The sequence below is a fragment of the Rhodoferax sp. genome (assembly GCF_030653815.1).
In the GTDB taxonomy this organism is placed as follows: Bacteria; Pseudomonadota; Gammaproteobacteria; order Burkholderiales; family Burkholderiaceae_C; genus Rhodoferax.
Genome location: NZ_JAURYQ010000022.1, coordinates 1 through 56,068, shown reverse-complemented (window position 1 = coordinate 56,068; position 56,068 = coordinate 1). Strand labels below are relative to the sequence as shown.

Sequence of the window (56,068 nt, the reverse complement as noted above, 5' to 3'; positions counted from 1 at the left end):
CTGCTGGTTCTTTGATGAAGCAATACCCACTGATCGCATGTAACGATGACACTTGGGGAACCCTAGAGGGTTGGTTGGACCGAAATAGTATTGAAAAGCCTGAGCAGTGGCTTTCAGATATTCGCCAATGCAAACCTCTGGAGAGGCAGTTCTGGGCGCCGCCCGTTGATTGGCTGAATGAGCCATCAGAGGGTTTTGACGACAAAGATTTTTTAGAAGTCCTCAACCTTTCTTCAGATGCTTCAATTGCAGTCGATGTGCGTTTCAGCATTCACACCCAAAAGACCAATTTCACGGCCAGACTGTCATCTGCGCTCGTTTCCCCAGTAACTGCCAGCGCGCTAGCACGAGCGCTTCAGACAGCGGATGATTCATGGGATTACCACATTCCAAATGCTGGTCATGATTTGGAGATACACGTGACCCAATTCCGTTTGAAGGGCTGGCTTGATGCATTGGAGGGCGACCTACGTTTGGACGAATGCGACACCTCTAGAAACGATATCCGCCGAATTGAATGTGCGCCGGCCAAGTCCGTTTTTCCGGGGCTGAGGCAAATTGTTTCCAGCCTATCGCAGCCAATTTGGCTGAACGAGGAGAAGCGAGAGCTTTTCTCCTATCAGACGTGGGGCGACACTCCTAGCGATAAGCGGGAAAGGCATCAGTACTATTCTTCGGATTTACGGTCTGACGGATGGCAGTTATCCATGGATCGGGTATCCATGGCTAGCTTTCTCGTTCAATCCGATATGGACTTGATTGTGCAAATAGAGATAGAGCATGAAAAATCAAAAGACGACACCTATAGATATGACGAGAACACCGAAGAGAAAACGCGGTTCACGAAAATCCTTGTCCTCCGACAATGCGGACGTATTGAATCAGCCGATCAACATCTTGGCTCTTGGATCACATCTGACAGATGAGCTGGGTTTTTCCGAGCTAAACGACACATTGGGGCGCTGGATGGCGCACTATCTGGCAGAGCTAATCGACAAGGCATCCAATGCGCCGGAAGGCCCTATCAGGGACGCAGCTCAAGCCAAGGTTGCTACTGAAATTTTGGCGATCTGGGCGCATCGTTCTGCTTTGCCAGGTAACTCTTATCCTTTGGCGCGATACAAAGACATCATCGCGGGCATGCAGCTCTTGGCTCCTGGGGGATCGCCTTGGGAGCGGCCTGCCAGCGGGTCTCGAACAGCCCAGGCTGGCGAGGCTTACGAGCAGCTTCGACAATTGTCAATTGCATGTCTTTTTGCGGATCATTTTGCCGAAATCCAGAATGTTGATCCGGTGGTGTTGGAACATCTGGATCCAGAGGAAGGAAAACTCTTCGAGTTTTTCAATAGTTGGGCTACGTCGGTCAATTCGCAACGCCACACCCTCTACGACCAAAGTGTGGTTTTAAGCGAATCGTCGTCCTCTACTAAAGCGCCCACGCCAAACGAATTGCTAGAAGCGACTGTTGATCTCGCTATAGCCTGCTTGCAGAAGTTAAAAATGGATTTGGGCCGAGCAAGTGTGGGCCAATGACACTGGCACTACCGCGCCGTGGATGCGTTTGTGGATTCCGGCATGGCAACGCAGCAGATCGGCAGCGCTGAAAACCACGAGCTCAACCGCGTGGCCTACATCAAGGCGCTGCGCACGCAGTTGCAGTTGACCGAGGTGTATGGCGTGAGCGATACCGTCACCACCGATGCGGGTGACACCGTGCCGCTGTTTCAGGCGCTGCTGTCGCTGGAGTTGATGAACGTGTTTTACCAGCGCGATTTTCTGGAAACCTACGTCAAACATTTGCGCAGCACAGGCAACTGGGCTATGGCGTTGAGCATGCTGGCCTTCAATGGCTTGCGGGATGGCAGCCAAAATCGGTTCCCGCTTACATGGTCCAGCCGTAATGACAAGATCGCCATGATGGTGGGCTGGACGGTTACCGCTGAGCACCCGCAAGGCAACCCGCGCCATGCGGCGGCGATTGTTGACTTCTGGACCAGTGACTGGAGCAAGTTGGCCGCTCAATTACAGGGCGGTGCGCCGGGCTTGAAGCCTGATTTGTTCGAGCGCCCGATTCTCAAAATGGGCCAGACGCTCGTGCAATTGCCCTGGGTGGTGGGCCTGCAAAACAACAGCACGGCGGCCATCAACAACCTGCGGCGCTTGGGTGCGCGGCGCAATGAAGCGCGCACCGAGACCCAGCGCATAGAAACCCGGCTGGGGGCCATGCTGGAAAAGCGGGGTTTCAAGGTCGTGCTGAACTGGCACCCGCCGGTGGGGCCAGATGGCAACGCCGGTGAAGTGGACGTGATCTGCTCGCGTGATGGTGTCATCTTGGTGCTGGAAGTGAAGTCCACTTATTTGCGCCGCTCGCAACAAGACGCCTGGCAGCACGAGACCACCACATTGCGCAAGGCGGGCCAGCAACTGCAGCGCAAGGTGACTGCCGTGCAACTGGCGCTGGCCAGTGCGCCTGAATTGGCGCCACTACTGGGGCTGGAGACTGGTGTGCCTGCTACCCAGATATCCGGCTGGATTGTGGACACCAGCATCGAATGCGACCACCAGCGGTTTGGCGGCTTTCTGAAAATATCTTTGGAAGAACTGCTGGTTGCGCTGCGCGATGACCGCCATTTGCTGCATGACCCGAGCGGCATGTTTGCGCCGAACGCGCCAACGGCCCATGCAGAGCCACAGAGCCTTTATCCAGAGGGGTTTAGCGCTGGGCGAATGCTTGAGGTGGTGGAGACGCAGGCGGTGTGGCGGGATATTTGATGTTTCGTTTGCACCTGACCGCTAAAACAGTCCTGCCTGATTTGGATTATCAGTAGGCAGGTAGATCAGGCTGATCAGCAGCCATTGGTGGGGAAAGCGGCGAATTCCCCGCCCATTTCTGCGACGGCCAATTGGTCAGACAGTGTCTGGCCAATTCTTTGGGCGCGCAGTATTCCGATTGGTCATCACCAGCCACGCAGAATTTACGCTTGGAAATTAAGCGGCCAATTTAAAGTGAAGCCTTGCCTAATTTCAAATTCAAAGCTTGGCCGCATCAGCCTCAGCCTCCGGCCAAAGTTGCGGAAAGAGAAAGCGCAAGGCGTGCTGCGGCAGACCAAAGCGCACCTTGCCTTGCGGCGAGTCTGACTTGAGCAGTCCGCGCTTGACCAGCGCCCCCAACGCGTCAGTGGCGCCCCGGTCGCTCATGCCCAGCATGGACTTGAATTCGCCGCGCGCAATGTCTTCGCCACTCAGAAACAGGTAGTGCAGCCCGCGCAGCGCCTCCTGGCGCACGCCTTGTTTGACTACCGTGCTCTCAAACACCAGACAGGCCTCAATGCGGGCTTTGATGGTTTCAAAGTCCAGCATGCCCGCCATGAAGCGGACCTGGTCCAGGCAGGTGTCAAGCACATAGTCAATCCAGGCGATCAAGGCCTGTTCGCTCAGATTGCCGCGCCCGTCCAGGTCACCCCGGCGCAGGCTGTCGGCATCGGCCAGCAAGGCATAGTAGCGTTCGGTGCTGCGGGCAAAGCCACGCAGTGGCGACCACAGGCCACCGGTGTAACCCAGGGCGCTGAGCAGGGTGTGGGTGTGCAGCCGCATGACGCGCCCGTTGCCGTCCACAAAGGGGTGAACCCAAGCCAGGCGCTGGTGGGCAGCGGCCATGGCCACCAACGCAGCCTCGCCGCGCCGCACCCCACCGTAATAAGTAGCCCAACGCGTCAGAAAGTCAGGGACGCTGGCGTGGCTTGGGGCAATGTGCTGGCCCACCTGAACATCGCGCTGGCGCAACGCGCCGGGCGCTATGGGTTGGCCTTCTGGCGTCAATAAATCAGCGGGCGGCAGCTGGCTGAACAGCTCATGGTGCAAGTCTTGCACCGCTGCCACCGAGTACAGCGCGCGCGCACCGTCCGCCCCGGCATAGCGCTGCTCCAGCACTTGCTCGGCCTCAATGTGGGCCACCGCGAGGCGTTGTTTGGTGGCCAGCGCCGCGTCTTTGGAGAAGTCTTGCCGCAGGGCCTGGTCGATTTCGTGGGGCCGGGTGTGCTGTCCCTCAATGCGGTTGGTGTAATACGAATTCATGTTGCGCAACAGGCCACGCAGTTCTGATGGCACGCGGGTGCCGGCCAAGGTGGTGGCCAGGCGCGACAGGTCATGCGCTTTGGTCAGCAGGGGCGCCATGCGTGCTTCGGAAGGCAGCAGGGGTTCAAATTGATGGGTGTCGGTATACATGGCTCTATTTTGCCAAGTTTATAACTTTTGTAAATAATTGATTTATATGTTTTTATGGTTATTTTGTCTAACAATTTTGCCAACCTTTATGCCAACTTGTCCCATCTTCCTTAATCATCAAACCGGGCGATCCATTACCATCCCCGGTTCCCATTTCGCCCGTTACCGGGCCCCCACGGAGAATTTATGTTCAGTCATGTGATGCTTGGTACCAATGACCTTGAGGTCTCGAAGAAGTTTTACGACGCGGTGCTCGGCACGCTGGGCATTGGCCCGGGGGTGGCCAACAAAAGCCGTTATTTTTACCGCAGCCCCACCGGCTTGTTTGCCATCACCACGCCGGTCAATGGCGAACCCGCGACCCACGGCAATGGCAGCACCATCGGGTTTAACGCGGCGTCCGCAGAGCAGGTGGACGCCTTCCACGCTGCCGGCGTAGCCAACGGCGGCATCACCTGTGAAGACCCGCCGGGGTTTCGCGAAGGCGGGGCGGTCAAGCTCTACCTGGCGTACCTGCGCGACCCCGACGGCAACAAGCTTTGCGCCTTGTACCGGCCGGCCAAATAGACAAAGGCGCACCTTCCCGGAAACCATGACCCACGCAGTTTCCCGCTTGCGCACGGCCCGCCTGGCGCGCGCCGTCAAGCCGTTTCGCGCCCGCGGCGGCCCAAGCGAGCGCTGCCCCGGTTGCCGGGTGATGCACAGCCACTGCCTGTGCGCCTTGCGCCCCGATGTGCCGACGCGCGCTGGCATGTGCCTGCTGATGGCCGACATCGAGCCGCTCAAGCCCAGCAACACCGGCTGGCTGATTGCCGATGTGGTGGCGGACACCTTTGCCTTTGGCTGGGCCCGCACTTCAGTGGACCCGGCGTTGCTGGTGCTGTTGGCCGACCCGCAATGGCAGCCCTATGTGGTGTTTCCGGGGGAGTTTGTAAGCCCTGAGCGAATGGTCACCGCGCTGCTGCCCGACGTTGCCGCCCATGGGCAGCCGGCCAAACGCCCGCTGTTTGTGCTGCTGGACGCCACCTGGAGCGAGGCCGGCAAGATGTTTCGCAAGAGCCCTTACCTGAACCAGTTTCCGGTGCTGAGCCTGCACCCGGAGCAGATCTCCAACTACCGCCTGCGCCGCTCCAGCCGCACGGACCACTTTTGCACGTCCGAAGTGGGCGCCCTGTGCCTGGCCCTGGCCGGCGAGCCCCACGCGGCCGAGGTGCTGGACGCTTACCTGGAGGTGTTTACCCACCACTACCTGCAGGCCAAAAACCAGCAGCCGCTGGACCGGGAAGATGCGGCGCACCTGCGTTTGCGGGACTTGGGTTTGGTGAAACAGGCCGCAGGGTGACAATCGGCCCCAACACACAGAGAGCACCCCATGACCCAAGACCAGAACCCACCCAACGAATTAAATACGCCTGCGCTGTGCGATGCCTGCGCCGGCATCCAGCGCAACTGGCGCCGCGCCCCCGGCCATGCCGAGCTGATGCAGGGCGTCAACCGCAAGGAGCCGCGCCGCCACGGCGCGGTCACCGTCACCCGCTACGTGTGTGAGCGTTGCGCGGCGGTCTGGGACTATGAGAACGACAAAAACAACACCCACGCGGGTTGGTCCCTGCTGGGCCACCTGGACCCCGCCAGCTGAGCTTGCCGACGTGAGTGCCAGGCTGGACCTTGACGCCAAAGCCATCAGCCTGATGGTGGTGTTGTGCGCCATTTGGGGCCTGCAACAAGTGGTGCTGAAGGCCACGGCAGATGACATTGCCCCCATCATGCAAATCGGACTGCGCTCTGGCGTGGCCGCGCTGCTGGTGGGGCTGGTCATGTGGTGGCGCAAGGAGCCCATGAATCTGCGCGACGGCACGCTGCGCCCGGGCGTGGCGGTGGCGCTGCTGTTTGGCGTGGAGTTTTTACTGGTGGCCGAGGGCCTGCGCCATACCAGCGCCTCGCACATGGTGGTGTTTTTGTACACCGCACCCATGTTTGCTGCGCTGGGCCTGCACTGGAAACTGCCCGCCGAGCGGCTGGGCGCGGTGCAGTGGCTGGGCATTGTGCTGGCCTTTGGCGGCATTGCCTATGCCTTTTTGGGGCGCAGCACCGCGTCCAGCGCCTTGCCGGGCAACGCGCTATGGGGTGACTTTCTGGGGCTGCTGGGCGGTGTGGCCTGGGCGGCCACCACCGTGGTGGTGCGCTGCTCCAGTTTGTCCAGGGCGCCCGCCACGCAGACCCTGCTGTACCAGCTGATCGGTGCCTTCGTGCTGCTGCTGGCCGGCGCCTTCCTGACCGGCCAGGCCCGCTTCAACCCCACGCCGCAGGTCTGGGCCAGCCTGGCGTTTCACTCGGTGGTGGTGTCGTTTGCCAGTTTTCTGATGTGGTTCTGGCTGTTGCGCCATTACCTGGCGTCGCCGCTGGGGGTGTTTTCATTCCTGACACCGCTGTTCGGCATTGTGTTTGGCGCCTGGCTGCTGTCGGAACCGATCGAGCCAAGTTTTTTACTCGGGGCCATTCCGGTGCTGGTCGGCATTGTGCTGGTGAGCGGCGGCGGCTGGCTGATGCAACAGTGGGCCCGCAAGCTGCGCGCCAATGAAACAGTGAAGAGTTAGTCAAGCGAAAAAATCATTTACGCAGGGCCCTCATTTCGCCATAATCTGACGACATTGCCATGTCGCCCCCACCGCAAAAGAGGTCGACTGACGCCACCTAGGGGACCATCATGGGGCTCAAACGCGCGAACCGGCTGCACTTTCAGATCAGATTGCACCCACTACCGGTAGCAATCGTTTTGGCGCTGTCGCTCACGCACGGCGCCCTGGCCCAGCAAGAAGCACCGGCCGAACCCCAGTTCTCCATCAACAACTTTGAGGTGTCCGGCAACAGCCTGCTGGCACCGACCCAGGTGGACGCGCGTCTGGCCGGTTTTGTGGGGGAGCAGCGCCGCTTTGCCGACATCGAGGCCGCGCGGCGCGCCCTCGAAGCCATGTACCTGCAGGCCGGCTACAGCACGGTGCAAGTGACATTGCCAGAGCAGGAAATCAGCTCGGGCGTGATCCGCCTGGTGGTGCGCGAGATGAAGCTCGGCAGCATCACGCTGCTCTCCGCCAATCACCATGACCTGGACAACGTCAAGGCCAGCCTGCCCGGCCTGGTGGAAGGCCAGGTGCCCAACACGGTCGCCGTGGCCGAGTCGCTGCGCCTGGCCAACGACAACCCCAGCAAGCAGACCCAGTTGCTGTTCAAGCCCGACCCGGCCAACAACCGGGTTGACGCCACACTGCGGCTCGAAGATGAAAAGCCCTGGAAAGGCTTTCTGAGCTTGGACAACACCGGCAGCCGCGATACCGGCCAAACCCGCCTGAGCGTGGGCTACCAGCATGCCAACCTGTTCAACCGCGACCATGTGCTCACGCTGCAGTACATCACTTCGGTTGAAAAACCGCAGAACGTGAGCATTTATGGCCTGGGCTACCGCTGGCCGTTGTATGACCGCGCCGATGCCATCGACGTCTATGCGGGTTACTCGGACGTCGACTCGGGCACGGTGGCTGGCCTGTTCAACGTCAGCGGCAAGGGCACCATTGTGGGCGCGCGTTACACCCACCCCTTCATCCGGACCAGCGACATCGAGCACAAGCTGGCCGCAGGCCTGGACTACCGCGCCTACGAGAACAACATCGACCTCAGCGGCACGGCACTGGGCAGCGACGTCACCGTTCACCCCTTCAGCCTGACCTGGAGCAGCCTCTGGAAAAACGACAGCACCCAGCTGAACGGCTACGCCACCTGGCTGCACAACCTGCCCGGTGGCAGCAAGGGCCGCGACACTGATTTCGCCGTAGCCCGCTCCGGCGCGGATGCAAGCTACCAACTGCTGCGCCTGGGTGGCAACGCCAGTCGGCAGTTTGCCGGCGACTGGCAGTGGCGCTGGGCGCTGGATGCGCAATACGCCCAGGAGCCGCTGGTGCCGGGCGAACAGTTTGGCCTGGGCGGACAGGACTCGGTGCGTGGCTTTGACGAGCGCGCCATCAGCGGTGACCGCGGCTGGCGCACCGGCCTGGAAATCTTTACCCCCGAGCTGGGCGGAAAAACCGGCATCGACGGCGCACGCTTGCGCTTCTCGGCCTTTGTCGAAGGTGGCCAGGTGCAGCGTCTGCAGGCCCTGCCCGGTGAAACCAGCCTTGAGGGCGTGACCAGCGTCGGTTTCGGCATGCGCTTTGGCATCGCCAAATCATTGAGTATTCGTCTGGACTACGGCCATGTCATCAACGGCGGTGGTGGCCAGAACAAGGGGTCCGACCGGCTGCACGGCAGCGTCGCCTACGTCTTTTAAGCAGGAGTTCAGCATGAACGCCAACACCTTCCGTTTGATCTTCAGCAAGCGCCTGGGCATGTGCGTGCCGGTGTCTGAACAGCACAGTGCGCAGGGCAAAGTTGCCTCCGAAAAGATCGCCGAACGGGTGCTTGGCTCCCTTGCGTTCAGCCTCACCCTGCTTTGTGCCACGCCCGCCCTGGCCTTGCCGGTCGCGCCCACGGTGGCTCATGGCAGCGCCAGCTTCAGCCAGAGCGGCAGCACGCTGACCGTGACCAACACGCCCAACGCCATCATCAACTGGGGCAGCTTCTCCATCGGCCAGAACGAGCTCACCCAATTCGTCCAGCAAAGCAGCGCCAGCGCGGTGCTGAACCGCGTCACGGGCCAAAGCCCGAGCCAGATCCTGGGCCAGCTGCAGTCCAATGGCCGGGTTTTCCTGATCAACCCCAACGGCATCGTTTTTGGCCAGGGGGCACGCATCGACACGGCCGGCTTGATTGCCTCCACGCTCAACCTCAGCGACGCCGACTTTCTGACCGGCAAACTCAAATTCAGCGGCACAGGCAGCGAAGCCAAGGTGGACAACCAGGGCACCATCAGCACCGCCCAGGGTGGCTTCGTTTACCTGATTGCGCCCCATGTGGAGAACAGCGGCCTCATCAACGCCCCCAACGGCGACGTGTTGCTGGCGGCCGGTCACAGCGTGGAAATTGCCGACGGCCTGAACCCGGCGCTGCGCGTGCTGCTGACCGCGCCGGAAGGCAGCGTCGTGAACCTCGGCCAGGTGCTGGCGGAGTCCGGGCGCATTGGCTTGCATGGCAGCATGGTGGCCAACTCGGGGACGGTGAGCGCATCGAGCGCCGTGGTGGAAGGCGGGAAGATTTATTTGCGGGCGACAGAAAAAATTGAGCTAACCGAGACCTCAAAGCTCAGCGCCGATGGGACGGTAGGCGGGGAGATCACCGCGATTACCCAGAAGGATGGGCAGATCACCGGGGAGCTGGTTGCACGCGGTGAGATCAGCGCGCAGGGCAGTGGCGCAGTTGGTAGCGGCGGATTCGTTGAAACGTCGGCGGCGAAGGTCATGATCGATGATGAATTCAAAGTTGCAACCCGTGGGGGCCATTGGTTGATTGACCCCAGTGACTTCACCATAGCAGCCTCCGGTGGAAACATCACAGGTGCCACGCTCAGCAATAGTTTAAACAACGCAACAAGTGGCGGCGTGACCATCTTCTCGAGCAGCGGCACAGCAAACGGCAGCGGCGACATCAACGTCAACGACGCAGTGAGTTGGAGCGCAAACACACTCACACTGACCGCCGCCCGCGATATCAACATCAATGCCGTCATGACGGCAACCGGCAGTGCCGGACTCACGATGAACACCGCCACCAGCAACAGCGGCGACACTGGCGTGTCTGGCGGCACGGTCCGGGTTGGCTTTAACCCGGATGGCAGCTTCAAGGGGCGGGTGGACATGGCAAGTGGCACCGAACTGACAATCAACGACCTTTCTTACACGCTCATCAACGACCTGACTGCCTTGCAGAACATGGCGAATAGCCTCGGCGGCAACTTTGCGCTGGGTAGCAACATCGATGCCTCCGCCACCTCTAGCTGGAACAGTGGAGCGGGGTTTATTCCGATCGGCAACGTCAACACTTCCTTCACCGGCACCCTGGACGGCTTGGGGCACACCATCAGCGGGCTCACCATCAATCGCCCAACGACAGACTACGTGGGGCTCTTTGGCTACACAGATGGTGCCAGTTTGCGTAATGTCGGGCTTGTCAGCGCAACAGTTACTGGCGATAAATATGTGGGTGGATTGGTGGGCGGGACGCTCAACATCACCGTTAACAACAGCTATGCGGATGTCACGCTGACCGGCCGGAGGTTTCTGGGCGGCCTGATCGGCAACATAAACTGGGAAAGTTCGATCAAGAGCTTGGTGAGCCATACCCACGCCACAGGAACCATCACGGCAGGGGCAGGCGGAACAGCTGACGAAGTCGGCGGCTTGATCGGCAGCGTCTACAGCGGTTCGACCGTCAACAATACCGTTATTTCCGACTCGTATTCAAGTGTCTCCATATCCGGCGGTGCCTCCAGCAGAAATATCGGCGGCCTGGTGGGCTCCTTGGGGGATTACAGCTCAATATCTGGCAGCTATGCGACTGGAACTATTTCTCTCGGTGATGGTAGTTACTTAACAGGTGGGCTGGTTGGGTATCGCGACCAATATGCAGACATCTCAACCAGTTATGCCAGCAGTACCATTACCAGCGGCGCCAGCAGCAGTGATATCGGTGGGTTGATTGGTTCATCAGATTTGGGTGGCTCCGTCAGCCAAAGCTATGCCTCGGGCAGCATTACGGTTGGCAACAACAGCCATGACATAGGTGGCCTGATTGGCTGGAACAATGGCAGGGGCGTGTCTGATGTCTATGCCACGACGGCGGTAACCACCGGTACCGCAAGCTATGATGTCGGCGGCCTAGTCGGGGAAAACGGCGGCGCCATTACGCGGGCTTATTCGTCAGGCAAAGTAACTGCCGGCGCTGGTTCAACAACGGTAGGGGGACTGGTCGGCATCCTTTACACAGCGTCAGATGGCAGCGTAATCAACAGCTACTGGAACACCGAAACCAGTGGCTTAAGTACCAGCGACGGCGGTGTGGGCCTCACCACTGCCCAGATGAAGGTTTCCACCAACTTCTCCGGCTGGGATTTCTCTACTGTCTGGAACATTGATCCGAACGTTTCCTATCCATATCTCCGCAATCCCGAGCAGATACCCCATCCTCCTTTAACCACGTGCAGCATCTGCAGTTGGGACGGTGGTGGCGGCAGCAACTATTTATGGAGTCTGCCAGCCAACTGGACCGGCAACCTGCTACCAACGACGGCAAGTACCGTCACCATCGGCAGCGGTTTCGGCACGATCCTGTTCGACATCACCAGTCTGAGTCTTACCGCGCTGACCGCCAGCAGCGCCCTCACTATTCAAAGCGGCAAGACGTTGACCCTGACAGGCAGCGCGACATTCAATGCGCTCGTCAGCGGTAGCGGCACGCTCGAGATTGCTGGCGCGGCGGTGAATACCACTGCCAGCGCGATCAATGTCGCCAATCTCCTGCTCAGTTCCGGCAGCCTGGCGCTCAACGGCGGCAACGTCACCGGCAACCTGACACTCAATGGCGGTACCCTGAAGGGCACTGGCACCATCACCGGTAATGTCACCGTGGGCGCGGCAACCCTGGCGCCGGGCGCCTCGCCGGGCACGCTCAACATCACGGGCAATCTGACGCTGTCACCAACGAGTACGACCCTCATTGAACTGTGGGGTACGACGGCGGGCTTGTTCGACGTCATCAACGTCTCAGGTATTGCCAGCCTGGCCGGCGCCCTGAACGCAACCACGGGTAACGGCTACGTGCCAGGCGTCGGCCACGCCCTGCGTTTCATGACCTTTGCCAGCAAAACGGGGAGTTTTGGTTCAATGTCGCTGCCGTCAGGCATGAGCCTGAGTGCCTTGGCCACTGCGCTTGATCTTCTGGGTCCGCTCGCGACAACGGCCCTGCCACCCAATGTGAGCAGCACGGTCAATCAGGTCAACAATTCGCTGACCCTGGGCGCCGTGAGCTACGAAACACCGCTGCTGTACCTCGCCGGCCAAAGCAGCCCCACGGCATCGAGCAGTGGCACGCTGACGCAAACGGCCGAAATCGTGTTGCCTGATCTCATGCCGCAGGCGCCATCCGCCGGCGACAGTGGCGATGATGCAAACAATGCATCCGCTGTGGCCGGCCTGACCCCGATGTTTGACCAGCTTGTTCGTGACGCCCGTTTTAAGGACACCCCCCATGACAGCCGCCTCATCTGCCGCTAAGGCGGCCCTGGCCCTCGTTCTGTGGGCCTCTGTTCATCTTGCTTGGGCCGCCGGTGAGGCGGGCACCGTGGAGCGCCTGCTGGGCACTGTGTCTGCGCAAACGGCAGACGGCAAGCTGCGCATCATTTCCCAGGGGTCCAAATTCTGGCCTGGTGAAATTATTCTGACCGAAGCCGACAGCGCGGCCAACCTCCGGTTTGCTGACGGTGCCAAGCTGGCCTTGCGCGCCAACAGCCGCCTGGTGGTGGAGCGCTATGACTACAGTTTCCTCAAGCCTGAAGACGACAACATCGCCATGCGGCTCCTGAAAGGCGGCATGCGCTCGGTGACGGGCGCGGTGGGCAAACGCAGCCCAACCAGCTACAAAAACCAGACGCTGGTGGCCACAGTCGGCATACGGGGAACCGACTACGCGCTGCTGATGTGCGTGGAAGGCGACGGCGCCTGCACGCAGCTGAAACTGCCTGCAACTTTGAAAACGTCCGACGGCCAGTCGCCGCCGGGCTTGTACCTGTCGGTATTCGAGGGGGTCATCAGCGCCACCAACAATGCCGGCAGCAAAGACTATGCAACCGGAAACCATGGCTATGTGCGGGACATCAATACCCTGCCCATCGAGCTTGACGAGTCACCCGGGCTGACCACGGAATTCCTGGGATTCCATGGCATCTTCGACTTGAACAACCCGTGGGATGCCAATCCGCAGGCGTGTCTGGTGAAGTAGCACATCAGCTCACGATGACCGGTGGTTTTGCAGGCTGCTTGCGGCTGTTCCACAAGCTGTCCAGGCTGTAGACCACCAGAGCCAGCCAGATCAGATAAAACCCGATGGCGCGCGCGGGGTCAAAGGCTTCGCCGTACAACCACACGCCCAGCAGCATCTGCAGGCTGGGCGAGATGTATTGCAGGATGCCCAGCGTGCCCAAGGGGATGCGACGCGCGCCCGCGGCAAACAGCAGCAGCGGCACAGCGGTCAACGGGCCGGCCAACAGCAGCCAGCCCAGGGTGGGTACGTCGCCCTGTACCAGCACACCTTGACCTTGCCAAGCCCACCACGCCAGCAGGCCCAGGGCAAACGGTGCCAGCAGCAAGGTTTCCAGCGTCAGGCCCTCCAGCGCGCCCAACGCCGCCACCTTGCGCAGCAAGCCATAGACACCAAAGGTCGCCGCCAGCACCAGCGCCACCCAAGGCAGCTGCCCGGCCTGCAGCGTGAGCCACAACACCCCGGCAGCAGCCACCGCCACCGCCAGCCACTGCACCGGGCGTGGACGCTCCTTTAAGAAGGCAAAGCCAAAAGCCACATTGACCAGCGGCAAGATAAAGTAGCCCAGGCTGGCATCGACCACATGGGCGTTTTGAATGGCCCACACGTACACCGACCAATTCAGGGACAACAACAGGGCAGACGCACCAAACGCCGCCAGCACCCTGGGCTGGCGCGCCACGTCACGCAACCAGGCCCAGCGCTTGAGCACGGTCAACACACCCAGCAGAAACACCAGCGCCCACACCATGCGGTGCAGCACCACCTCGAAGGGATTGACATGGCCGAGCAATTTGAAAAAGGCCGGGAACAAGCCCCAGGCCGAATAGGCCAGCGCGGCATAAAGCACACCAGAATTCATGGTTGGAAGAGACTCAGGGTTTGATGGCCGCGGGATGCGGCACAGTACAGAGTCTAGAGCCAAGGCCCTGGCCTGCATCGTGGAATGGCCGGGGCACGACAATCCGGCAAACACCCAAAGCAAAAGACCCGCCATGAAACCACCCGCCCGACTGCAATCCCTGATCGAAGAAGGCCTGATCGACAGCGTGGTGCGCCAGCTCATGAGCGGCAAGGAGGCCATGGTGTTCGTGGTGCGCTGCGGCGATGACACCCGCTGCGCCAAGATCTACAAGGAAGCCACGCACCGCAGCTTTCGCCAGGCGGTGGACTACACCGAAAACCGCAAGGTCAAGAACTCCCGCTCGGCCCGAGCCATGGCGAAGGGCAGCAAGTTTGGCCGCCAGGAGCAAGAGGCCGCCTGGCAAAGCGCCGAGGTCGATGCGCTCTACCGCCTGGCCGCGGCGGGGGTGCGGGTGCCGCAGCCGTACAACTTCTGCGACGGCGTGCTGCTGATGGAGCTGGTGACCGATGCCCACGGCGACGCCGCCCCGCGCTTGAACGACGTGGCTTTTACCCCGGAGCAGGCTCGCGCCCACCACACCACGCTGATAGCCGAGGTGGTGCGCATGCTGTGCGCAGGCGTGGTGCACGGCGACCTGTCGGAGTTCAATATTTTGCTGGCGCACACGCCCGGAACCGACGGTGCTGATGGCGTGGACGGCCCCGTCATCATCGACCTGCCGCAGGCGGTGGACGCCGCCGGCAACAACCACGCGCAGCGCATGCTGCTGCGCGACGTGGCCAACCTGCGCGACTTCTTTGGCCAGTTTGCGCCCGAGCTGCTGGCCACCCAGTACGGCCCCGAGATCTGGAGCCTGTACCAGGCTGGCCTGCTCAGCAACGAGTCAGTGCTGTCCGGCCACTTTGAGCGCGCGCAGGCCAGTGTCGACATGCAGGCGGTGCTGCGCGAGATTGACGACGCCCGGGCCGAGGACGCGGCGCGCAGGCTGCGCATGGCAACGGCGCTAACATAGGCCACGCTGACCCCCGAAAAATCCTGCATGACCGAGCCTAAAGCCTTGCTGGTGGTGACTGGCGACGGCCACGATGCCACCTGGTAACAACATTCCTCACTCCCCGGAGAGCTATCACCATGCCGCTCAAAAGCAAGTCCGATCCCGCCCGAAGCACCGAAGGCAAAAACGGTGTCCAGTCCCTTGAAATTGGCATGACGATTCTGCGCGCCATCAGCGGTGGCCACCGTGCCATGATGCTCAAGGACATCGCTGCGGCGGCCGACATGCCGGCCAGCAAAGTGCACCGTTATATCGTCAGCCTGGTGCGCGCCGGGCTGGTGGAGCAAGACCCCATGAGCGCGCGCTACGACCTGGGACCCTTTGCCCTGAGCCTGGGACTGGTGGCGGTGGACCGCCTGGACCGGATCAAACTCGGCCTGGAGGCCATTGCCGAATTGCGTGACGAAGTCAATCAGACCATCGCGCTGGCGGTGTGGAGCGACAACGGCCCGGTCATCATCCGCTCGTTGCGCCCTTACCGCCCGATCACCGTCAACGTGATCACCGGCAGCGCCCTGCAGCTACTCACCTCGGCCAGCGGCCGGATTTTTGCGGCTAATTTGCCGCGCAGCACCACCGATGCGCTGATAGGGCGTGAACGCGCCACGCTGGCATTGCCGCCGGAACTGCAAACCGAAACCGGCATTGATGCCATGCTGGCCAAGGTGCACGCTGACAGGCTGTCGGTGGTCAGCGACTACCACCTGGTGCCTGGTGTGGCTGCAGCAGCCGCACCTGTTTTTAATTTCAAACACGAAATCACCCTTTCGGTGCTGGCCATCGGCGTCAAAAGCATGATCGACCTGGCGCCCAACGGCAAAGTGGTGACCGCCCTGAAGCGCTGCGCGCAGAATTTGTCGATGCGGCTGGGGCATGTTGAGCAGGACACCTAAATCCTGACTTGACCCTTCTTCAAACCCACCTCTAAAAAAAATTTGCGAATATCATTTGACAGAACTAGTTCCTTAATGCAGAATTCGATCCAGTGAGCCGCTTGGCTTGACGCGCCGTAAAAAACAACAGGAGACAACGCATGTTGACGTGCCCAACCCGTTCCGGGTGTTTTGAATCTGCAGCCAGGAGCGCATGATGCTGGCCGAATTTCTCCAATTCCTGTTTTCCGGCATCACGGTGGGCGCCACCTACGCGCTCGCCGCTCTGGGCTTCACACTGATCTACAACGCCAGCAATGTCATCAACTTTGCGCAGGGCGAATTCATCATGCTGGGCGGCATGCTGGCCGTGTTTTTCACGCAAGGCGGCCTGCCCATGCCCCTCGCGCTGGCGCTGGCCATTCTGTTGCCCGCGCTGGTAGGTGTCGTCGTGGAGAAGCTGGCGATCGAGCCCGTCAAGGGTGCTGAATCGGTCACGCTGATCATCATCACCATCGGCGCTTCGCTGGTGATTCGCGGTCTGGTTCAGGTCTGGCTGGGCAAGGGCACCTTCAGCCTGCCGGCCTTCTCCGGCGACGTACCGCTGCAAATACTGGGCGCCACGCTGATGCCGCAAAGCCTGTGGGTTCTGGGTGTCACGGCCATCGTGGTGGTGGCGCTGTGGTACTTCTTCAACCGCACCTTGCACGGCAAGGCCATGCTGGCCACCTCCTACAACCGGGTGGCGGCCGAACTGGTCGGCATCAACACCAACTGGGTGCTGTTCTTGAGCTTTGCCATGTCGGCGGCACTCGGCGCGTTGGGTGGCATCCTGGTGACGCCCATCACACTGACCTCCTATGACGTCGGCATCATGCTCGGGCTCAAGGGCTTTGTCGCCGCCGTGGTTGGCGGTCTGGGCAACGGTCTGGGCGCGGTGGTGGGCGGCTTGCTGGTGGGCATTCTGGAAGCCATGGGCGCGGGCTACATCTCGTCGTCGTACAAGGATGCGATCCCGTTCGTGCTGATCCTGCTCATTTTGTTCTTCATGCCGCGCGGCCTGTTCGGCGGCAAATCCACGGATCGGGTCTGAGCATGAAAAAGAGTCCTTTCATCGGCCTGTACATCATCATGGCCGTGCTGCTGGTGCTGCCCTTTGTGTTGCCCAACAGCTTTTATGTCGACCTGGCGATCCGCATGGCCATCAACGCCATCATCGTGCTGGGGCTGAACCTGCTGATCGGTTTTGCCGGCCAGATCAGCCTGGGCCATGCAGGTTTTCTGGGCATTGGCGCTTATGCCACGGCGGCACTGCCAACCCATCTGGGCTGGCATCCCATCCTGGCGCTGCTGGCGGGTGCGGTAGCAGCGGGTTTGCTGGCCGCCATTGTGGCGCGGCCGATTTTCAAACTCAAGGGCCATTACCTGGCGATGGCCACCCTGGGCCTGGGCATCATCATCAACATCGTGGTGCGTAACGAAGCCGCCTGGACCGGTGGCCCGGACGGCATGCCGGTGCCCGCCATGAGCCTGGCCGGGTTCGAGATTTCGGGCGACAAACACTGGTACTGGATTGTGGCCATTCTGCTGTCGGTCAGTGTCTGGGCCTCGCTCAACTTGATTGACTCGCCCTTCGGCCGGGCGCTGCGCGCGCTGCACGGCAGCGAGGTCGCGTCCAAGGTGGTGGGGGTCGACGTGGTGCGCTACAAGGTTGCGATCTTTGTGCTCTCGGCCGTGTTTGCCAGCATCATGGGCAGCGTGACGGCGCATTACGTAGGCTTTGTCACGCCGAACCTGGCGGACTTCTTCCACTCCATCGAGCTGGTCACCATGGTGGTGATCGGCGGCATGGCTTCGGTCTATGGCTCGGTGGTCGGCGCCGTTCTGCTGACCGCCCTGCCGCAGGCGCTGACCTCGTTTGAAGGCTGGGAAACGGTGATCTTCGGCGCCATCCTGATGCTGTGCATGATCTTCCTGCCCAAAGGCCTGGTGCCCACCTTGGCAGCTAAATTCGGCAAGGGAGAATGAGCATGGCCTTGCTAGAAGTCAAAGACCTTTCCATCCACTTTGGTGGTGTCAAGGCGGTGCAAAACGTCAGCTTTTCCATTGACGCTGGCATTGTCTACGCGGTGATCGGCCCCAACGGCGCCGGTAAGACCACACTGTTTAATTTGATTACCGGGGTCTACACCCCGACCACCGGTACCATCCATCTCGACGGTGAAGCCATCGGAGGCAAATCACCCGATGAGCTGGCACGCCGTGGCGTGGCGCGCACGTTCCAGAACCTGCAGATCTGCATGAACATGGACGCCATTGAAAACGTCATGGTCGGGGCGCATTTGCGGCTGGATCGCAACCTGCTCAAGGCCGCCCTGCGCTGGCCCGCGCTCAAACGTCGCGACCGCGAATTGCATGGCGAAGCAGCTGAACTGATGCGTTTTGTCGGCTTGCAAGACTACATCAACGCCCGCGCCGACAGCATGCCCTACGGTGCGCTCAAGCGGCTGGAAATTGCCCGCGCCCTGGCCATGAAGCCACGCCTGATCTTTCTGGACGAACCCGCTGCCGGCCTTAACCCCAAGGAAACCATCGAGGTCGATGCGCTGGTGCGCAAGGTGGCCGATTCAGGCGTCACGGTGGTGCTGGTCGAGCACGACATGAAGATGGTGATGAACCTCTCGGACCGCATTTTGGTGCTGGACTACGGCCGCAAGCTGACCGAAGGCACCGGCGCCGAGGTGCGCCGCAACCCCGACGTGATTGCCGCTTATCTTGGCGCGCACGCCTGAACCCAAGGGACACCATGGACGCACTCAACATCATCAGCCAGGACCACAGCAACATGTGGCGGCTGGCCATCACCATCGACCATGTCGCCACTGACATTGAGCAGGGCGCGCCTGTTGAGTCGGCATTTTTCAATGCCGCCTTCGACTACATCGACCAGTTTGTCGACCGCTTTCATCACCCGAAAGAAGACGACTACCTGTTTCGGTTGTTGCGCCTGCGCAGTGCCGAGGCCGCCGACATTCTGGACCAGCTGCAACTGGAACACCGCGAGGGTCCGGACAACCTGGCCGCCTTGCGCGCCCGGGTCAACGCCGCCGCTGCCGGGCAGGTGTCGGGCGCGCAGATTGCCACCGACCTGCGCAACTACACCGCCATCCTGAAGAACCACATCCGGACCGAAGAAAAAACGGTTTTGCCACTGGCACGCAACAGTTTGATTGCCTCGGACTGGGCTGAAATCAACCAGGCCTTTCTGGACAACAGCGACCCGGTGTTTGGCGAAAAGGCGCAGGCGGAGTTTCGCCAGCTTTACCACCGGGTGGTCAGTCTGGCGCCCGAATCGGTGGGTCTGGGCGGCCACAGCGAGGGCACGTTGCAACCGCTGCCGGAGCGCACCAAAAACGAGGTGCAACTGCGCGTCGAAGGCATGGAAAGCTGTTACGGTCGCATCAAGGCGCTCAAGGGCATCAGCCTGGAAGTGCGTCGCGGCGAAACCGTGGCCCTGGTGGGCGCCAACGGGGCGGGCAAGACCACGTTTTTACGCACCTTGTCGGGCGTGCAACCGATGAGCGCGGGCAGCATCCATTTCAAGGGCCAAGACATCAGCAAAATGCGCTCGGACAAGCGCATGCGCTTAGGGATTTGCCAAAGCCCCGAAGGCCGCCAGGTGTTTGGCCCGCTGTCGATTGAAGACAACTTGCGCCTGGGCGCCTACACCCAGCCGCGTGATCAGGTGGACGGCGACATGGAAAAGATTTTCACCATGTTCCCGATCCTGAAAGAAAAACGCGCCCTGCCGGCAGGCACGCTGTCAGGCGGCCAGCAGCAGATGCTGGCGATTGGCCGCGCGCTGATGGGCCGCCCCAGCCTGCTGCTGCTTGACGAACCATCGATGGGCTTGGCGCCGCTGCTGGTGGAAGAAGTGTTCAACGTGATCAAGATGCTCAAGAGCAAGGGCATGACGATTTTGCTGGTCGAACAAAACGCGTTTGCCGCGCTGGCCATTGCCGACCGCGGCTATGTGCTGGAGACCGGCACTGTGACGCTCACCGGAACCGGCCAGGAACTCATCAGCAACGAACAGGTGCGCGCTGCGTACCTGGGCATGTGAACGCCACAACAAGTCAACCCCAGGAAAAAACATGACCAAAAAATTCGCATCCCAGGCCGACCTGGAAGTCAAGAAGACCACCTTTGCCCAACTGTCCGAGCACTGCTGGGCCTACACCGCCGAGGGCGACCCCAACACCGGCGTCATCATTGGCGAAGACGCGGTGCTGATTTGTGACGCCCTGGCCACCCCGGTGATGGCGCAAAGCCTGATCGCCGAGATTCGCAAGGTCTCTGACAAGCCCATCAAATACGTGGTGCTGTCGCATTACCACGCGGTGCGCGTGCTGGGCGCCTCAGGGTACAAAGATGCGGGCATGCAGGAAATCATTGCCAGCCAGGGCACCTACGAGATGATTGTGGAGCGCGGCGCGCAAGATATGCAGAGCGAGTACGAGCGTTTTCCGCGCCTGTTTGACGCCTTTGACTCCATCCCCGGCCTGACCTGGCCGACCATGGTGTTCAAGGACGAAATGACGCTCTGGATGGGCCAGCTTCAAGTCAAGATCATGCATGTGGGCCCCGGCCACACCAAGGGCGACACCATTGTCTGGGTGCCGTCGGAGAAAGTGCTGTTCTCGGGCGACCTGATGGAGGCCGATGCGGCTTGTTACACCGGCGATGCCCAGCTCGAAGAATGGCCCGCCACGCTGGACGCACTGGCCGCGCTCAAACCCGAAAAAATCGTGCCTGGCCGTGGCCCGGCGCTCGACACCCCCGAGCGTGTGGCCGCCGGCCTGGCCTACACCCGCGACTTTGTGACCACGCTGCTGAGCTCGGCCAAAGAAGCCGTGGCGCAGGGCATGAACCTGAACCAGGCCATGGCGCATTGCCGCAAGGCGATGGACCCCAAGTTTGGCCAGGTCTTCATCTACGAGCACTGCCTGCCGTTTGACGTCACCCGCGCCGTGGACGAGGCCAGCGGCATCAAACACCCGCGCATCTGGACCGCCGAGCGCGACAAGGAAATGTGGCACGGCCTGCAAGCCGCTGAGTAAGCCACAACAACATCGGCACAAAAAATTAACACCAGAGACAAGCCATGTTGAGCACTTACCAATATCCAAAATTTGATTACGTCCGCCCGCCCGAGCTGTCTGGCGTTGGCAAAAAACGCTACCCCGTGGTGGTGGTGGGCGCCGGCCCGGTGGGCCTGGCGGCGGCCATCGAGCTGGCGCAGTCCGGCGTGCCGGTGGTGCTTCTGGACGACGACGACACCGTGTCGGTGGGCTCGCGCGGTGTCTGTTACGCCAAGCGCACGCTTGAAGTGCTGGATCGCCTGGGCTTGGGTGAGCCTTGCATGGACAAGGGCGTGAGCTGGAACGTGGGGCGCACGTTTTTCCGCGAGCAGGAGGTCTACAACTTCAACCTCTTGCCGCAGCCAGATCACAAGCGCCCCGGCATGATCAACCTGCAACAGTATTACCTGGAAGAGTTCGAGGTGAAACGCGCCCAGGAACTGCCCAAGCTCGACCTGCGCTTCAAAAACAAGGTGCTTTCCGTGACGCCTGAAGGCGATGGCGCCACGCTCCAAGTTGAAACGCCCGACGGCGTTTACACGCTGGAAACCGACTGGCTGGTGGTGGCCGACGGCGCCCGCAGTGGCATCAGGCGCCTGATGAATCTGGACATTGAAGGCAAGATTTTCAAGGACCGCTTTCTGATTGCCGACGTGGTCATGAAGGCCGATTTTCCGCACGAGCGCTGGTTCTGGTTTGACCCGCCGTTTCACCCCGGACAGTCGGTGCTGCTGCACCGCCAGGCGGACAACGTCTACCGCATCGACTTCCAGTTGGGCTGGGACGCCGACCCCGAAGAAGAAAAGAAACCCGAGAAGGTGATTCCGCGCATCAAGGCCATGCTCGGTGATGAGCGCGAGTTCGAGCTCGAGTGGGTCAGCGTCTACACCTTTCAGTGCCGCCGCATGAACGCCTTCATCCACGGCCATGTGCTGTTTGTGGGTGATGCCGCGCACCAGGTGTCGCCGTTTGGCGCGCGGGGTGCCAACTCCGGTATTCAGGACACCGACAACCTGTGCTGGAAGCTTAAATTGGTGGTCGAGGGCAAGGCCCCGCCCGAGTTGCTCGACACCTATTCGGAAGAACGTGTGTTTGCCGCCGAAGAAAACCTGCTCAACTCGACCCGCTCTACCGACTTCATCACACCCAAAAGTAAAACCTCGCTGACCTTTCGCAACGCGGTGCTGAGCCTGGCGCGAGACCATGCGTTTGCCCGCGCACTGGTCAATTCGGGCCGCTTGTCGGTGCCGAGTGTCCTGACTGAGTCACGCCTGAACACACCCGATGACGGCAGTTTTGCCGGCGACATGGTGCCCGGCGCGCCGATGGACGATGCGCCGATGCGCAAGGGTGGCCAAGATGTCTGGCTGCTGGATCAGGTAGGCCAGCGCTTCTGCCTGCTGGTTTACGTGAACGACCCGGCCGGCCTGGGTGCTGATGCCGTGGCGCAGCTTCAGGCATTGGCCGGTGCGTCGGCCGGTCCTGACATGGGCGCTGCGATTGCGCTTGACGTGGTGCTGGTGTCGCCAGCCCAAACTGCCACTGCAGGCTTGACGCTGCTGCAAGACCACACCGGCCGCTTTGCGGAGCGCTTTGACACGCAGCACGGCAGCACCTACCTGATCCGCCCGGACCAGCATGTGGCGGCGCGCTGGCGCGCTTTTGATGCGGCTCAAGTGCAAGCCGCCCTGGCCCGCGCCACCTGCAACCTTCTCTGAGAAGCCCGCCATGTCCCTGAACCTGCAAGCCAATTTCTTTGAATCCGGCAAGCGCTACTTTCGCGCTTTCACCCCCGGTGACGATTTTTATGAAGCACTGATTGACACCCACCGTGACCTCAGCGACGAGCAAAGCGCCATGGTCAACGCGAAACTGGTGCTGCTGCTGGCCAACCATGTGGGCGACATCAGCGTGCTGCGCGAAGCCATGCAGATTGCCCGTCAAGATTCTTAAGAACAAAGCAAAGGATTCCCCATGCAAATCCAGAAAATCCACCACGTGGCCTACCGCTGCAAGGATGCCAAGCAAACCGTGGAGTGGTACGGCAAGTACCTCAACATGAACTTCATCCTGGCGATTGCCGAGAACGAGGTGCCTTCCACCCACGAGCCCGACCCCTACATGCACGTCTTTCTGGACGCAGGCGGCGGCAATGTGCTGGCATTTTTCGAGCTGCCCACCCAACCCGAGATGGGCCGCGACATGAACACGCCGGCCTGGACGCAGCACCTGGCGATGCAAGTCGCCACGGTCGACGAGCTGCTGGAAACCAAGGCCAAGTTAGAGGCCGATGGCATTGAGGTGGTGGGTCCCACCGACCACACCATCTTCAAATCGATCTACTTCTTTGACCCCAGCGGCCATCGGCTGGAACTGGCCGCCAACACCGGCACGCCCAAGATGGCCAAGATGCTTGACGACGCCAAGTGGGACATGCTCAACGAATGGGCTGTGACCAAAAAGGCCCCCCAGCACGCGCGCTGGATGCACGACGGCTCGTATGCCGGGGAGTAAAGACGCATGAAACTGGCCACCCTCAAACAAGGCGGACGCGACGGCACGCTGGTTGTCGTCAACCGCGCGCTGACCCACTGCCGCGCCGTGCCCGCCATTGCCCGCACCCTGCAAGCGGCGCTGGACGACTGGGAGGCTTGCGAGCCGCAGTTGCGTCAGGTCTATGAAGCCTTGAACAGCGGCGCCTTCAGCACCCCCGATGTGTTCGACCCGGCGCTGTGCCACTCGCCGCTGCCACGCGCTTACCAATGGGCCGATGGCTCGGCCTACGTCAACCACGTGGAGCTGGTGCGACGCGCCCGTGGGGCCGAGTTGCCGCCCTCGTTCTGGACCGACCCGCTGATGTACCAGGGCGGCTCGGACTCGTTTGTCGGTCCGCGCGACCCCGTGTATGCCCTGTCCGAAGACTGGGGCATTGACCTGGAGGCTGAAGTGGCGGTGGTCACCGGCGACGTCAGGATGGGCTGCAGCGTGGCGGACGCCGCCAAATCGGTGCGTCTGCTGATGCTCGTCAACGACGTGTCGCTGCGCAACCTGATCCCGGCCGAGCTGGCCAAGGGTTTTGGCTTCTTCCAGTCCAAGCCAGCATCTGCCTTCAGCCCGGTGGCGGTCACGCCCGACGAGCTGGGTGCCGACTGGTCTGACAGCCGGGTGCACCGGCCCTTGACCGTGCATTTGAACGGCGCCTTGTTTGGCCAGCCCGATGCAGGGCAGGACATGATCTTCAACTTCGCCCAGCTCATTGCCCACGCGGCCAAAACACGGGAGCTGGAAGCGGGTTCGGTCATTGGCTCGGGCACGGTGTCGAACAAACAGGGTGGTCTGCAGGGCTCGTCGATTGCCAATGGCGGTGTCGGCTACTGCTGCATTGCCGAGGTGCGCATGTACGAGACGATCGAGTCCGGCGAACCGCAAACCGACTACATGAAGTTTGGCGACCGCGTGCAAATCGACATGACCGACCGCTTTGGCGCCTCGATTTTTGGTGCCATCGATCAGACCGTGACCCGCTATCCAGGCGCTGCGTCGCCAGATTAATTGGATCTCTGACCCCCATTATTTTTTTCAAGGAAATTCCATGACCCATCCCCTGTTTGAAAAACACCGCGCCAAGCTCGACGCTGCGCTCAACGCCATCCACAGCCGTGGCTACTGGGCCGCGTACAACGAGATGCCCAGCCCCAAGACCTATGGCGAAGCCGCACCCGCAGACGGCAAGTCAGCGTTTGAGGCCCACCTGGGTCAGCAGTTTGACCTGCAGCAGCCCGGCACCAGCGCCTGGCTCGCGCCCGAGGTGTCGCCGTTTGGCATTGAACTGGGCGTGCAGTACCCGGTGTGCGACATCGAGGCGCTGATTACCGCTGGCCAGGCCGCCATGACCGGCTGGCAGGCGGCCGGGGTGGACGGCCGCACCGGCCTGTGCATCGAGATGCTGGACCGCCTGAACGCGCAAAGTTTCGAGATCGCCCACGCCGTCATGATGACCACCGGCCAGGGCTGGATGATGGCGTTCCAGGCCGGCAGCCCGCACGCCCAGGACCGTGGCCTGGAGGCCGTGAGCTACGCCTACCGCGAGCAGAGCTTTGTGCCGTCGGAGGCCACCTGGGAAAAGCCGCAAGGCAAAAACCCGCCGCTGGTCATGAAGAAGCATTTCCAGATCGTCGGCCGCGGTGTGGCCGTGGTGGTAGGCTGCGCCACTTTCCCGACCTGGAACACCTATCCCGGCCTGTTCGCCGCGCTGGCGACCGGCAACGCGGTCATTGTCAAGCCGCACGACCACGCGGTGCTGCCTGCCGCCATCACCGTGCGCACCCTGCGTGCGGTCCTGGCCGAGCATGGCATGGACCCCAATCTGGTCACCCTGTGTGTGCCGGCCAAGCCCGAAACCACCCAGGCACTGGTGACGCACCCGGCCGTGAAATCGGTCGACTTCACCGGCGGCAACGTGTTTGGCCAGTGGCTCATCGATCACTGCCGCCAGGCCCAGGTCTATGCCGAACTGGCCGGTGTGAACAACATCGTGATCGACTCGACCGACGCCTACAAACCCATGCTGCGCAACCTGGCCTTCACCCTGTCGCTGTACTCGGGCCAGATGTGCACCACCTCGCAGGCGCTGTTGGTGCCCGCTGGCGGCATCGACACCGAAGACGGCCACAAGACTTATGACGAGGTGTGCGCCGACCTGGCCCGCGCCATCGAGGGCTTTCTGGCCAAGCCAGAGGTGGCATTTGCCGTGCTGGGCGCGGTGCAATCCCAAGCCACGCTGGCGCGTATTGCGCTGGCAGACGGAGGCAGCTTGGGCCAAGTGCTGCTGGCGTCAAAGAAGCTCGACAACCCCGAGTTCCCCAAGGCCGAAGTGCGCACCCCGGTGTTGCTGGCCTGCGATGCGGCGGATGAAGCGGCCTACATGGAAGAGCGCTTTGGGCCCATCACGTTTGTGGTGAAAGTGGCCGACACCGCGGCTGCCATTGCCCTGTCGGAACGCATCATCAACAGCCACGGCGCGCTCACGGCCGGGCTCTACTCGACCCGTGCCGACGTGATCGACGCCATGACGGCCGCCACCTGGCGCTCCAAGGTGGCCCTGTCGATCAACCTGACCGGCGCGGTGTTTGTGAACCAGTCCGCCGCGTTCTCCGACTACCACGGCACCGGCGGCAACCCGGCCGCCAACGCCTCGTACTCGGACTCGGCCTTTGTCGCCAACCGCTTCCGGGTGGTGCAGCGCCGCTACCACGTTTGAGGTTTTGCCATGACTTACCAGAACATTCGTTTTGAAGCCCAGGACGGCATTGCCCGCCTGACGCTCAATCGCCCGGACAAGCTCAACAGCTTCAACGGCGCCATGCACGCCGAGTTGCGCGCCGCGCTCGATGCGGTGCAGCATGACAAAAGTATCCGCGTGCTGGTCATCACCGGTGCCGGGCGTGGCTTTTGTGCCGGGCAGGATCTGGCCGACCCCGACATGGCCATGGGCCCGCTGCAGCCCGACATTGGCAACGTGGTCGAGCACAACTACAAGCCGCTGATTTTGGCGCTGCAAAACCTGCGCGTGCCCACGGTTGCACAAGTCAACGGCATTGCCGCCGGTGCCGGGGCCAGCCTGGCGCTGGCCTGTGATCTGGTGATTGCAGCGAAGTCGGCTGCGTTTTTGCAGGCCTTCAGCAAAATCGGCCTGATTCCCGACACCGGGGGCACCTGGTTCCTGCCGCAGCGCGTGGGCATGGCCCGCGCCATGGGTCTGGCCCTGCTGGCAGAGAAATTACCCGCCGAAAAAGCCGCCGAATGGGGCCTGATCTGGCAAGCCGTGGACGACGCTGAACTCACCCCCACGGTGGACAAACTGGCAGCTCAGTTGGCCGCCATGCCGACCAAAGCGCTGGTGCGCACCCGCGCCGCCATGCACGCCGCGCCCAACCACACGCTCGAGCAGCAGCTCAACATGGAAGGCGGCTTCATGCGCGAACTGGGCTGGAGCCCGGACTTTGCCGAAGGTGTGGCCGCCTTCATGGAAAAGCGCGCGCCCAAATTCACCGGAAACTAATCACCCCATGACACAAGCGCTCTCACAAAACGCGGTGGTCGCCGTCATCGGCGCCGGTGCCATGGGTGCCGGCATTGCCCAGGTGGCAGCTGCTGGCGGGCACCCGGTCAAGCTGCTCGACAACCGCCCCGGCGCAGCCGCCCAGGCCATTGAAGGCATTCGCGCCCAGTTTGAAAAAATGGCGGCCAGGGGCAAGCTCAGCGCAGAAGCAGCCCAAGCCGCTGGTGCGCGCCTGCAGGCAGTCGGGCAAGTCGCTGACCTGTTTGATGCGGCCCTGGTGGTGGAAGCCATTGTGGAAAACCTGCAGGTCAAGCAAACGCTGTTCAAGGAGCTTGAAACCGCGGTGTCCGAGGGCTGCATTCTGGCCAGCAACACCTCGTCGATTTCCATCACGGCCATTGGTGCAGCGCTTGGCAACCCACAACGCCTGGCGGGTTTGCACTTCTTCAACCCGGCGCCCTTGATGGCGCTGGTCGAAGTGGTCTCTGGCCTGGCGACTGCCCCGGACGTGGCCAGCACCCTGTATGACACGGCGCTGGCCTGGGGCAAAACCCCGGTGCATGCCAAATCCACCCCCGGTTTCATCGTCAACCGGGTGGCGCGTTCGTATTACGCCGAAGCCTTGCGTGTGCTGACCGAGGGGGGTGCCGATTGCGCCACGCTCGATGCCTGCTGCCGCGAGTCCGGCGGTTTTCGCATGGGGCCGTTCGAGCTGATGGACATGATCGGTCATGACGTCAACTTTGCTGTGACCAACTCGGTATGGCGCGCGTTTTTCAACGATCCGCGCTTTTTGCCCTCGCTGATTCAGCAGGATTTGGTTGATGCCGGTTTTCTGGGCAAAAAGTCTGGCCGGGGCTTTTACGACTATCAGGACGGTGCCAGCAAACCGCTGCCCGCCACCGTGCCGGCGCTGGCCCGCCCCCATGAAATCGTCCTGTATGGTCAGTCTGCCGCAGCCCAAGCCCTGGCCATGCGCCTGCAAGCCAACAACGTCAGCTTCACCCAGGCCCACGCGCTGGGCGACACGCTGGCCACTGCGGGTTCCGCGACCCTGCGCATCACCGATGGTCGCACCGCCACCCGCTGTGCTGTTGACACCCAAACGCCCAACACCGTGCTGATCGACTTGGCGCTGGACTACGCAAAAGCCACCCGGCTGGCCGTGAGTGTCGCCGCCCAGTGCGACCGCGCTGCCGCCAACAGCGCCCTGGGCTTGTTGCAGGCGGCAGGGTTTGCCGTGTCGCAACTGCAAGACATCCCCGGCCTGATCGTCATGCGCACCGTGGCCATGCTGGCCAATGAGGCCTCCGATGCCGTCAACCAGGGCGTCTGTGATGCCGCCGCGGTCGACACCGCGATGCGCCTGGGCGTCAATTACCCCTGCGGCCCGCTGGCTTGGGCCAACCACGTGGGCCTGGCGCAGGTCAGCACGGTGCTGGGCCATCTGGCGCAAACCTATGGCGAAGACCGCTACCGCACCTCGCCCCTGATCCAACACCACGTTTTTGCTGCAAAGGACTTTTCATGACCGACCAACACACCAACCCGCAGGCCTTGGCAGACGCGGTCACCCAGGCCATGTGGTCGCGCGACCGCGCCACGCAAGGCTTGGACATGCAAATTTTGAGCGTCAAGCCGGGTTATGCGTTGATGGCCATGCCGGTGCGCGCCGACATGGTCAATGGCCACCACATCTGCCATGGCGGTTTCATGTTCATCCTGGCCGACAGCGCCTTTGCCTTTGCCTGCAACAGCTACAACCAGAACACCGTGGCGTCGAGCTGCAACATCGATTTTCTGGCGCCAGCGCGCGAAGGCGATGTGCTCGAAGCCGAAGCGGTGGAGCGCTCGCTGGCGGGCCGCACCGGGGTCTATGACATCACGGTGCGCACCCGCACGGGCAAAACGGTGGCGCTGTTTCGCGGCAAAAGCTACCGCATCAAGGGCGAGGTGATTGCCGGCTTGCAGCACAGCGATGCCGTGGCCTGAATTTCGCCTCATCCGACACCCGATTTACATCCAGATCAACCTGAACAAGAGGAGATCCCTATGACTGCCAAAGCCCCCCAACCCGGTGAACTTGACGCGATTGAAACCGCCAGCCGCGACGAAATTTCGGCGCTGCAACTGGAACGCCTCAAATGGTCGCTGCAACACGCCTATGACAACGTGCCCTTTCATAAAAAGGCGTTTGACGACAAAGGTGTTCACCCCAGCGATCTGAAAACGCTGGCCGACCTGGCCAAGTTTCCGTTCATGACCAAGACCGCGCTGCGCGACCAGTACCCGTTTGGCCTGTTTGCCGTACCCAGGGAAAAGGTGGCTCGGCTGCACGCATCCAGCGGCACCACTGGCAAGTCGATCGTGGTCGGCTACACCCTCAAAGACATCGACAACTGGGCCAATCTGGTGGCGCGCTCAATTCGCGCCGCCGGTGGTCGTGCCGGCGACATGCTGCACAACGCCTACGGCTACGGCATGTTCACCGGCGGTCTGGGCGCGCACTACGGCGCCGAGCGCCTGGGTTGCACCGTGGTACCGATGTCGGGTGGCCAAACCGAAAAGCAGGTCCAGCAGATTGTTGATTTTCAGCCACAAATCATCATGGTGACGCCCAGCTACTCGCTGGTGATCGCCGAAGAATTCGAGCGCCTGGGCATCACGCCAGACCAAATCTCGCTCAAGGTCGGCATTTTTGGCGCCGAACCCTGGGGCGAAGGCATGCGCGCCGAGATCGAGCGCAAACTGGGCATTGACGCCATCGACATCTACGGCCTGACCGAAGTCATGGGCCCCGGTGTCGCCTGCGAATGTATTGAGTCGAAAGACGGCCCGGTGATCTGGGAAGACCACTTTTACCCCGAGATCATCGACCCCGAAACCGGCGAAGTGCTGCCAGACGGCTCCGACGGCGAGTTGGTGTTCACGTCGCTGACCAAAGAGGCGTTTCCTGTCATTCGTTATCGAACCCGCGACCTGACGCGCCTGCTGCCCCCCACCTCGCGCGCGTTCCGGCGCATGGGCAAGATCACCGGTCGTTCTGACGACATGCTGATCGTGCGCGGCGTCAATGTGTTCCCGAGCCAGATTGAAGAGCAAATCCTGCGCGACAAGCGGCTCTCGGGCAACTACCAGATCTTGCTGAGCCGCGATGGCCATCTGGACAACGTCGAGGTGCGCTGCGAGCTGCAACGCGAATTCTCCGGCAAGCTGTCGGCCGCAGACGTGGCGCTCATCAGCAAAGAGTTGCAGCACCACATCAAGACCATCGTCGGCATTTCGACCCGCGTCACCGTGCTGGGCTTTGAGGCGATTCCGCGCACGCAAACCGGCAAGGCGCGCCGCCTGATCGACGAGCGGCCCAAGCAACTCTAAGGAAGCCAACATGACTGAAGCCTTTATTTGCGATGCCATTCGCACGCCCATTGGCCGTTATGGCGGCGCTTTGGCAGGTGTGCGCGCTGACGACTTGGCCGCCATTCCGCTCAAAGCCCTGATGGAGCGCAACCCCCAGGTCAACTGGGCCAGCGTCGACGACATCATTTATGGCTGCGCCAACCAGGCCGGTGAAGACAACCGCAACGTGGCGCGCATGGCCGGCCTGCTGGCTGGCTTGCCCATCGAGGTGCCGGGCACCACGGTCAACCGCTTGTGCGGCTCGTCGCTGGACTGCGTTGGTATGGCGGCGCGCGCCATTCGCTCGGGTGACACCGAGCTGATGATTGCCGGTGGCGTGGAGAGCATGTCGCGCGCGCCTTTTGTCATGGGCAAGGCTGAAAGCGCCTGGTCGCGCAGCGCCGCCATGTATGACACCACCATCGGCTGGCGTTTTCCCAACCCGCTGATGAAGCAGCTGTATGACACCCATTCGATGCCGCAAACGGCCGACAACGTGGCCGCTGACTTTCACATCTCACGCGCCGACCAGGACGCGTTTGCCGTGCGCTCGCAGCAGCGCTGGGCTGCTGCCCACGCCGCGGGCCGTTTTGCCGACGAACTGACCCCGGTGCGGATAGCGCGCAAAAAGGGTGATCCGCTGGTGGTCGACACCGACGAGCACCCGCGCCCCGAGACCACGCTGGAGATGCTGGCCAAGCTCAAGGGCGTCAACGGCCCCGAGCTGTCGGTCACGGCGGGCAACGCCTCGGGCGTCAACGATGGCGCTTGTGCGCTGTTGCTGGCCAGCGAGGCGAGTGCCCGCGCCAACGGCCTGACACCGCGCGCCCGCGTTGTGGCCATGGCGGCGGCCGGTGTGGCGCCGCGCATCATGGGTTTTGGCCCGGCCCCGGCGGTGCGCAAGGTGCTGGCCAAGGCGGGATTGAGGCTCGACCAGATGGATGTGATTGAACTCAATGAAGCCTTTGCGGCACAAAGCCTGGCGGTGCTGCGCGACCTCGGACTCAAGGACGACGAGGCGCGGGTCAACCCCAATGGCGGTGCCATTGCCATGGGGCATCCGCTGGGCATGAGCGGTGGCCGTTTGGTGACAACAGCCATGTACGAACTGGCACGGCGTGGCGGGCGTTATGCGCTTTGCACGATGTGTATTGGTGTGGGGCAAGGCATTGCCCTGGTGATAGAGCGCGTCTGATTTTTTAACCCCTTTAGGAGACAAAGCATGAAATTTACGATGAAAAAACTGGTCATTGGCACCGCATTGGCAATGGGCACACTGGCTGCCATGGCCGCTGACACGATCAAGATCGGGTCCGTTCTGTCGGTCACCGGCCCGGCTGCCTTTTTGGGCGACCCCGAGCTCAAGACGCTGCAGATGTACGTCGAGGACATCAACAAGAAAGGCGGCGTCATCGGTCGCCAGCTGGAGTTGGTGCATTACGACGACGGCAGTGACGCCGGCAAGGCCAACGGCTTTGGCAAGCGCCTGATCGACGACGACAAGGTCGACATCATTGTGGGCGGCACCACCACCGGGTCCACCATGTCGATGGTTCCTTTGGTCGAAAAGGCCGGCGTTCCGTTCATTTCCCTGGCGGGTGCGGTGGTGATTGTGGAGCCGGTCAAGAAGTGGGTGTTCAAAACTCCGCACACCGACCGCATGGCCGCTGAAAAAGTCTTTGAAGACATGAAAAAACGCGGCCTGACCAAGGTCGCCCTGTTCTCCGAGACCAGCGGCTTTGGCCAGTCGGGCAAGAAGGAAACCGAGGGTGTGGCGGCCAAGTACGGCATCACCTTGGTGGCCAATGAAACCTACGGCCCGAAAGACACCGACATGAGCCCGCAGCTCACCAAGATCCGCAATACCCCGGGTGTCCAGGCGGTGTTCATTTTTGGTCTGGGCCAGGGTCCGGCCATTGCCACCAAGGGCTACAAGCAGCTCGGCATGACGCTGCCGCTGTACCACGCGCATGGCGTGGCGTCTGACGAGTTCATCAAGCTCGCCGGTCCGGCCGCAGAAGGCGTTCGCCTGCCCGCCGCCGCGCTGCTGGTGGCCAGCAAACTGGCCGCCAATGACCCGCAAAAGCCGGTCGCCGAAGGCTACGCCAAGGCTTACAGCGCCAAATGGAAATCCGATGTTTCGACCTTTGGCGGCCATGCCTATGACGGCCTGATGCTGGCGGTGGACGCGATCAAGCGCGCCGGCAGCACCGACAAGGCCAAGGTGCGTGATGCGATTGAAGCCACCAAGGGTTTTGTCGGCACCGGCGGCCTGGTCAACATGTCGGCCACCGACCACATGGGCCTCGACCTGTCAGCCTTCAAGATGCTGGAGATCAAGAACGGCGACTGGACGCTGGCGCAATAAGACCAGCCGACTCAACCCACCCGCACAAGCACCATGTTTGAGACACTAGATATCGAACGTTCCGGCCAGGTCGCCACGGTCTGGATGAACCGCCCGGCGGTGTTCAACGCCTTCAACGAACAGCTGATTGCCGACCTGAGCGAGGCCTGCACCAGGCTGGACGCGGATGCCAGTGTGCGCGTGGTGGTGCTGGGCGGGCGTGGTCGGCATTTTTCGGCCGGCGCCGACCTGAACTGGATGCGCCGCGCCGCGGAAGGCAGCGAAGCCGACAACCTGGCCGACGCACGCCGCTTTGCCCGCATGTTGCACGTGCTGGCTGGTTTGTCCAAGCCGACCATTGCCCGTGTTCAAGGCGCCGCCCTGGGCGGTGGCACCGGGCTGGCCGCAGCGTGTGACATGGCGGTGGCCAGCGCTGACGCGGTGTTTTCCACGTCCGAGGTCAAGTTCGGCATCATTCCGGCAGTGATCAGCCCCTATGTGCTGCGCGCCATCGGGCCTCGCCACGCGCTGCGTTATTTCCAAAGCGCCGAACGCATCAGCGCAGAGCGCGCACTGAGCATTGGCCTGGTCAATGAGGTCACGGCGGTGGATGCACTCGATGCCGGCGTGGCGGCCTTGATCGAGCCTTTGCTGGCCGGAGCCCCCAGCGCCCAAAAAGCCGCCAAGGAGTTGATCGAAGCCATCAAGGGCCGGCCGATTGACGCGCAAACGCTCGAAGACACCGCCCAGCGCATCGCCCGGCAGCGCGCCACCGCGGAGGGCCGCAATGGTGTCGCCGCCTTTCTGGACAAACGCCCGCCCGCCTGGCTGGTGAGCTAAGTTTATTTTTCAACCCACAGGAGTCATCACTTATGTACACACAGTCGTTCAATGTGCAGGAGACCCCCGGCCAGAAAAAGGCGGCACCCGTCGCCTCGCTGGAGAACCCCGAGGCGCAGGCGCGCTTTGATGCCCGCATCGATGCCGATGGCAAGATCGAGCCGCAGGACTGGATGCCCGAGGCCTACCGCAAAACCCTGGTGCGCCAGATCAGCCAGCACGCCCACAGCGAAATTGTGGGCATGCTGCCCGAGGGCAACTGGATCAGCCGCGCCCCCAGCCTGAAACGCAAGGCGATTCTGATTGCCAAGGTGCAGGACGAAGGCGGCCACGGCCTGTACCTCTACAGCGCGGCCGAAACCCTGGGCACCGGGCGCGACCAGATGCTGGCCGACCTGCACAGCGGCAAAGCCAAGTACAGCTCGATCTTCAACTACCCGACGCTGAACTGGGCCGATGTCGGCACGATTGGCTGGCTGGTCGATGGCGCCGCCATCATGAACCAGATTCCGCTGTGCCGCTGCAGTTACGGCCCCTATGCGCGCGCCATGATCCGCGTCTGCAAGGAGGAATCGTTCCACCAGCGTCAGGGCTATGAAGCGCTGCTGGTCATGATGCAAGGCACGGCCGAACAAAAAGCCATGGTGCAGGACTCGGTGAACCGCTTCTGGTGGAAATGCCTGGCCATGTTTGGCCCACCGGACGCCAACAGCCCGCACAGCGAACAAGCCATGCGCTGGGGCATCAAGCGCATCAGCAACGACGACTTGCGCCAGAAGTTCATCGACGCCACCGTGCCGCAAGCCAACGTGCTTGGCGTGACCCTGCCCGACCCCAAGCTGAAATGGAACGAAGAGCGCCAGCACTATGACCATGGCGAGATCGACTGGGACGAATTCTGGGCCACGGTGAACGGCAACGGCCCGTGCAATGTTGAGCGCCTGTCGACCCGCGTCAAAGCCCATAACGATGGCCAGTGGGTGCGCGACGCCGCCCTGGCCCACGCCCGTAAACACCAACCAAGCCAACACAAGGAAGCAGCATGAGCACCACCACCCCCGCATTGAAAGACTGGCCCCTTTGGGAAGTATTTGTTCGCAGCAAACAGGGTCTGGAGCACAAGCACTGTGGCAGCCTGCACGCCAGTGACGCCCAGCACGCCCTGCAAATGGCGCGTGACGTGTACACCCGCCGCCAGGAAGGCGTGAGCATCTGGGTGGTGCCGTCCAAGAGCATTGCCGCCAGCGCCCCGGAAGACAAGGATGCGCTGTTCGACCCGGCGGCCGACAAGATCTACCGTCACCCCACCTTTTATGACATTCCTGAAGAAGTGGGGCACATGTAATGGCTGCCTATTTTCAAGACTACCTGCTGCACCTGGCTGACAACGCGGTCATTCTGGGCCAGCGCAACGCCGAGTGGTGCGGCCATGGCCCCGTGCTCGAAGAAGACCTGGCGCTGGCCAACAACAGCCTCGACCTGATCGGTCAGGCGCGCCTGTTGTACCAGCATGTGGCCACCGTGCGCAAGGACGGCAAAAGCAGCGAAGACCTGCTGGCTTACTTCCGCGATGTGCCCGACTTCAAGAACTACACCCTGCTGGAGCTGCCGCACAGCACCGCGCTGGCGCCCACCAGCCGTGGCGACCGGGACTATGCGGTCACGATTGGCCGCAACTTTCTCTACAGCGCCCTGATGGTGCTGGTGTGGGAAGGGCTCAAGGGTTCTGCCGATGCACAACTGGCCGCCATTGCGTCCAAGTCGCTCAAGGAAACCCAATACCACCTGCGCCATGCCCATGACTGGCTGCTGCGCCTGGGTGACGGCACCGACGAATCCCACGCCAAAATGCAGGCGGCCATCAACCATTTGATGCCCTACACGCAGGAGTTCTTTACGCCCAGCATTATGGAAACTGCCGTGGTCAAGTCGGGGCTCGGGGTCGATACCCGGCCACTGCAAGCCAGCTGGAACGCGATCGTGGACGACGCCCTGGCAGCGGCCACCCTCAAGCGCCCGGCCGCTGGTGGATTTGTGACCACCGGCAAAACCGGCGTGCATTCCGAGCACCTGGGATTTGTGCTGGCTGAGATGCAAAGCCTGGCGCGTGCGCACCCCGAGGCCGTCTGGTAATCGCCATGCAAGTGCATGCCTCACCAAGCCAGGCGCAGACTGCGGCATCGGCCTTGCCCGACGGCCCGATCGCGCTGAAAGAGCCAAACGACGCGTTTTACGCCACCTGGAATCTGCTGGAGTCGGTCACCGACCCCGAGATTCCGGTGGTGAACCTGCGCGAGATGGGCATCTTGCGCGCGGTGCGGCAGACCGCCACGGGCCTGGAGGTGGTGATCACCCCGACCTACAGCGGCTGTCCGGCCATGAGCCAGATGCAGGACGACGTGGTCAATGCCTTGGCCAAAGCCGGTGTTGCGGCCCGGGTGCTGACGCAAATTGCGCCGGCCTGGTCCACCGACTGGATGACACCTGAAGCGCGCGAAAAGCTCCGCGCCTATGGCATTGCCCCGCCGCACCCCAGTGGCTGTGGCACGCCGGTCGCCAACGTCGTGCAGTTCGCCGCCAGAAAGACAGGCGGCACCGAGCTGACCGTGGCCTGCCCGCAGTGTGGCTCACACAACACCACCGAGACCTCGCACTTTGGCTCGACCGCCTGCAAGGCGCTGTACCGCTGCCTGGACTGCCTGGAACCCTTTGACTACTTCAAACCCTATTAGGCCAACATGTCTACATCTCCCCGTTTTCACGACCTGCGCGTTGCCCGTGTCAGCCCCGAGGCGGCTGGCTCGGTGGCCGTTGCCCTGAGCGTGCCCGATGCCCTGCTGGACAGCTTTGACTTCCAGCCCGGCCAGTACCTGACCCTGCGCAGCAAGATCGACGGTGCCGATGTGCGCCGCAGCTACTCGATCTGCTGCACCCATAGCCACCTGCAAAAAAATCACGAACTGGTGGTGGGCATTCGCCCGATGGAGGGCGGTGTCTTCTCCAACTGGGCCGCCACCCAGCTCAAGGCAGGTGACACGCTGGCGGTGATGCCGCCCGATGGTCGCTTTGTCTCCAAACGTCCGCGCGCGCTGCACCGCGTCGGTTTTGCCGCCGGCTCGGGCATCACGCCCATTTTGTCGATCATGGCCAGCACGCTGGAAGACCAGCCAGATGCCAAGTTCACCTTGGTCTACGGCAACCGCAGCATGGCCAGCGTGATGTTCAACGAAGCCTTGCAAGAGCTGAAAGACCGCTTTGCCGGGCGCCTGACCCTGATCCACATTCTGTCGCGCCAAGCGCAAGAAGCGGACCTGCTACAAGGCCGCATTGACGGGGACAAAGTGCGGGCCATCATCGCGGCGCTGTTGCCGGTCGGCAGCATGGACGAGGTGTTCATCTGCGGCCCCGAGGCCATGATCAACGTCACCGAAAAAGCGCTGCTTGAAGCCGGTGTGCCCGCCAAACAGCTGCACACCGAGCGCTTCACCTCACCCACGCTGGAAACCATGACGCCCGAAGCGCGCCAGGCGGTGGTGGCCAACAGCATGAAGCTGCCCGCGGGCGGCCAGGTCGCTCTGACCGTGGTGCTCGACGGCAAGTCGCACGCGCTGCACATGAACCCGGACGAGCATGTGCTCGACGTCGCCATGGCCGCCGGGCTGGACCTGCCGTTTTCCTGCAAAGGCGGCGTCTGCGCCACCTGCCGCTGCAAGGTCATCACCGGCAGCGTGGCCATGGACAAAAATTACGGCCTGGAACCCTGGGAAACCGACAAGGGCTTTGTGCTGAGCTGCCAGTCGCGCCCAACCAGCGAAGCGGTCACCGTGAGTTTTGACGAGCGTTGACCTCCGAAACTTTTTGGACCTGCCATGCCTTGTTACGCGATTGAAGGGGTGATCCCCGTGATAGACCCCAGCGCCTACGTGCACCCCACGGCGGTGCTGATTGGTGATGTGCACATCGGGCCGAACTGCTACGTGGGCCCCAACGCCAGCCTGCGCGGGGATTTTGGCCGAATCGTGCTGGAAGCGGGCGCCAACGTGCAGGACAACTGCGTCATGCACGGCTTTCCGCAGCAGGACACGGTGGTCGAGGAAAACGGCCACATCGGCCATGGCGCGGTGTTGCACAGCTGTGTGGTGCGCCGCAATGCCCTGGTCGGCATGAATGCCGTGGTCATGGACGAGGCCGTGGTGGGCGAGGCCGCGGTGGTGGCCGCCTGCGCCTTTGTGCCCGCCGGCATGCAGGTGGCGCCCGCGACCCTGGTGGCCGGTGTGCCGGCCAAACTGGTACGCGCCCTGCGTGACGACGAGATGGCCTGGAAACTTGCCGGCACACAAACCTACCAGGACCTCACCCGGCGCTGCCTGGCCAGCCTGACAGAAGTGCAGCCACTGGCGGCCGCCGAGCCCAATCGCCCGCGGGTGCGCGCGCCGGATGTCAAGTCCCTGATTGCTTCCAAACGCGGTCAGGGTTCCTGATGCACTGAAGTCACTGCAGCCAATCCATGAAAATCTACAACTACTTTCGCAGCGGCACCTCCCACCGTCTGCGCATCGTGCTCAATCTCAAGGGCCTGGACTGGGACTATGTGGCGGTCGATTTGCGCGCCGAGGCGCACTTTGACGCCGCTTTCAAGGCGCTCAATCCGCAGGGCTTGGTGCCCACGCTGATCCACGGTGACCTGGTGCTGACCCAGTCGCCCGCCATCATCGAATGGCTGGAAGAGCGCTACCCGCAGCCGCCACTGCTGCCCACTGACCTGAATGATCGGGCCCGCGTGCGTGCCCTGGCGGCCATCGTGGGCTGCGACATTCACCCGCTCAACAACCGCCGCGTGCTGGAGTACCTGCGCCACACGCTGGGCTGCGACGAGGCCGCCGTGCTGGCCTGGTGCGCCACTTGGATCAGCGCGGGTTTTGAGGCGCTGGAGACCCTGCTGGCGGCTGACCCGAAGCGCGGCAACTTTTGCTTTGGTCAGGACCCGACCTTGGCCGACGCCTACTTGGTCGCGCAAGTCGAAAGCGCGCGGCGTTTCAAAGTCAGTCTCGCGCCCTACCCGCTGATTGCGGCCATCGACCAGGCCTGCAGCGCGCTACCGGCGTTTGCGCTCGCTGCCCCCAGGTCCCAGCCCGACGCTGCCTGATTTTATCGGGGGGTTTTGCTTCGTGTTATGGTGATGTGCCGCTTTAGGCTCAGCCTGTCTGGCTGCGAGCGCATCCACAATTTCTGCCACCTAACATGTCAGCCCCATGTCATTCCAAGCCCTGTACCAAAGCAAACGCGTCACCCCTGAAGACGCCATCGATCAATTGCGCAATGGCGACTTCATCGTCGTGCCCACCGGGGTTGGCGAACCGCCCACACTGCTGACGGCGCTCTCAGAGCAGCGCCGCCGCTTCCAGGACATCAAGGTGGCACAGATCCTGGCGGTGCGCAAGTTTGACTATTTCGACCCCGAGACTGTGGACCATGTGCGCCACATGGCGTTCTTCTTTGGCGGCGCGTCACGCGCCGGCGGACAAAAAGGCTCGGTCGATTTCATCCCCTGCAGTTTTTCCGACATCCCGGTCATGATCCAGCGCGGCCAGATTCCGGCGGATGTGGTTTTTTCCATGGCTTCGCCGATGGACGAGAAGGGCTTTTTCTCGCTCAGCCTGGGGCCCGACTACACCATGGCCGCCGTGGCGAAGGCGCGCGCCATCGTGCTGGAAGTTAACCCCAACGTGCCGTTTGCCTACGGCAATTGCCACGTTCATGTGTCACAGGTGAGCGCCTTGGTGGAGAGCAGCGAACCGGTGCTGGAAGTCGGCCTGCCAAAAATAGGCCCGGTGCAGCAGGCCATTGGCAAGTACGTGGCCGACATGATCGATGACGGCTCGACCCTGCAGATCGGTTATGGCGGCATTCCCGATGCGGTGGTGATGCAGCTCACCGCCAAGCACGACCTGGGGGTGCACACCGAGATGATCGGCGACGGCATTCTGACGCTGATCGAAAGCGGCGCCATCACCAACCGCAAAAAGAACTATCTGCCCGGCAAGATGGTCGCCACCTTCGCCCTCGGCTCCAAAAAGCTGTACCAATTCATGGAACGCAACCCGATGCTGGAGATGCACCCGGTGGACTTCACCAACGATCCCTACCTGGCCGCACAAAACGACAAACTGGTGTCGATCAATGCCACGCTGCAGATCGATTTGCTGGGCCAGTGCGGCTCGGAAAGCCTGGGTCCTTTGCCGTATTCGGGCAGCGGTGGTCAGGTGGACTTTGTGCGCGCCGCCAACCGCTCACGCGACGGCAAGTCCTTCATCGTGCTGCCCGCCACCGCCAAGGACGACACCCTGACGCGCATCGTGCCCACGCTGACACCGGGCACCCACGTCACCACCAGCAAGAATGACGTCAATTACGTCGTGACCGAGTTCGGCGTGGCGCAGTTGCGCGGCAAGTCAGCCAAACAACGCGCACAGGAATTGATTGCCATTGCCCACCCGGATTTCCGCGCCGAACTCACCGAGGGCGCGCGCCGCTTGAACCTGCTGTAAGGGCTCTTGAAGGGGTGACGCGCGATTTATACTCGACGCGAGTCTTTTCCTGAACCTATGAACGTCACACCCCAGTCCATGCATTTTGCCGCCGCCTTGCCTTTGCAAAGCGGCGCTTCGATTCGGGACTACGATCTCAGCTTCGAGACCTACGGCACACTCAACGCCGACCAATCCAACGCCGTGTTGATCTGCCACGCCCTCAACGCCTCGCACCATGTGGCCGGCACTTATGCGGGCCAGGACAAGTCCGAGGGCTGGTGGCACAACATGATCGGGCCGGGCAAGGCGCTTGACACCGAGCATTTTTTTGTCATTGGCGTCAACAACCTGGGCTCGTGTTTTGGTTCCACCGGCCCGATGCACGTTAACCCCGACAGCGGGCGCGTTTATGGCGCCGACTTTCCGGTGGTCACGGTCGAAGACTGGGTCAACGCGCAGGCCCGGCTGCTCGATGCCCTGGGCATCCAGACGCTGGCTGCCGTGATGGGCGGCAGTCTGGGCGGCATGCAGGCGCTGAGCTGGGCGCTACAGTACCCGGACCGGGTGCGCCACGCGGTGGTGATTGCCAGCGCGCCCAACCTGACGGCAGAAAACATTGCCTTCAACGAAGTGGCCCGGCGCGCCATCCAGACCGACCCCGACTTTCATGGCGGGAATTTTTATGCGCAGGGCACGGTGCCCAAGCGCGGCCTGCGCATTGCCCGCATGATCGGCCACATCACCTACCTCAGCGACGACGTGATGAACGAAAAGTTTGGCCGCCAGCTGATTGCCGGCAGCCAGAGCGAGCAGGACCGCAGTTTCTTTTACAGCACGCTGGAGGCCGAATTCCAGATCGAAAGTTACCTGCGTTACCAGGGAGACAAGTTTGCCGAGTACTTTGACGCCAACACCTACTTGCTGATCACCCGCGCGCTCGACTATTTTGACCCGGCACGCAAATTTGACGGCAACCTGAGCCAGGCGCTGGCACGGGCCACGTCCAAGTTCCTGCTGGTGAGCTTCACCACCGACTGGCGCTTTGCCCCCAAGCGCAGCCGCGAGATCGTCAAGGCGCTGCTCGACAACAAGCGCGACGTCAGCTACGCGGAAATCAACGCGCCGCACGGACACGACGCTTTTTTGCTCGACGATGCGCGCTACATGGGCGTCATTCGCTCCTATTTCAACAACGTGGTCAAACCCGCCGGGGGGGCCGCATGAGCGCCACCACAGTCGTCAACGCCACCCAGTTGGCCATTGCCGAGCTGGTGCCGTCGGGCTCGCGCGTGCTCGACCTGGGTTGCGGCAACGGTGCCATGCTGGCGCATTTGATTCAGGCGCGCGGCTGCAGTGGTTACGGCATCGAGATCGACGACGCCAATGTGCAAGCCTGCGTCAAGCGCGGCGTCAACGTGATCCAGCTCAACCTCGACGAAGGCCTGTCCACGTTCGAGGACGCCAGCTTTGACGTGGTGCTGCAAATCGACACCCTGCAACACCTGCGCAATGCCGAAGTGATGTTGCTGGAAACCGTGCGCGTGGGGCGCCTGGGCATTGTGGCCTTTCCCAATTTTGCCCACTGGCCAAACCGCATCAGCGTATTGGGCGGACGCATGCCAGTAACCAAACGCCTGCCCTACCAGTGGTTCGACACACCCAACATCCGCGTTGGCACCCACGCCGACCTGGGTGTGCTGGCCAGCCGCAACCGGCTGCTGGTGCAAGACAGCTTTGGCCTGCAGGACGGCAAGGTGGTGCGCCTGCTGCCCAACCTGTTGGCCGGCACCTCGGTGTACACGCTGTCCCGGTGAGTCCTGTTCTCCCGCTGCGTTGGCGCTGGTTGGTGTTGCTGTTGCTCAGTGGCATGCTGGGCGGCGTTTTACACGCCTTGCACTTTCCCGCCGGGGTGCTGCTGGGCTGCATGTTGACGGGTATTTTGCTGTCGTTGCAGTGGGGGCAGATGAACCTGCCCAAGCCCTTTTTCATGCTCGCGCAAGCGGTACTGGGCTGCCTGATGGCGCAAAGCATGCGCCCCCCGGCGCTCAGCAAGGTGCTGGCCGATTGGCCGCTGTTTCTGGGTATCAACCTGCTGGTGATCGGCGCTGGTGGTCTGCTGGGCTGGCTGCTGGTGCGGCGAAAAGTTTTACCCGGTACCACGGCGCTGTGGGGCATTGCGCCGGGCGCGGCCTCGGCCATGGTGCTGATGGCCGAAAGTTATGGCGCCGACGCGCGGCTGGTGGCCTTCATGCAGTACACCCGCGTCGTGCTGGTCACAGCCGTGGCGGCCGGGGTGGCACATCTGGCGATGGTGGTGACGGCCATACCTGCCACGCCAGCCGTGCCCGACCCAATCACGAACCTGCAGCATCTGTACCACTTGGGGGCCACCTTGCTGCTGATCCTTGCGGCAGCATTGGCGGCACAGCGCTGGCACATTCCAGCTGGCGGCTTGGTGCTGGCTTTGGTGGGCGGCACGGTTTTACAGGCGCTGGGCGTGCTGGTGATCGAGTTGCCCGCCGCCTTGCTGGTACTGGCCTACGCCGTGATCGGCTGGAGCGTGGGTTTGCGCTTCACACGTGACATCCTGCTGCACGCCTGGCAGGCCCTGCCCATGGTGTTGGCGGCCATTGCGGCCCTGATGGGCTTGGGCCTGGTGCTCGCGCTGTTGTTGGTGCTGCTGGCCGGCGTGGCACCGCTCACGGCCTACCTGGCCACCAGCCCGGGCGGTGCCGATTCGGTGGTGGTGATTGCCGCCACCAGCGCGGTCGACGCCAGCTTTGTCATGGCCATGCAACTGGTGCGGTTCTTGATGGTGCTGGTGCTGGGCCCCCGGGTGACCGCGTGGCTGGCGAAAAAGTGAGCAGTGCGGCACGTTGAAGCCGGATTGGCAGAGGTCTTAAACTTCAGCATCCATTCCAACCCCCTCACTCCATGCGCATTCTTTTGGCGGAAGACGAACCGGCACTGGCCACCTGGCTGGTACAGGCGCTGCAACAGAGCCGGTTCCAGGTCGACTGGGTCAATGACGGCCGGCTGGTGCGCCAAAGCCTCAAGTCCACCCGTTACGACGCGCTGATCCTTGACCTGGGCTTGCCCGGGCGCGACGGCCATGACGTGCTGGCCGACTTGCGCGATGCCGACCAACGCCTGCCGGTGTTGATTCTGACGGCGCGCGATTCGCTCATCGAGCGCGTCAGCACCCTGCGCGAAGGCGCTGACGACTTTCTGGCCAAGCCGTTTGAGCTGGCCGAACTCGAAGCCCGCCTGCTGGCGCTGATCCGCCGCTCGCGTGGCAGCGATCACCCACGATTCGCCTGCGGACCGCTGGTGTATGACCCGGTCAGCCAGCAGTTGCTGCTCAAGCATGTGCCCATGACCCTGACCCCGCGCGAGCACGCGGCGCTGTGTGCTTTGGTGCAGCACAGCGGCGAACCTTTGTCCAAGCGCGACCTGATGGAACGCGTGTTTTCCGACGAGGTGGACGTGCAGCCCGAAGCCATCGAGGTGCTGGTGCACCGGCTGCGCAAGCGCCTGGACAACACGCCGCTGCGCATCACCACGCTGCGCGGCCTGGGCTACGTGCTGGAAAGCGACTGATGCTGGCCGCCCTGCACCGGCTGAGCCTGCGCCGCACGCTGCTGCTGGTGCTGCTGCCGGGCATGCTGCTGGTGATGGGGCTGGAAATTGTGGTGAGCTGGCGCACCGCTTTGGGGGCGGCCAATGCCGCCTACGACCGCTCGCTGTTGGGCGCCATCAAGTCGCTCGATGCCAACATCTCCACCGCCAGTGGCGGCTTGTCGGTGGAGCTGCCCTACCGGTTGCTGGAGTTTTTTGAACTGACCGCCAACGGCCGGGTGTTTTACCGGGTGGCCAGCGGCGACGGGCTGGTTGAAATTGGCAACGCCGACCTGCCCGCGCCACCCCGGCCGCTGGTCAACGGCCAGCCGCAATTCAGCGATGCCCTGTACTACGGCGAACCCATCCGGCTGGGCTCTTACGCCCGGGCGCTGGACCAGCCGCTGTCGGGCGGCTCCAACTCAAGCCAGGTCGTGATCCAGATTGGTGAAACCCTGGAAAGTCGCCAGGACTTCACCCGCCGCCTGGTGATGGAGACGCTGGCGCGTGACGTGTTGCTGCTGCTGGCTGGTGTGGCACTGCTGGTGGCTGCGGTGAATTGGTCGCTGCGCCCGCTGCAGCGCCTGCGCCAGGACGTCTTGCAGCGCGACCCGCAGGACCTGACGCCGCTGGCCAGCCACAACATCGCCGATGACGTGCAGCCGCTGGTCGAAGCCATCAACCACCATGTGATGCGTTACCGCGACGCCATGGAGGCGCGCCGCATGTTCATGGACGACGCCTCGCACCAGTTGCGCACGCCTTTGACCACGCTGGCCACGCAGGTCGGTTTTGCGCTGCGTGAACCCGACCCGGCACTGATGAAACAGGCGCTGCTCGCGATCAAATTGCAGGTTGAGGAAACGGTGCGGCAAACCAATCAAATGCTGTCGCTGGCGCGCGCTGACACCACCGAGTGGCACATGGCGCCCTGCGACCTGGTGGCGCTGGCGCAAGAGGTCACGCGTGCCGCCTGGCCGCAAGCTCGGCAAAAGCAGATTGACCTGGGTTTTGAGCCCTTGAATGAAGCGCACGCCGAGGTGAACGCGCACGCCGGCTTGCTCAAGGAAGCGCTGGTCAATGTGCTGCACAACGCCTTGCACCACACGCCAGTGGGGGCCAAGGTGACGGTGCAAGCCGGTATCGAACCTGTGAATTCTGCTACCGGAGGCGCCCGGCAAGCGGTGCTCCGCGTGATCGACAACGGCCCCGGCATGTCGCCCGAAGAACTGGCGCACGCCGGCGAACGCTTTTACCGGGGCAGCAGCCAGGTCAACGGCTCCGGCCTGGGCCTGGCCATTGCCAAAGCCATTGCCCAACGGCATGGTGGCGCTTTGAACCTGCACGCCACCAGCGCAGACCCGACTCGCCCGGGCCTCACGGTGACCCTGCGGTGGCCGGCGATTTTTCAAGTCGCTTCTGAAGACCCTGCTGCCCACGCCCCGCTTTGACCTTGCGCTGATCCTTGCTCTTGCGCACACCGAATGACAGACTGTCAACGTGCCACGGCCTTTGCCCAGCGCCGGGTCATCTCGGGGGTATTGAAGCAAGTCGTGAATTCGCCCGCGCTGTACACCGCGCGATCAAGCAATTGAATATCTGCCTCATGTTGCCGGGCCACATGCGGATCTTCAAAAAAGATGACTTTCTGGCACCGTTTGTCCAGCACCAGTTCGGCAATCTGGGCGTCCCCGCCCAAGGGACCACTCTGGTAGCAAGTGACCCACGCTTGTGCTGCCGGCCAGCCTTTTGACCAGGCTATGGCGTTGAGTTGGCTACCCGTCGTGCCGGTGGCGACGCGACCCGCGAAACGTGACAGCAACTCGAAGTGCTCAGCAGCAAATGCCATCATCTCGGCCTTGCGCGCATCGTGGGCGATCAAGGCCACCACCTGGGATTCCAGTGCCTGGAATTGTTGCGCCAAGGGTAACGCGCGGGCAATAAGCCCGGCTGAGGCCATCTCCACCGCCACCCATTCGATGGCGCCGGCCAGCGTCGCCACAAAAGGCTTGCCGTGAATGACACATTGGCGCTTGAGCGCCTGGGTCTCGGGATACATGGAGGTCGGATTGACCGGGTCGATAAAGAAAAAAACCCCATCGATGGCCGAATCTGGCGTCAACCCACCCGCCGCGCGAGACACAAGGCGCATCAAACCACCGTCGCGTCCATGCCCCACCGAGGCCAGTTGATCACGCAGTAAACGGTTGATCACCAGCGTGTCATGCGCACCGCCCGTGGCGTGTAATTGAAGTGCCAGCGTCTGCAAGTCGGCCTCGCACAGCCGGGCCCAGCGCAACAGCGTGCAGTCCGGTCCAAGACGGTGATGACGATGGGCAACAAGTCCAAAATTCATGGTGATCTCCAATGCGTTATCGACAATGTATCTCCAATTCCTCGATGCCCAGGATGTCGCACTACTTAAGGGTTTTCCCTAGTTTTTCAGACCCTGCACTGAAAGCTGGCTGACAGCCGCTTTTCTCTACAGTCACCCCCATGTCGCGGCCGCCGCACGGTGGTCGACGGCATTTTCAACACATTTACAGGAGATTTCTCATGCGTCTGCATCACGTTTCTTTGGCCGCTGTGGCCTGTGCCGGTTTGCTGAGCTTGTCCGCACTGGCAGGCCCCTTGGACAAGACCGAATGTATTGCCCCGGCCAAGCCGGGCGGCGGCTTCGATTTGACCTGCAAGCTGGCACAGACCGCCTTGCTGGAAGGCAAGTACGTGGTCGACCCGATGCGCGTGAGCTACATGCCCGGCGGCATTGGCGCCGTGGCCTACAACGCCGTCGTGGCGCAGCGCCCGGATGAAAACAACACCATCGTGGCGTTTTCGGGCGGGTCGCTGTTGAACCTGGCGCAAGGCAAGTTCGGCCGCTACAACGAAAACGATGTGCGCTGGCTGGCCGCTGTGGGCAGTGACTTTGGTGCCGTGATCGTGGCGGAGAACTCCCCCTTCAAGTCGATCAAGGACCTGGTGGCCGCCATCAAGGCCGACCCGAGCAAAGTCGTGTTTGGTGCCGGCGGCAGCGTCGGCAGCCAGGACTGGATGAAAGCGGCATTGACTGCGCGCGCCGCCGGACTCGACCCCAAGGCCATGCGTTTTGTCGCCTTTGAAGGCGGTGGCGAAGCCATCACCGCGCTGCAGGGTGGCCACGTGCAGGTGTACTCGGGCGATGCCGCTGAAGCCGAAGAGCAGATCAAGGCCGGCTCCAAGATCCGCGTGCTGGCGATCCTGGCCGACAAGCGCCAGGAAGGTTCGCTGTCCGGCGTGCCCACCATGAAGGAGCAGGGTTATGACGTGCAGTGGCCGATCATTCGCGGCTTCTTCATGGGCCCCAAGGTCAGCGATGCCGACTTCAAGGTCTGGAGCGACACCTTTGCCAAGATGATGGCCACACCGGCCTACGACAAATTGCGCGCCGAGCGCGGCATGTTCAAGTTCGCCATGACCGGCAAGGAACTGGATGCCTTCATCAAGGACCGCATGGTGGCCTACCGCCAGCTGGCCAAAGACTTCAACCTCAAGGTTGCACAGTAAGTTAATTGAGCCGAATCCACTGCTGGCGCTGACAAAAAAAGCGCCAGCAGCTATTTTTTGAGGGGACATCATGGGTGATCGCATCTTGGGCGCGATCTGCCTGGTCATGGCTGCGGCCATGGCTTGGGCAGCGCACGGCTATGCCGCCGAAATTTCTTATGAACCGGTCGGGCCGCGCGCCTTCCCGACGCTGCTCGCCGCCATTCTGGGGCTGGTGGGCGCATGGCTTTTGGTCAAGCGCCAGGCCCATGCTGTGGCCTCAAACACCCCGGTGCTGGCAGCCACCTCGCCACTGGACTGGAAAGCGGTAGCCTTGTGCGCTGCCGCTGTGATGGTGTACGGCGCACTGTTCCGCACACTGGGTTTCTGGCTGGCGACCACGCTGATGGCGGTGCCGGTGGGCATGGCCTTTGGTGGCACCCTGAAGAAGAGCCTGGTCGGTGGCCTGGTGATGGGTCTGGGGTTTTATGTGCTGTTTGACAAGCTGCTGGATGTGATTTTGCCCACTGGGGTGCTGTCGTTTTTACTGGGAGGGCGTTGATGGATACCTTGCTACATCTGGCGGAAGGTTTTGGCGTCGCCCTGATGCCGATCAACCTGCTGGTGGCTGCCCTGGGTGCGCTGATAGGCACCATTGTCGGCATGCTGCCCGGCCTGGGCCCGATCAATGGCGTGGCGCTGTTGATGCCGCTGGCTTTTGCCTTGAAGCTACCGGCCGAGACCGCATTGATCCTGCTCACGGCGGTTTATATCGGCTGTGAATTTGGCGGCCGAATTTCTTCCATTTTGCTCAATGTGCCGGGGGACGCGGGCGCCATCATGACCGCCATCGACGGCCACCCCATGGCCGCCAAGGGTCAGGGCGGCGTGGCACTGTCAATTTCGGCCTGGAGCTCGTTCATCGGCTCGACCATTGCCACCATCGGCATCGTCTTGTTCGCGCCGCTGCTGGCGCGCTGGGCGCTGGCCTTCGGCCCGGCGGAATACTTTGCGCTGATGTGTTTTGCCTTTGCCTGCATCACCGGGCTGATGGGCAACCAGCCCCTGAAAGCCGTGCTGGCCGCGGCCATTGGCCTGTCGCTGTCCACTGTGGGGCTGGACTCCAATTCAGGGGTCTACCGCTTTACCGGCGACAACGTGCACTTGAGCGACGGCATCCAGTTCATCGTGGTGGTGATTGGCCTGTTTTCGGTCAGCGAAATTTTGCTGATGCTGGAGCACCAGGCCAATGCCAGTGGACTGATTCGTGTCACCGGGCGCAACCTGTTCAACCTGAAAGAAATGGCGCTGACCTGGTGGTGCACTGTGCGCTCGGCGCTGATCGGTTTTGTGGTGGGCGTGCTGCCCGGTGCCGGCGCAACCATCGCCAGCGCCATGGCCTACACCGTGGAAAAACGCATGAGCGACAAGGACGGCACCTTTGGCAAGGGCGACATCCGTGGCGTCTGCGCGCCCGAGGCGGCCAACAATGCCTCGGCCAACGGCTCGTTCATTCCCATGCTGACACTCGGTGTGCCGGGCTCGGGCACCACGGCGGTGATGGTGGGGGCGCTGTCGCTCTACAACATCACGCCGGGGCCGGCGCTGTTCACCCAGCAGCCGGCGCTGGTGTGGGGCCTGATTGCGTCCATGTTCATCGGCAACATCCTGCTGCTGCTCATCAACATCCCGCTGGTGGGCCTGTTCACCCGCATTTTGCTGGTACCCAACTGGCTGCTGGTGCCGGGCATTCTGGCCATCAGCGCAGTCGGCGTGTATTCGGTGCACGCCACCACGTTTGACTTGATGCTGATGGGCGGCCTGGGCATTGCCGGCTATTTGCTGCGCAAGACCGGCGTGCCCATGGCGCCGCTGATTCTGGGTTTTGTGTTGGGTGACTTGATGGAGCAAAACCTGCGCCGCGCCTTGTCCATCACCAATGGCGAGCTGGGCATTCTGATGGAAAGCGCGATTTCCAGAGGCTTGTGGATCGGCGTGGTGGCGATGCTGCTGGTGCCGCCGCTCTACCGCCGCTGGAGTCAGTTGAAGGCTAGTCGCTGATCAGCAACGCCGCCGCGGCCGCAATGGCCGCGGTCTCGGAGCGCAGCACGCGCGGCCCCAGCGTCACCGGGGCAAAGCCCTGGGCCAGCGCGGCGTCTTCTTCCGCAAGACTCAAGCCGCCTTCGGGGCCAGACAGGAAAGTGATGTCGGTCGCCGTAGTCCGGGTCGCTGCGCGCAGCCCCACCGACTCGGGCCGCAAGGACAGCAACAGACGCGGTGACTGCGCCGCATCCAAAAGGGTCTGCGCCTTGAGCCACTGCGCCAGCGTCATCACCGCGTGCACGCGCGGCACCCGGTTGCCGCCGCACTGCTCGCAGGCCGCCACCGCCACACTTTGCCAGTGCGCCTGTTTCTTGTCGGCGCGCTCACCGCTCAGGCGCAACACGCTGCGTTCGGTCATCAGCGGCTGGATGCTGGCCACACCCAACTCAGACGCTTTTTCCACCAGCCAATCCATGCGCTCATTGGCCGGCATGCCCACCGCCAGGTGCACCTGCAGCGCGGCTTCGCGCTCCACCGCCGTGTGCGCACCGACCTGCACCTGCACGTGGTTGCGACCCATCTGGGTGACGGTCGCTTCAAATTCACCACCACTGCTGCCTGGCACCTCCGGCCCGCCATTGAACAGCGTGATGACATCACCAGGCTGCAGGCGCAACACCTGCACATGGCGCGCGGCGCTGGCGGGCAAGTCCAGCAGCTCGCCGGGGGTCAGGGGAGTGGGGCAGTAAAAACGGGGCATGACTATATTTTCTCAGGATCACCCGCCAAATCACCTGCGATCAGCCGGAACTGCTCCAGCGCTGCTTCCAGGTCGTCCACAATTTCTTGCGCGATCACGTCGGGCGGCGGCAGGTTGTCGCTGTCGGCCAGGCTGTCGTCCTTGAGCCAGAAGATGTCCAGACTGGCTTTATCCCGAGCGATCAGATCGGTATAGTCGTACACGCGCCAGCGGCCCTCGGGGCCGGTACTTTCGTCCGTTCGGCCTGAGCCTGTCGAAGGCTCGGCGCTCCAGGTAGCCTTGCGGTCATGCCGATTGGCCGGGTTGTACAGCCTGACAAACTCGTCCAGATGTTCGCGCCTGAGCGGGTTGGTCTTGAGCGTGAAGTGCTGGTTGGTGCGCAGGTCGTAAATCCAGAGCTTCTTGGTCCAGGGTGTTTCTGATGCGGGCTTGCGCTCAAAGAAGATCACATTGGCTTTCACGCCCTGCGCGTAAAACAGGCCGGTGGGCAAACGCAGCAGCGTATGCACATCGCACTCGTGCAACAGCTTCTTACGGATGGTCTCACCCGCGCCGCCTTCAAACAGCACGTTGTCAGGCAGCACCACGGCGGCACGGCCATACTGCTTGAGCAGAGTCTTGATGTGCTGCACAAAGTTGAGCTGCTTGTTGGACGTGGTGGCCCAGAAGTCGTCGCGCTCGATCACGTCTTTTTCGGTGCTTACTTTGCCCTCGGCCCCGGTGATCATGGTGCTGCTCTTCTTGCCAAAGGGCGGATTCGCCAACACCACGTCAAAGCGCTCGCCGGGGTCGGCAGCCAGAGCGTCCGCCACCACGATGGGCACCGACTTGTCAGAACCAATGCCGTGCAACATCATGTTCATGGCGGCCAGGCGCGCGGTGCTTTGCACGAGTTCGTAGCCGGTGAAGGCCTTTTCTTTCAGGTGCTTCTTCTGCTCACGCGTGAGGTTGGCGTTGTGCTCCGCCACATGGTTGTGCGCGGCAAACAAAAAGCCGCCGGTGCCACAGGCCGGGTCGCAAATGGTTTCACCCGGTTTGGGCGCAATGCAGTCCACCATGGCCTGAATCAAGGGGCGCGGCGTGAAGTACTGGCCGGCACCACTCTTGGTGTCTTGCGCGTTTTTTTCCAACAGGCCCTCGTAGGCGTCACCTTTCACATCCGCACCCATGGCCGACCAGTTTTCACCATCGATCAGGTCCACCACCAGACGACGCAGCTTGGCCGGGTCCTGGAACTTGTTTTGCGCCTTGCCGAAAATCAGGCCGATAGTGCCCTTTTCGGCCCCCAGCCGCTCCAGCGTGTGGCGGTAATGGTCAAACAGTTCGTCGCCGTCACGCTCCAACAATGACGGCCAGTCATACCCCTTGAGGATGGGGCTGGGTGAATCGCCGGCAAGGTTGAACGGCGGCTTGCTGCGCTCGTCGGCCATCTTGAGGAACAACAAATAAGTGAGCTGCTCCACATAGTCGCCGTAGCTCATGCCGTCGTCGCGCAGCACGTTGCAGTAGTTCCAGAGCTTCTGGACGATAGTGGCTGAGTTCATGGGTTCTTTCTTATAGCTTGAGGAACATGTCCATCGTCAGGATGAGGCAGCCACTGGCCTGCTTGAATTCGCCTGACAACACCAGCAAATCCTGGTCGCCAGAAACCAGCACTTGCGCCTTGCCAGCCACTGCAAGCTGCATGAATGGCATATCCAGAGGATCACGACACTCCGGCACCGCTGGTGGTGGCTGGGGAACACGTACCGTTTGGGCGTATGGCAGATAGTCTGCCAGCAACTCATCCTGGTCTGACTTTGACAGACGAAACTTGGGGTAGGCCAGCACGCGCACCAACTCCTGCGCGGTGGCAGTGCTGACCAAGGGCACAAAGGCACCCTGCTGCCAACCCAGCCGAAGTTGCCCCGCTTGGCCACCACCAAACACCAGCGCCGACAACACCACGTTGGTGTCCAGCACCACGCGTATCGGGCTGGTCATGGTTTGGTGACACGGTAAGGCGCGACAGGTTCTGCTGCCAACGCAGGCGCAGCCGCAGTCGCTCTGGCCCAATCGACGGCATTGGCAATATCAACTTCGGTTAAATCGAGCTCCGCCAACTTGGCCCGCACCGCATCGCCGCGCTGAATGCGCACTGGCGTCAGAATGATCTGCCCGGCCCGGGTTTCGACATCAAAATACTCGGCAGCGCCCACGGCTTGCATCACGCTCTTGGGCAATGTGAGCTGGTTTTTGGAAGTCATTTTGGCAAGCATGACTTTTCTCCGAAAGTAAGGAATTCTTACTTTAGCTGTTTTCCGCATTCCTGTCCAGACCCACGACTAAGGCGCAGCGCCTGGCGCAGCCCGCACCACATCACTTGGGGTAAGTAACCACTGCGCCCTGCACTTGCACAACGCCCTTGTTCTGCAGGGTCTGCACCATGGCTTCGGCGTCTGCCGCCGTGCTGTTCTTGTCCAGCATTGGCTTGAGCGCGTTCAGGAATGACTTCAGCTTGGTTGGCGCCTTGTCTCCCATCTTGGCCAGCCCCTTGGCAATACGAGCGATCAGCTTGGCGTCTGGCGTCGCGGCGAGTTTGGGATCGGGCTTGGGTACAACTACTTTCTTGGTCACGGCTTTTTTAACTGCAGGCGCTTTCTTGGCGGCGGGTGCCTTTTTGGCAGCAGCCACTTTGCCGGACGCCGCAGGCTTGGGTGAAGCTTGCTTTGCTACTGCCTTTTTCGCCACGGCTTTCTTGGCAACCGCCTTCTTGGCCACCACAGGCACGGCTGCTGGCGCAGCGGGTTTCAGTACGGCAGCCTTCTTGGCCACGGGCCCCTTGTAGCCAACGCGGCGGGCGCGAAACTTGAGCATGCGGGCGTGCGCCAGCATGGGGTCGTAACCACGGTCGTTGGCTACCACCACCAGCTCGGCGTCCGGGTGCTTGGCCGCCACATAGCCCAGGTAGAACGCCACATGGAAGTCCAGCGCATTAGGCCCCTGGCCCGAGCGCGGCACCAGAGTCACCCGCTCTTGGCTGGCAGCGAAAGCCTGCGCCTGCTTGGCCTGGTGCGGGCCATGGAACAACCACACATCGGTAAACCCTGGTGCCAGCTTGGCCAGCGCCTCCCAAGACGGCTGGACGTTTTCATAGTCCACCAATGCGTGCAGCTCTTTCATGCTCTTCCTCCCAGAAGAAATCGGGCTCTAGACCCCGTAGTTGTCTCGCTAAAAGCTACCAAAACAGAAGCAAACTTGAGGCCAGAGTTTGTGACCTCAAACCGCTAACACCGTGCGATACGACTGATCAGGCCGATTCGGCACATCCGGGAATCGCACAAACGCAGAACCAGCACCTGCATTTCTGCCGCCGGGAGCCTTGGTTTGAGTCGGGCGGGCTCTACCAATGACAGGAGTTCCGGCATCAAATGAGGGGAGTTCGCCACGGTATGAGGGGAGTCCCCGCCCAATTGAGGGGAGCTTTGGGGGGAGTCCACCTCCAAATGAGGGGAGTCGTCGGGCAATTGGGTGGAGTCCTCCGCCACGCGGTAGCTCGCCCAGCGCCGCTGGTTTTGCTGCGTCAACAGACCGTCACGCACCAGGTTTTGCAGCACGCCCGTGATGTCCTTGGAATGTTCCCCGGTGATTTCCTGCATGCGGCCATTGGTCACGCTGCCTTCCACCTGGGCCGTCACCACCGCTTGCACGGCCGTTTTGTCCAGCTTGGCGAACCGGTCGCCAAAACGCACGCGCAGCGCCTGGTCAACCTCATCGGGTATCAGGCTGACCATAGGCAGCACCAGCTTCACACGGTCGGGCTGTAACGATTCTTCCAGCCTGGGTGAGCGCCAATGCTGTGCGCTCCAGCCTGCCCGAATCTTGTCCGACAGGGACGCTTTGCGTTTAAACACGCAACCTGTTGATTTATATGTGCTTTTCAAAGATTAGCGCGACAAATCCGGTTTGCGTTTAAGCACTTTTGCAAACCCCATTAGGCCCAAAACGGCAAGTACCGCGCATAGCGGGTTGAGGTCGTTTCCGATTCATCGGCTTTGATCAAACCGGCCTCTTTTGCCGCGCCAATCACCTGAGACGTGACCACCGTTTTGTCCTCACCCAGCCCAAACCGTAGTCGCAGAGATTGGTTGGACATACGCTGATTGGTCACGTACATCAGACAGCAATGCTGGTAACAAGCGCGGACACGGTCGCCTTTGCTCATGTCGGCAAAGTCCTGATGCGCAAACAGCAGGGCCGTGGTACGCATTTCGCCCACCCGAAAGTCCGGTGCCGGGAGCTGATATATCTCGGCGGCATGAATCACTTTATCAACCCCGCTGCCCTTTTCTTCGCAAATACCCAATCTGCGCATGAGGTCGGCCAGCCGCTCGTTGCGCGAGCGATATTCGTCAATGAAGCGCTCCACTTTGATGGGTGGCGTGCCGGGGTTGGAAATTTCCACACGGTCTGAGTAAAGCTCAATCATTACTGATGCGCCAGATGCCAAAAAGTCCTGATGCACCAAGGCATTGGCAATCAACTCACGCAGTGCCTGCTTGGGGAACATCTTGACTTCTTCCCGCACCGCCTGCTCGACAAACTGATTTTGCGGTGCCGCCGAATGCACAAAGTCCACCAAGCTTCCAAACCCGACTGCGTAACCGCGCAACCCGGGCTTATCGTCCTTTGTGTTGAGCTTGTTGATGCCCTCGTAAATGATTACACGCGCTGCCTTGCGCGCCAACGCGGGTGAAAACGCATCCAGCCGTTTGGCCAACAAAATGGCCGCCATGTTGGAAATGGTCCACCCAGACTCACTGGGAAAGATCAGCGCCTCGGCCTGCAAGCGCGCCAACACGGCATCACGCGTCGTGGGATACGGCAACTTCAGCAATTCAAAGTAAGCTTGCGTGTCTAGCAAGGCTATGACGTCATCCGAGCTGGCGTCCACCTTGGCAGGCTGGACAAACCAGTCGGGCTGACCCTCGGCAAAAATACGTCGCAAGTAGTCTGGTGTCATCGGCACCAAATCTTCCCCAGCGCGCATCAGGTAGGCACCTTCAAAATCCAGCGGCTGACCAACGGGGCGGGTTGGCACCTCAAAAACCAAAACTCGGCCATCTGGATGCACCAGCTCTATTGCATCCACCCGAAGGCGCAACTTCTCAACAATGTAAGCCTTGATTTTGTTGAGGTCCGTCAGCGCAACAAAGGCTTGCGTGCCAACCACGCGACGTGGTGGCTTGTCGGATACGCCCAGCACAATATGCCCACCGCCTTCATTGGCCAGCGCCACACAGTAACGCAAGAGTTTGGTGGTGTCGTACTGCTGCTTGGCCTCTTTGAATTCAAGGCGCTCATGTTCGGCGGGAGCGACAAGCCAGCGGGCGAGGGTTGCAAGATCAATCATGGCAGGAATGAGAATATAAATTGGCCAGGCCGGTGGGCTCTTCGGCCACGCCCAAAACAATGGTGCCACCCTGGGTGTTGGCCATGGCGGAATAGGACTCCCAAAAGCTGCCGGGCATGCCACCGCGTGCCGATTTGAATTCGGTGTCGATGCCCTCGGTGCTGGACTGCAGGGCGGAGAAAAGGTCAAGCTGGCGCATGGAGTTTCCTTGGTGACTTCCTAGAAGCTTCGCGCGCCTTCACGAAAAATTGAGGATCTTGCTTTACCCGTTCAACAATCCAATCAACAAAAGCCTGACTGACCTTGCCCCTGGAATCCGTATCCCATAACCGAGATCATGAGTTGGCTTGCTTGGGCTGATTAGCAAGCCAGTTCTGTTCGAACTTCATCGGGCTGACATAGGCCAGCGTCGAATGCAGTCGAGTCCGGTTATACCAAA

At 61.8% G+C, this 56,068-nt stretch carries 56 protein-coding genes and 1 pseudogene (1 of these 57 cut by a window edge); 46 read left to right on the top strand and 11 right to left on the bottom strand.

The window, feature by feature from the left end; all coding sequences use genetic code 11:
• The 3 genes in view from Q7U49_RS08045 to Q7U49_RS08035 are tightly spaced (at most 42 nt apart) and all read left to right on the top strand, a layout consistent with a single transcriptional unit that may run on beyond the window.
• Positions 1–926 carry the 3' end of a hypothetical protein gene (locus tag Q7U49_RS08045; RefSeq protein WP_304763670.1) on the top strand. Its footprint begins 5,494 nt before the window's first position, so 926 of the gene's 6,420 nt are visible here — the last part of the coding sequence; its start codon lies off the left edge, out of view; the stop codon is at positions 924–926.
• Entirely contained in the window at positions 853–1,533 is a 681-nt protein-coding gene (locus tag Q7U49_RS08040; RefSeq protein ID WP_304763669.1) for a hypothetical protein, read from the top strand. Before Q7U49_RS08045 ends, Q7U49_RS08040 begins: the two co-directional genes overlap by 74 nt.
• 42 nt (positions 1,534–1,575) lie before the next feature.
• The gene (locus Q7U49_RS08035) at positions 1,576–2,772 is read left to right on the top strand and encodes a hypothetical protein (protein WP_304763668.1); all 1,197 of its coding nucleotides are present in this window, start codon (positions 1,576–1,578) and stop codon (positions 2,770–2,772) included.
• A 258-nt stretch (positions 2,773–3,030) separates the two neighbouring features.
• On the opposite strand, the gene Q7U49_RS08030 is transcribed toward Q7U49_RS08035, so the two are convergent.
• On the bottom strand, positions 3,031–4,224 hold the full coding sequence (locus tag Q7U49_RS08030; protein ID WP_304763667.1) for a Fic family protein: 1,194 nt from the start codon (positions 4,222–4,224) through the stop codon (positions 3,031–3,033).
• Positions 4,225–4,410: 186 nt separating this feature from the next.
• Here Q7U49_RS08030 and Q7U49_RS08025 point away from each other — a divergent pair, with 186 nt between their 5' ends.
• From Q7U49_RS08025 to Q7U49_RS07995, 7 genes are all read left to right on the top strand, one after another.
• On the top strand, positions 4,411–4,791 hold the full coding sequence (locus tag Q7U49_RS08025) for a VOC family protein (protein ID WP_304763666.1): 381 nt from the start codon (positions 4,411–4,413) through the stop codon (positions 4,789–4,791).
• 25 nt (positions 4,792–4,816) lie between these two features.
• Positions 4,817–5,566, top strand: a complete 750-nt coding sequence (locus Q7U49_RS08020) for a tRNA-uridine aminocarboxypropyltransferase (protein ID WP_304763665.1) — start codon at positions 4,817–4,819, stop codon at positions 5,564–5,566.
• Between the two features lie 30 nt (positions 5,567–5,596).
• Positions 5,597–5,863, top strand: coding sequence for a hypothetical protein (locus Q7U49_RS08015; protein ID WP_304763664.1), 267 nt, complete (start codon positions 5,597–5,599; stop codon positions 5,861–5,863).
• A gap of 10 nt (positions 5,864–5,873) precedes the next feature.
• Complete coding sequence (locus Q7U49_RS08010; RefSeq protein WP_304763663.1) at positions 5,874–6,821, top strand: DMT family transporter; 948 nt, start codon at positions 5,874–5,876, stop codon at positions 6,819–6,821.
• A gap of 110 nt (positions 6,822–6,931) precedes the next feature.
• The gene (locus Q7U49_RS08005; RefSeq protein WP_304763662.1) at positions 6,932–8,545 is read left to right on the top strand and encodes a ShlB/FhaC/HecB family hemolysin secretion/activation protein; all 1,614 of its coding nucleotides are present in this window, start codon (positions 6,932–6,934) and stop codon (positions 8,543–8,545) included.
• 13 nt (positions 8,546–8,558) lie between these two features.
• Positions 8,559–12,422, top strand: a complete 3,864-nt coding sequence (locus tag Q7U49_RS08000; protein WP_304763661.1) for a filamentous hemagglutinin N-terminal domain-containing protein — start codon at positions 8,559–8,561, stop codon at positions 12,420–12,422.
• The gene (locus Q7U49_RS07995) at positions 12,397–13,146 is read left to right on the top strand and encodes a FecR domain-containing protein (RefSeq protein WP_304763660.1); all 750 of its coding nucleotides are present in this window, start codon (positions 12,397–12,399) and stop codon (positions 13,144–13,146) included. Before Q7U49_RS08000 ends, Q7U49_RS07995 begins: the two co-directional genes overlap by 26 nt.
• Before the next feature lie 4 nt (positions 13,147–13,150).
• Here Q7U49_RS07995 and rarD read toward each other — a convergent pair whose 3' ends face one another.
• Positions 13,151–14,047 (bottom strand): EamA family transporter RarD, encoded by an 897-nt coding sequence (gene rarD / locus Q7U49_RS07990; protein ID WP_304763659.1) that lies wholly within the window; start codon positions 14,045–14,047, stop codon positions 13,151–13,153.
• Positions 14,048–14,180: 133 nt separating this feature from the next.
• On the opposite strand from rarD, the gene Q7U49_RS07985 reads away from it, so the two are divergent.
• The 33 genes and pseudogenes from Q7U49_RS07985 (at position 14,181) to Q7U49_RS07825 (ending at position 45,363) form a co-directional block, all read left to right on the top strand.
• Complete coding sequence (locus Q7U49_RS07985) at positions 14,181–15,062, top strand: PA4780 family RIO1-like protein kinase (RefSeq protein ID WP_304763658.1); 882 nt, start codon at positions 14,181–14,183, stop codon at positions 15,060–15,062.
• Positions 15,063–15,181: 119 nt separating this feature from the next.
• Entirely contained in the window at positions 15,182–15,997 is an 816-nt protein-coding gene (locus Q7U49_RS07980; protein WP_304763657.1) for an IclR family transcriptional regulator, read from the top strand.
• A 199-nt stretch (positions 15,998–16,196) separates the two neighbouring features.
• Positions 16,197–17,069 carry a branched-chain amino acid ABC transporter permease gene (locus Q7U49_RS07975; RefSeq protein ID WP_322306663.1) on the top strand — a complete coding sequence of 291 codons (873 nt, stop codon included), beginning with the start codon at positions 16,197–16,199 and terminating at the stop codon, positions 17,067–17,069.
• Between the two features lie 2 nt (positions 17,070–17,071).
• A complete protein-coding gene (locus Q7U49_RS07970) occupies positions 17,072–18,004 on the top strand; it encodes a branched-chain amino acid ABC transporter permease (RefSeq protein ID WP_304763655.1) in 933 nt (310 codons plus the stop codon).
• A gap of 2 nt (positions 18,005–18,006) precedes the next feature.
• Entirely contained in the window at positions 18,007–18,768 is a 762-nt protein-coding gene (locus Q7U49_RS07965) for an ABC transporter ATP-binding protein (RefSeq protein WP_304763654.1), read from the top strand.
• Positions 18,769–18,782: 14 nt separating this feature from the next.
• Positions 18,783–19,181 (top strand): annotated as a pseudogene (locus Q7U49_RS07960) (hemerythrin domain-containing protein); the annotation flags it as partial.
• Positions 19,182–19,415: 234 nt separating this feature from the next.
• Positions 19,416–20,099: an ABC transporter ATP-binding protein gene (locus tag Q7U49_RS07955; protein ID WP_304763678.1), complete on the top strand. Its 684-nt coding sequence runs from the start codon at positions 19,416–19,418 to the stop codon at positions 20,097–20,099.
• 31 nt (positions 20,100–20,130) lie between these two features.
• Positions 20,131–21,096, top strand: a complete 966-nt coding sequence (locus Q7U49_RS07950; RefSeq protein WP_304763653.1) for an MBL fold metallo-hydrolase — start codon at positions 20,131–20,133, stop codon at positions 21,094–21,096.
• Positions 21,097–21,140: 44 nt separating this feature from the next.
• Positions 21,141–22,835, top strand: a complete 1,695-nt coding sequence (locus Q7U49_RS07945; RefSeq protein WP_304763652.1) for an FAD-dependent oxidoreductase — start codon at positions 21,141–21,143, stop codon at positions 22,833–22,835.
• A gap of 10 nt (positions 22,836–22,845) precedes the next feature.
• Positions 22,846–23,070 carry a DUF2783 domain-containing protein gene (locus Q7U49_RS07940; protein WP_304763651.1) on the top strand — a complete coding sequence of 75 codons (225 nt, stop codon included), beginning with the start codon at positions 22,846–22,848 and terminating at the stop codon, positions 23,068–23,070.
• A gap of 21 nt (positions 23,071–23,091) precedes the next feature.
• A complete protein-coding gene (locus Q7U49_RS07935) occupies positions 23,092–23,631 on the top strand; it encodes a VOC family protein (protein WP_304763650.1) in 540 nt (179 codons plus the stop codon).
• Positions 23,632–23,637: 6 nt separating this feature from the next.
• Positions 23,638–24,669, top strand: coding sequence for a fumarylacetoacetate hydrolase family protein (locus Q7U49_RS07930; protein ID WP_304763649.1), 1,032 nt, complete (start codon positions 23,638–23,640; stop codon positions 24,667–24,669).
• A gap of 40 nt (positions 24,670–24,709) precedes the next feature.
• A complete protein-coding gene (gene paaN, locus Q7U49_RS07925) occupies positions 24,710–26,377 on the top strand; it encodes a phenylacetic acid degradation protein PaaN (RefSeq protein ID WP_304763648.1) in 1,668 nt (555 codons plus the stop codon).
• Positions 26,378–26,386: 9 nt separating this feature from the next.
• Positions 26,387–27,178, top strand: a complete 792-nt coding sequence (gene paaG / locus Q7U49_RS07920) for a 2-(1,2-epoxy-1,2-dihydrophenyl)acetyl-CoA isomerase PaaG (RefSeq protein ID WP_304763647.1) — start codon at positions 26,387–26,389, stop codon at positions 27,176–27,178.
• Between the two features lie 7 nt (positions 27,179–27,185).
• Entirely contained in the window at positions 27,186–28,709 is a 1,524-nt protein-coding gene (gene paaH / locus Q7U49_RS07915) for a 3-hydroxyacyl-CoA dehydrogenase PaaH (RefSeq protein WP_304763646.1), read from the top strand.
• Positions 28,706–29,170, top strand: a complete 465-nt coding sequence (gene paaI / locus Q7U49_RS07910; protein WP_304763645.1) for a hydroxyphenylacetyl-CoA thioesterase PaaI — start codon at positions 28,706–28,708, stop codon at positions 29,168–29,170. Before paaH ends, paaI begins: the two co-directional genes overlap by 4 nt.
• A gap of 60 nt (positions 29,171–29,230) precedes the next feature.
• The gene (gene paaK / locus Q7U49_RS07905; protein ID WP_304763644.1) at positions 29,231–30,556 is read left to right on the top strand and encodes a phenylacetate--CoA ligase PaaK; all 1,326 of its coding nucleotides are present in this window, start codon (positions 29,231–29,233) and stop codon (positions 30,554–30,556) included.
• A 10-nt stretch (positions 30,557–30,566) separates the two neighbouring features.
• Positions 30,567–31,772: a 3-oxoadipyl-CoA thiolase gene (gene pcaF, locus Q7U49_RS07900; protein ID WP_304763643.1), complete on the top strand. Its 1,206-nt coding sequence runs from the start codon at positions 30,567–30,569 to the stop codon at positions 31,770–31,772.
• A 27-nt stretch (positions 31,773–31,799) separates the two neighbouring features.
• Positions 31,800–32,945, top strand: a complete 1,146-nt coding sequence (locus Q7U49_RS07895) for an ABC transporter substrate-binding protein (RefSeq protein ID WP_304763642.1) — start codon at positions 31,800–31,802, stop codon at positions 32,943–32,945.
• 33 nt (positions 32,946–32,978) lie between these two features.
• Positions 32,979–33,764 (top strand): enoyl-CoA hydratase/isomerase family protein, encoded by a 786-nt coding sequence (locus Q7U49_RS07890; RefSeq protein ID WP_304763641.1) that lies wholly within the window; start codon positions 32,979–32,981, stop codon positions 33,762–33,764.
• A gap of 32 nt (positions 33,765–33,796) precedes the next feature.
• Positions 33,797–34,810, top strand: coding sequence for a 1,2-phenylacetyl-CoA epoxidase subunit PaaA (gene paaA / locus Q7U49_RS07885; RefSeq protein ID WP_304763640.1), 1,014 nt, complete (start codon positions 33,797–33,799; stop codon positions 34,808–34,810).
• The gene (gene paaB / locus Q7U49_RS07880; protein WP_304729157.1) at positions 34,807–35,109 is read left to right on the top strand and encodes a 1,2-phenylacetyl-CoA epoxidase subunit PaaB; all 303 of its coding nucleotides are present in this window, start codon (positions 34,807–34,809) and stop codon (positions 35,107–35,109) included. The genes paaA and paaB overlap by 4 nt, the downstream gene beginning before the upstream one ends.
• The gene (gene paaC, locus Q7U49_RS07875) at positions 35,109–35,897 is read left to right on the top strand and encodes a 1,2-phenylacetyl-CoA epoxidase subunit PaaC (RefSeq protein ID WP_304763639.1); all 789 of its coding nucleotides are present in this window, start codon (positions 35,109–35,111) and stop codon (positions 35,895–35,897) included. The genes paaB and paaC overlap by 1 nt, the downstream gene beginning before the upstream one ends.
• Positions 35,898–35,902: 5 nt before the next feature.
• Positions 35,903–36,496 carry a 1,2-phenylacetyl-CoA epoxidase subunit PaaD gene (gene paaD, locus Q7U49_RS07870; protein WP_370653980.1) on the top strand — a complete coding sequence of 198 codons (594 nt, stop codon included), beginning with the start codon at positions 35,903–35,905 and terminating at the stop codon, positions 36,494–36,496.
• A 6-nt stretch (positions 36,497–36,502) separates the two neighbouring features.
• Positions 36,503–37,609, top strand: a complete 1,107-nt coding sequence (locus Q7U49_RS07865) for a 2Fe-2S iron-sulfur cluster-binding protein (RefSeq protein ID WP_304763638.1) — start codon at positions 36,503–36,505, stop codon at positions 37,607–37,609.
• 24 nt (positions 37,610–37,633) lie between these two features.
• Complete coding sequence (locus tag Q7U49_RS07860; RefSeq protein ID WP_304763637.1) at positions 37,634–38,245, top strand: phenylacetic acid degradation protein PaaY; 612 nt, start codon at positions 37,634–37,636, stop codon at positions 38,243–38,245.
• A gap of 26 nt (positions 38,246–38,271) precedes the next feature.
• A complete protein-coding gene (maiA, locus tag Q7U49_RS07855) occupies positions 38,272–38,910 on the top strand; it encodes a maleylacetoacetate isomerase (RefSeq protein ID WP_304763636.1) in 639 nt (212 codons plus the stop codon).
• A gap of 106 nt (positions 38,911–39,016) precedes the next feature.
• A complete protein-coding gene (locus Q7U49_RS07850; protein WP_304763635.1) occupies positions 39,017–40,312 on the top strand; it encodes an acetyl-CoA hydrolase/transferase family protein in 1,296 nt (431 codons plus the stop codon).
• Positions 40,313–40,369: 57 nt separating this feature from the next.
• Complete coding sequence (locus Q7U49_RS07845) at positions 40,370–41,518, top strand: homoserine O-acetyltransferase (RefSeq protein ID WP_304763634.1); 1,149 nt, start codon at positions 40,370–40,372, stop codon at positions 41,516–41,518.
• Entirely contained in the window at positions 41,515–42,108 is a 594-nt protein-coding gene (metW, locus tag Q7U49_RS07840; protein WP_304763633.1) for a methionine biosynthesis protein MetW, read from the top strand. The genes Q7U49_RS07845 and metW overlap by 4 nt, the downstream gene beginning before the upstream one ends.
• Complete coding sequence (locus tag Q7U49_RS07835) at positions 42,105–43,157, top strand: AbrB family transcriptional regulator (protein WP_304763632.1); 1,053 nt, start codon at positions 42,105–42,107, stop codon at positions 43,155–43,157. The genes metW and Q7U49_RS07835 overlap by 4 nt, the downstream gene beginning before the upstream one ends.
• A 71-nt stretch (positions 43,158–43,228) precedes the next feature.
• Positions 43,229–43,894 carry a response regulator gene (locus Q7U49_RS07830; RefSeq protein ID WP_304763631.1) on the top strand — a complete coding sequence of 222 codons (666 nt, stop codon included), beginning with the start codon at positions 43,229–43,231 and terminating at the stop codon, positions 43,892–43,894.
• Complete coding sequence (locus tag Q7U49_RS07825) at positions 43,894–45,363, top strand: sensor histidine kinase (protein WP_304763630.1); 1,470 nt, start codon at positions 43,894–43,896, stop codon at positions 45,361–45,363. The genes Q7U49_RS07830 and Q7U49_RS07825 overlap by 1 nt, the downstream gene beginning before the upstream one ends.
• Before the next feature lie 44 nt (positions 45,364–45,407).
• On the opposite strand, the gene Q7U49_RS07820 is transcribed toward Q7U49_RS07825, so the two are convergent.
• Positions 45,408–46,268 (bottom strand): methylglyoxal synthase, encoded by an 861-nt coding sequence (locus Q7U49_RS07820; RefSeq protein ID WP_304763629.1) that lies wholly within the window; start codon positions 46,266–46,268, stop codon positions 45,408–45,410.
• 200 nt (positions 46,269–46,468) lie between these two features.
• Between Q7U49_RS07820 and Q7U49_RS07815 the strand changes: the two genes are divergently transcribed.
• The 3 genes from Q7U49_RS07815 (at position 46,469) to Q7U49_RS07805 (ending at position 49,495) form a co-directional block, all read left to right on the top strand.
• On the top strand, positions 46,469–47,455 hold the full coding sequence (locus Q7U49_RS07815) for a tripartite tricarboxylate transporter substrate binding protein (protein ID WP_304763628.1): 987 nt from the start codon (positions 46,469–46,471) through the stop codon (positions 47,453–47,455).
• Between the two features lie 70 nt (positions 47,456–47,525).
• A complete protein-coding gene (locus Q7U49_RS07810) occupies positions 47,526–47,996 on the top strand; it encodes a tripartite tricarboxylate transporter TctB family protein (RefSeq protein ID WP_304763627.1) in 471 nt (156 codons plus the stop codon).
• Positions 47,993–49,495, top strand: a complete 1,503-nt coding sequence (locus Q7U49_RS07805) for a tripartite tricarboxylate transporter permease (RefSeq protein ID WP_304763626.1) — start codon at positions 47,993–47,995, stop codon at positions 49,493–49,495. Before Q7U49_RS07810 ends, Q7U49_RS07805 begins: the two co-directional genes overlap by 4 nt.
• Here the strand turns inward: Q7U49_RS07805 and Q7U49_RS07800 are convergent.
• The 8 genes from Q7U49_RS07800 to Q7U49_RS07765 all read right to left on the bottom strand — a co-directional run bounded on the left by Q7U49_RS07800 (position 49,485) and on the right by Q7U49_RS07765 (position 55,828).
• The gene (locus Q7U49_RS07800; RefSeq protein WP_304763625.1) at positions 49,485–50,237 is read right to left on the bottom strand and encodes a 16S rRNA (uracil(1498)-N(3))-methyltransferase; all 753 of its coding nucleotides are present in this window, start codon (positions 50,235–50,237) and stop codon (positions 49,485–49,487) included. The two genes, Q7U49_RS07805 and Q7U49_RS07800, sit on opposite strands and share 11 nt — an antisense overlap.
• A 2-nt stretch (positions 50,238–50,239) precedes the next feature.
• Complete coding sequence (locus tag Q7U49_RS07795) at positions 50,240–51,781, bottom strand: class I SAM-dependent DNA methyltransferase (RefSeq protein WP_304763624.1); 1,542 nt, start codon at positions 51,779–51,781, stop codon at positions 50,240–50,242.
• Positions 51,782–51,791: 10 nt separating this feature from the next.
• Positions 51,792–52,220 (bottom strand): putative toxin-antitoxin system toxin component, PIN family, encoded by a 429-nt coding sequence (locus tag Q7U49_RS07790; RefSeq protein ID WP_304763623.1) that lies wholly within the window; start codon positions 52,218–52,220, stop codon positions 51,792–51,794.
• A complete protein-coding gene (locus Q7U49_RS07785; RefSeq protein ID WP_304763622.1) occupies positions 52,217–52,495 on the bottom strand; it encodes an AbrB/MazE/SpoVT family DNA-binding domain-containing protein in 279 nt (92 codons plus the stop codon). The genes Q7U49_RS07790 and Q7U49_RS07785 overlap by 4 nt, the downstream gene beginning before the upstream one ends.
• 100 nt (positions 52,496–52,595) lie before the next feature.
• On the bottom strand, positions 52,596–53,399 hold the full coding sequence (locus Q7U49_RS07780; protein ID WP_304763621.1) for a PIN domain-containing protein: 804 nt from the start codon (positions 53,397–53,399) through the stop codon (positions 52,596–52,598).
• Between the two features lie 104 nt (positions 53,400–53,503).
• Entirely contained in the window at positions 53,504–54,130 is a 627-nt protein-coding gene (locus Q7U49_RS07775; RefSeq protein WP_304763620.1) for a hypothetical protein, read from the bottom strand.
• Positions 54,131–54,210: 80 nt separating this feature from the next.
• Positions 54,211–55,629 (bottom strand): ATP-binding protein, encoded by a 1,419-nt coding sequence (locus Q7U49_RS07770; protein ID WP_304763619.1) that lies wholly within the window; start codon positions 55,627–55,629, stop codon positions 54,211–54,213.
• A complete protein-coding gene (locus tag Q7U49_RS07765; RefSeq protein ID WP_304763618.1) occupies positions 55,622–55,828 on the bottom strand; it encodes a helix-turn-helix domain-containing protein in 207 nt (68 codons plus the stop codon). The genes Q7U49_RS07770 and Q7U49_RS07765 overlap by 8 nt, the downstream gene beginning before the upstream one ends.
• Between the last annotated feature and the right edge of the window lie 240 nt (positions 55,829–56,068).

Bases quoted from the DNA above. Each gene is read 5' to 3' on its own strand.
- Q7U49_RS08035 (WP_304763668.1), top strand. From the start codon at position 1,576: ATGGCAACGCAGCAGATCGGCAGCGCTGAAAACCACGAGCTCAACCGC.
- Q7U49_RS08030 (WP_304763667.1), bottom strand. From the start codon at position 4,224: ATGTATACCGACACCCATCAATTTGAACCCCTGCTGCCTTCCGAAGCA.
- Q7U49_RS08025 (WP_304763666.1), top strand. From the start codon at position 4,411: ATGTTCAGTCATGTGATGCTTGGTACCAATGACCTTGAGGTCTCGAAG.
- Q7U49_RS08020 (WP_304763665.1), top strand. From the start codon at position 4,817: ATGACCCACGCAGTTTCCCGCTTGCGCACGGCCCGCCTGGCGCGCGCC.
- Q7U49_RS08015 (WP_304763664.1), top strand. From the start codon at position 5,597: ATGACCCAAGACCAGAACCCACCCAACGAATTAAATACGCCTGCGCTG.
- Q7U49_RS08005 (WP_304763662.1), top strand. From the start codon at position 6,932: ATGGGGCTCAAACGCGCGAACCGGCTGCACTTTCAGATCAGATTGCAC.
- Q7U49_RS08000 (WP_304763661.1), top strand. From the start codon at position 8,559: ATGAACGCCAACACCTTCCGTTTGATCTTCAGCAAGCGCCTGGGCATG.
- Q7U49_RS07995 (WP_304763660.1), top strand. From the start codon at position 12,397: ATGACAGCCGCCTCATCTGCCGCTAAGGCGGCCCTGGCCCTCGTTCTG.
- rarD (WP_304763659.1), bottom strand. From the start codon at position 14,047: ATGAATTCTGGTGTGCTTTATGCCGCGCTGGCCTATTCGGCCTGGGGC.
- Q7U49_RS07985 (WP_304763658.1), top strand. From the start codon at position 14,181: ATGAAACCACCCGCCCGACTGCAATCCCTGATCGAAGAAGGCCTGATC.
- Q7U49_RS07980 (WP_304763657.1), top strand. From the start codon at position 15,182: ATGCCGCTCAAAAGCAAGTCCGATCCCGCCCGAAGCACCGAAGGCAAA.
- Q7U49_RS07970 (WP_304763655.1), top strand. From the start codon at position 17,072: ATGAAAAAGAGTCCTTTCATCGGCCTGTACATCATCATGGCCGTGCTG.
- Q7U49_RS07965 (WP_304763654.1), top strand. From the start codon at position 18,007: ATGGCCTTGCTAGAAGTCAAAGACCTTTCCATCCACTTTGGTGGTGTC.
- Q7U49_RS07955 (WP_304763678.1), top strand. From the start codon at position 19,416: ATGGAAAGCTGTTACGGTCGCATCAAGGCGCTCAAGGGCATCAGCCTG.
- Q7U49_RS07950 (WP_304763653.1), top strand. From the start codon at position 20,131: ATGACCAAAAAATTCGCATCCCAGGCCGACCTGGAAGTCAAGAAGACC.
- Q7U49_RS07945 (WP_304763652.1), top strand. From the start codon at position 21,141: ATGTTGAGCACTTACCAATATCCAAAATTTGATTACGTCCGCCCGCCC.
- Q7U49_RS07940 (WP_304763651.1), top strand. From the start codon at position 22,846: ATGTCCCTGAACCTGCAAGCCAATTTCTTTGAATCCGGCAAGCGCTAC.
- Q7U49_RS07935 (WP_304763650.1), top strand. From the start codon at position 23,092: ATGCAAATCCAGAAAATCCACCACGTGGCCTACCGCTGCAAGGATGCC.
- Q7U49_RS07930 (WP_304763649.1), top strand. From the start codon at position 23,638: ATGAAACTGGCCACCCTCAAACAAGGCGGACGCGACGGCACGCTGGTT.
- paaN (WP_304763648.1), top strand. From the start codon at position 24,710: ATGACCCATCCCCTGTTTGAAAAACACCGCGCCAAGCTCGACGCTGCG.
- paaG (WP_304763647.1), top strand. From the start codon at position 26,387: ATGACTTACCAGAACATTCGTTTTGAAGCCCAGGACGGCATTGCCCGC.
- paaH (WP_304763646.1), top strand. From the start codon at position 27,186: ATGACACAAGCGCTCTCACAAAACGCGGTGGTCGCCGTCATCGGCGCC.
- paaI (WP_304763645.1), top strand. From the start codon at position 28,706: ATGACCGACCAACACACCAACCCGCAGGCCTTGGCAGACGCGGTCACC.
- paaK (WP_304763644.1), top strand. From the start codon at position 29,231: ATGACTGCCAAAGCCCCCCAACCCGGTGAACTTGACGCGATTGAAACC.
- pcaF (WP_304763643.1), top strand. From the start codon at position 30,567: ATGACTGAAGCCTTTATTTGCGATGCCATTCGCACGCCCATTGGCCGT.
- Q7U49_RS07895 (WP_304763642.1), top strand. From the start codon at position 31,800: ATGAAATTTACGATGAAAAAACTGGTCATTGGCACCGCATTGGCAATG.
- Q7U49_RS07890 (WP_304763641.1), top strand. From the start codon at position 32,979: ATGTTTGAGACACTAGATATCGAACGTTCCGGCCAGGTCGCCACGGTC.
- paaA (WP_304763640.1), top strand. From the start codon at position 33,797: ATGTACACACAGTCGTTCAATGTGCAGGAGACCCCCGGCCAGAAAAAG.
- paaB (WP_304729157.1), top strand. From the start codon at position 34,807: ATGAGCACCACCACCCCCGCATTGAAAGACTGGCCCCTTTGGGAAGTA.
- paaC (WP_304763639.1), top strand. From the start codon at position 35,109: ATGGCTGCCTATTTTCAAGACTACCTGCTGCACCTGGCTGACAACGCG.
- paaD (WP_370653980.1), top strand. From the start codon at position 35,903: ATGCAAGTGCATGCCTCACCAAGCCAGGCGCAGACTGCGGCATCGGCC.
- Q7U49_RS07865 (WP_304763638.1), top strand. From the start codon at position 36,503: ATGTCTACATCTCCCCGTTTTCACGACCTGCGCGTTGCCCGTGTCAGC.
- Q7U49_RS07860 (WP_304763637.1), top strand. From the start codon at position 37,634: ATGCCTTGTTACGCGATTGAAGGGGTGATCCCCGTGATAGACCCCAGC.
- maiA (WP_304763636.1), top strand. From the start codon at position 38,272: ATGAAAATCTACAACTACTTTCGCAGCGGCACCTCCCACCGTCTGCGC.
- Q7U49_RS07850 (WP_304763635.1), top strand. From the start codon at position 39,017: ATGTCATTCCAAGCCCTGTACCAAAGCAAACGCGTCACCCCTGAAGAC.
- Q7U49_RS07845 (WP_304763634.1), top strand. From the start codon at position 40,370: ATGAACGTCACACCCCAGTCCATGCATTTTGCCGCCGCCTTGCCTTTG.
- metW (WP_304763633.1), top strand. From the start codon at position 41,515: ATGAGCGCCACCACAGTCGTCAACGCCACCCAGTTGGCCATTGCCGAG.
- Q7U49_RS07830 (WP_304763631.1), top strand. From the start codon at position 43,229: ATGCGCATTCTTTTGGCGGAAGACGAACCGGCACTGGCCACCTGGCTG.
- Q7U49_RS07825 (WP_304763630.1), top strand. From the start codon at position 43,894: ATGCTGGCCGCCCTGCACCGGCTGAGCCTGCGCCGCACGCTGCTGCTG.
- Q7U49_RS07820 (WP_304763629.1), bottom strand. From the start codon at position 46,268: ATGAATTTTGGACTTGTTGCCCATCGTCATCACCGTCTTGGACCGGAC.
- Q7U49_RS07815 (WP_304763628.1), top strand. From the start codon at position 46,469: ATGCGTCTGCATCACGTTTCTTTGGCCGCTGTGGCCTGTGCCGGTTTG.
- Q7U49_RS07810 (WP_304763627.1), top strand. From the start codon at position 47,526: ATGGGTGATCGCATCTTGGGCGCGATCTGCCTGGTCATGGCTGCGGCC.
- Q7U49_RS07800 (WP_304763625.1), bottom strand. From the start codon at position 50,237: ATGCCCCGTTTTTACTGCCCCACTCCCCTGACCCCCGGCGAGCTGCTG.
- Q7U49_RS07795 (WP_304763624.1), bottom strand. From the start codon at position 51,781: ATGAACTCAGCCACTATCGTCCAGAAGCTCTGGAACTACTGCAACGTG.
- Q7U49_RS07790 (WP_304763623.1), bottom strand. From the start codon at position 52,220: ATGACCAGCCCGATACGCGTGGTGCTGGACACCAACGTGGTGTTGTCG.
- Q7U49_RS07785 (WP_304763622.1), bottom strand. From the start codon at position 52,495: ATGCTTGCCAAAATGACTTCCAAAAACCAGCTCACATTGCCCAAGAGC.
- Q7U49_RS07780 (WP_304763621.1), bottom strand. From the start codon at position 53,399: ATGAAAGAGCTGCACGCATTGGTGGACTATGAAAACGTCCAGCCGTCT.
- Q7U49_RS07770 (WP_304763619.1), bottom strand. From the start codon at position 55,629: ATGATTGATCTTGCAACCCTCGCCCGCTGGCTTGTCGCTCCCGCCGAA.
- Q7U49_RS07765 (WP_304763618.1), bottom strand. From the start codon at position 55,828: ATGCGCCAGCTTGACCTTTTCTCCGCCCTGCAGTCCAGCACCGAGGGC.